Here is a 57,252-nt window from a genome sequence, read left to right as displayed (position 1 = left end):
CCATACCGATGAATGGGCCGCCGCCAGCTCCGGGTCGATCCACGAGGATGCGGCCCATGCCGCCGCCGGGCGCGATGCCGAACGACGCACAACAACAACGCTTGCAACGACTCAGGGCCGCCATTCAAAAGCAGCGCTCCGGGGTAACCCCGAGCACTCAGGGAGAACACTGATCCATGTCACACACGCGCGCGCAGCTTTACCGAACCGGCCTGCAGGTCAGCGCCATCGCGCTGGCCGTCTTCCTGAGCGGATGCTCCAACACCAAGCCGCTGACCAAGCCGGACCTCTCGCTGGAACGCGAGGCCGTGGCCGGTACGGAGAAACCCGCGCCGCAGCCGCAGTCGCTCAATAGCAATCCCAGCACCGGCACCGCGGCACCGCCGGTGGCCAGCATCAGCACCGGCAGCGGCGAGTTCGTGCGGCCCACCGCATTGACCACGCCGCGTCCGGCGGCGGGTGGCAGCGGCGCGGTCACCTTCAACTTCGAGAACCAGCCGGTGCAGGCGGTGGTGAAGGCGATCCTGGGCGACCTGCTGCAGCAGAACTACACCATCGTGCCCGGCGTGCAAGGCAATATTTCCTTCTCCACGTCCGAACCGGTGGACAGCAGCCAGGCCATTCCGATCCTGGAGACGCTGCTGTCCTGGACGCACAACGCACTGATCAAGACCAACGGCCGCTATGTGGTGATGCCGGAGAAGGATGCCGTGCAGGGCAACGTCGCGCCCAGCCTGGGTGCGGTGGCGCCATCGGGTGGTTTGCAGGCGCGGCTGTTCCCGCTGCATTACATCGCCGCCGACCAGATGCAAAAGCTGCTCAAGCCGTTCGCGCGGCCCGATTCGATCCTGCTGGTGGATAACGCGCGCAACGTCATCGTGGTAGCGGGCACGCCGGACGAACTGGCCAACTACGAACGCACCGTGCGCACTTTCGACGTCGATTGGCTGCGCGGCATGTCGGTTGGCGTGTTCAACCTGCAGCACGCCAGCGTCGAAGACCTGATGCCGCAGCTGGATAGCATGTTCGGCCCCAAGGGTGATACACCGCTGGCCGGCCTGCTGCGCTTCATCCCGATCAAGCGCACCAACGCGCTGGTGGTGATCAGCACCCAGCCGAGCTATCTGCGCGAAGTGGGCGACTGGATCACCAAGATCGACTTAGGCGGCGGCAACGATCCGCAGCTGTACGTCTACGACGTGCGCAACATCAGCGCGTCGGATCTCGCGCACTACCTGGCGCAGATCTACGCCGATGGCGGCGCCAACGGCAGCAGCGATCGCGGTGGCAGCGTGGCGCCTGGTGCCGGCGGTGCTACCACGCTGGGCATCGGCAACAACGCGTCGGGCTCGTCCAGCGGCATGGGCAGCACCGCCGGCAGCTTCGGCAGCTCCACCACCGGCGGGCTCAGCAATGGTCTGGGCAGCACCGGCAGCAGCCCGCTCTCAAGCACCGGCAGCAGCAGTGCGTTTGGCAGCAGTTCCACCGGCGGCATCGGCGGCGGCACCGGCGTCAGCGGCGTGGGCTTGAACGGCGGCCTGGCCAACGGCAAAAGCCAGGACCAGGGCTACAGCTCCAAGGACGGCAGCATCCGCATCAGCTCGGTGGATGCCAACAACCAGCTACTGGTGCGCGCGCGCCCCGCGCAATGGAACGAAATCCTCGGCGCAATCAAGCAGCTCGACAAGGCGCCGTTGCAGGTGCAGATCGAGACGCGCGTGTTTGAAGTGGATCTGACCGGTGATCTTGAATACGGCGTGCAGTGGTATTTGCAGGGATTGGCGGGCGGGTCCAATAGCACCAGTAGCAGCGGCACAACTTCGTACACGCCGGGCAATCCCTACTCGCACCGCATGATTGCGCTCGGTGGCGGCAGTAACAGCAACTCTACCAACACGTATAGCGGGCAACCGTTCTTCTATTCGTTCCTGAGTTCAAATGGAAAATTCCAGGTCGCGCTCAACGCACTGGAGAGCAGCGGCAATACCAAGACCCTGTCGGCACCTTCTCTGGTGGTGCTCAATAACCAGGTGGCGCACATCGAGGTGGGCAACCAGATACCGGTCAACCAGACCTATTACACGGGGCTTGGCACCACCTCCACTTCCACCACCGTAGGCCAGGTGGAATACATTCCCACCGGCATCATCCTGGATGTGCAACCGCGCGTGAATCCGGGCGGTCTGGTCTACCTCAATATCGATCAGCAAGTCAGCTCCACCACCGGTAACGCCAACAGCCAGGGCAATTACACGATTCAGCAGCGCCAGATCGCCACGCAGCTGGGTGTGCAGAACGGCCAGACGGTGCTGCTCGGTGGCCTGATTCAGCAGCAGAACTCAGATACAGGTCAGGGCGTTCCGTGGCTCAGCGACATCCCGATCCTTGGCAAGCTGTTCGGCTCTACAGGCAAGCAAAAAAGTCGCACCGAGTTGATCGTGCTGATCACGCCGCGCGTCATCACCGACAGCGACGACGCCAAACAGATCACCGACGATTACCAGAACGGCTTTGAATCACTGGCGCCGCTGCGTGCCAATCTTCCGCCCGCCACCGCGCCAAAGCCAAACCCGGTGACCTATCCGCTCAAGCAGTAACAAGCGCGTTTACATGACGCCGTTTAGCGATTCAACCGACCTGGCTTAGATACTAAATGAACAGGCTCGCCGGGCTACTTTTGGGAGATCAGTAGCCCGGTGCGGTTCCGACCATGGATGGTCGGCATCTGCACCTCCATTTATGATCGTGCGCATGAACGCGCCGATGTTTCCGATCACTTCTTTATTGCCTGAAATCCGCACCTCACTGGCCGCGCAACCGCGCCTGGTGCTGGAAGCGCCGCCCGGTGCAGGCAAGACCACCCAAGTGCCGTTGGCGTTGCTCGGCGCGCCGTGGCTGGAGGGCAGGAAGATCGTGATGCTGGAGCCGCGCCGGATCGCGGCGCGGGCGGCGGCGCAGTTCATGGCGCAGCAGTTGGGCGAGCCGATCGGGCAAACCGTGGGCTACCGCATCCGCTTTGAATCGAAAGTCAGTGCGGCCACGCGCATTGAAGTGGTCACCGAGGGCATTCTCACGCGGCTGATCCAGGACGACCCGGAGCTGTCCGGCATCGGTGCGATCCTGTTCGACGAATTCCACGAACGGCACTTGGCCGGCGATCTGGGGGCTGCACTGGCGCTGGATATCCAGCACACCTTGCGACCGGATCTGCGCATCGTGGTGATGTCGGCCACGCTCGATGGCGAGCGCATCGCGCAATGGCTGGATGCGCCGCGGCTCAGCAGTCCCGGGCGCAGTTTTCCGGTGCGGATCGACTATCCGCCGGCGCGTACGCAGGAAAGTGTGGAACATCACCTGGCGCGCGTGGCGCGTCAGGCGCTGGGCGAAAACGCCGGTGACATCCTGGCGTTTTTGCCCGGGCGCCGGGAGATTGCGCGCGTGCAAGGCATCCTGTCGCAAAGCCTGCCCCAGGATGGTGTCGAGATCGTGGCGTTGCACGGCGAGCTCTCGCTGGCCGAGCAGCAGCTTGCTCTGTCGCCGGGCGAAGAAGGCGTACGGCGCATCGTGCTCGCCACCAATGTCGCCGAATCCAGCGTCACGCTGCCGGGCATTCGCGCGGTGATCGATACGGGTTTGGCGCGCGAGCCGCGCTTTGACCCCAACACCGGATTCACGCGGCTGGAAACGGTGGCGATTTCGCAGGCGTCGGCCGATCAGCGCGCCGGTCGTGCAGGGCGTGTCGCGGAAGGCACCGCGTACCGGCTGTGGGCACAAAGCCGCCGGCTGGATCCGTCGCGCACGGCGGAGATCGCGCAGGCGGAGTTGTCGGGCCTGGCATTGGAACTGGCTGCGTGGGGTAGCGCGCAGCTACCGTGGCTCGATCCCCCGCCTGCAGGCGCGTTGGCGCAGGCGCGCGAACTGCTGACGCGCCTGGGCGCGCTCGATGCGCAGCAGCGTATCGCGCCGCTCGGTCGCCGCATGCTTGAACTGGGTGCCACGCCGCGCCTCGGTGCCGCCGCGTTGCGCGCGCCGGAAACGTTGCTTGCACTGGTGGCGGATCTGTTGGCCTTGATGGAAGCACGCTCGCCGCTGCGCGGCGAACTCGCGCGCAGCGATGATTTCCGCGTGCGCGTGGCGACTCTGCACGCGTGGCGCGATCGCCGCAGTGCCAGCGGGCAGGGTGGCGGCGCGGATGCGGGTGCGCTGGCGGCGATCGAGCAGGCCAGCAAGGGTTGGCGGCGTCGCCTGGAGGTACGCAGCGCGGCGAGCGGCGTGCCGCACAGCCATGCCGTGGGCGATCTGCTGCTGCATGCGTTTCCCGACCGCATCGCACGGCAGGACGATAACAATCCCTTGCGCTATACCTTGTCCAACGGCCGCGGCGCGCGTCTGCACGAGCAGACCGCACTGCTGGGCGAGCCGTGGCTGGTAGTGCTGGATCTGCGTCACGAAGCCCGCGACAGCCTGATCCTTGCCGCCGCACCGCTCGATCCACGCGTGCTGGAAAGCGATTACCCGCAACACTTCCAGCGCGTGCGCCACGTGCGTTGGAACGACGAGCGCGCAGGCGTGGAAGCGTTCGAGGAACGCCGCTTCGCCGCCATCGTGCTGGAACGCCGCAGCGTGCCCGTGCAGGAAGAAGATGCCGTGCCAGCGCTATTGGCGGCGATCCGCGCCCGCGGCCTGGAGGCCCTGCCGTGGACCGAATCGGCGCGGCGCCTGCGCCTGCGCATGCAATCGCTCGGCTCATGGATGCCCGAGCTTGGCCTGCCCGACGTCTCCGATGCGCGCCTGCTTGATACGCTCGAAGATTGGCTGGCGCCATATCTGCAAGGCAAGCGCAAACTCGATGCACTGTCCGCCGACGATCTGTCGCAGGCCCTCGCCACGCAGTTCAACTACGACCAGCGCAAGCAATTGGATGCGCAAGTACCCGACAGCCTGGCCGTGCCCAGCGGACAAGTGCGTAGCCTCCAATACAGCCCCGGCGAGCCGCCCGTGCTGGCCGTGAAGCTGCAGGAACTGTTCGGCCTCGCCGATACGCCGCGTGTGGCGAACGGCAAAGTGCCGGTCACCTTGCATTTGTTGTCGCCGGCGGGAAGGCCGATCCAGGTCACACAGGATCTGAAAGGCTTCTGGGAGCGCACTTATCCCGAAGTCAAAAAGGAATTGAAGGGGCGCTATCCCAAGCATCCGTGGCCGGACGATCCATGGACCGCCACGCCCACCCACCGCGCCAAGCCGCGCGGCACGTGATCGATTCGCCCTGCGACAAAACGTTCACGCCATACCTTCATTGAATCGCATCCTCATGCCGGCATCACCAGGTTTGCGTCAACACGCCGAGCCTGGTGTGCATCTGCATGCGCGATAAACCGCGCGGCGTGTCAGCATCCGTTCATGCTTTTCGAGGCGATGGGCGTGCTCGCGCAAACGAACGTGTGAAAGTTTGGATCGTGGGAATGCGAAGTCATCGTGCAGTCTTGATGACCTCTCGCGCAATGATCACTTGCGCAAACCTTGCAATATCGATGATGCCATCGTTTTCATCGAAGTTTTTTTCGAGCGCCCAATCACACCTGTCGCGTGAACCCGTTCCTCGTCTTCACGCTGCGTAGATAGGGAAGTGCGTGACACATAAGCGTTTCTCGTTGCGATGACAAAAATGACGACACGCACCCCGCGCATTGCTATCGATATCAGCGCGCGCGCATGTTGATGCGTTTAATTTCGTGAAGAAAAAGCGCGCGTTTCAAGCACTTTCCAGGTGATTTGGTTTTGCCCATCCGCTCTTGTTGCGCGCCTTGACGCAGGTTTGTTCGGCAGATACTTTCGATGGCATTCGTCACAGGGAGCATGTGGCGAATGATTCCGCGATGACGTCGCCAGGGTTAGGGGTTAGCACGTCATTGGAGTGTGGCATCGGCACTGTCCGCAGTGGGAGCGCAGGGGGAGCAGCAGCAGCCGGGACTCGGGAGTCGCTTCATCATCTGGTGAAACAAACGGCGTCGCGCGTGTGCGCGACTTAACTGTGATGGGGTACTTGCGACCTCATAGGGGTCGCTTTGTGTCCCAAATTCCTGGGGAGTTTGCAATGCCGAGTAGTCATCTACGTATCAAGACACTGATCGCCGCGCTGGGCATTTCCCTGCTCGGTTCGGTGGGCGCCATGGCGCAGCCGATAGCGAGCAGCGATGCAGTGTCCAGCGCGACCAGCGCCGCGCTGGTCTCCATCCATCCCGCGGTAACCTTGCGCCAAGGCGACCAGGTGGTGGGACCGCTGGCGTTTTCGCAGCCCATGCACGTGGTGCTTACACTGAAGTTGCGCAACGAACAGCAACTGGACAGCTACATCGCCAAGCCTGGCTTCAAGCCGCTGACGAGCGCGCAGTTCAACGCGCAATATGCACCGACCGCCGACCAGGCACAGCAAGTGGCCGCCTATTTGACCAAGGCGGGCTTCACTAACGTGCAGATCGGCGCCAACAACGCCTACGTGCAGGCCGATGGCCACGCCGATACCGCGCAAGCCGCCTTCGGCACCAGCTTCGTGCATGTCAAGACGCACGATGGCCGCGATGCCTATGCCAACAACACCGACGTGAAGATTCCCGCCAATCTGCAGGGTATCGTTCACGCGGTGCTGGGCATGCAGAACGTGCATACCGCGCATGTGTTCGCGCGCTATGCCGATCCGATCATCGCGCACATGAATGCCACCAAGCCGCAGGCGAGCGGTAGCGCCGTGGGCCACAACCCCACCGATTTCCCGGTGATCTATGGCGCGAGCGGCCTGCCGAATGTCACTTCCGTGGCGATCGGCTCGGTATCGGAAGGCTCGATGAAAAACGTGCAAAGCGACGTAAAGTCGTATCTCTCCGCCAACGGTCTGCCCAGCGTCACGCTGACGCTGAAAGGCAACACCTCCGGCTCCGATACCAGCGGCGATGGCGAATGGGATCTCGATAGCCAGGACATCATCGCCTTCACCGGCGTGACGCAGTATTACTTCTACGTCGCCGCGTCGCTGGACGATGCGGATCTGCAGACCGACTACGCGCAGGTCGTGTCCGACAACATCGTCAAGGCGATCGACGTCTCGCTGGGCGAATGCGAAACCGATGCGAACTCCGATGGTTCGGCCGCGTCGAACGACACCACCTTCAAGGAGGCGGTGGCGCAAGGCCAGACCTTCTTCGTCTCGGCCGGCGACTCCGGTGCGGACGAATGCGGCAACGGCGGCGTCACGCCGAGTTGGCCGGCCAGCTCCCAATACGTCACCGCCGTGGGCGGCACGGAGCTGTACACCACGGGTAACACCACATGGTCGAGCGAAACCGTGTGGAACAACCTGAGCGAAAACGAAGGTGCCACCGGCGGCAGCCCGAGCACGTTCGAACCGATTCCGAGCTGGCAGAAGGGCGTCTCGGGCATCACCAACCAGACCTATCGCGGCGTGCCGGATATCGCGTTCAACGCGAGCCCGGACAGCGGCGCGCTGGTAACGGTGGATGGCGAGGCGAACCAGCAGATCGGCGGCACCAGCCTGGCCGCGCCGCTGGCGGTGGGCATGTGGGCGCACGTGCTGCAGGCGAACGGCACCAGCCTGGGCTTTGCCGCGCCTGTGCTGTACAAGGTGGCGCAATCGTCCTCGGCCAATTATTCGGCGGCGTTCCACGACATCACTTCGGGCAACAACTCCGGTGAGACCGCAGCGACCGGTTGGGATTACACCAGCGGTTGGGGCAGCGTGATCGTCAATCAGCTGAGCAGCCTGGCCGGTAGCGGCAGTTCCTCCGGCGGCGATCCGGTGGCCGGCTTCACCGATTCGGTGAGCGGTTTGACGGTGGCCTTTACCAACACCTCCACCGATACGGGCGGCACCATCGATGCCTACTCGTGGAACTTTGGCGACGGCAGCACCGCCACCTCGGCCAGCCCCAGCCACACCTACGCGGCGGCCGGCACCTACACGGTCAGCCTCACGGTGACGGACAACACCGGCGCCACCAGCACCAAGACCGGTTCGGTCACGGTGTCCTCGAGTGCGGGCGGCGCACCGGCGGCAAGCTTCACCGACAGTGCAAGCGGCCTGACGGTGGCCTTTACCAACACTTCCACCGATACCGGCGGCACCATCGACGCGTATGCGTGGAACTTCGGCGACGGCAGCACGTCCACCTCGGCCAGCCCCAGCCATACCTACGCTTCGGCCGGCACCTACACCGTCTCGTTGACGGTGACCGACAACACCGGCGCCACCAGCACCGCCAGCAATGCGGTGACGGTGAGCAGCAGCGGCGGCGGCTCGGGCGTGTTCAGCAACAACACGCCGGTGGTGATCAACGACAATGCCACCATCACCAGCAACATCGCCGTGACGGGCGAGCCGGGCAATGCGCCGTCGAACCTGAAGGTGCATGTCAACATCACGCACAACTGGTCGGGCGATCTGGAGATCGTGCTATACGCACCGAACGGCGACTACGCGGTGCTGCAGCAGCCGAACTACGAAAACAACGGCAACATCAACAAGACCTTCACGGTGAATGCTTCGTCGGTGAAGGGCAACGGTACGTGGAAGCTGAAAGTGATCGACAACGATCCGGAGTACTACGGCGACTACGGCACCTTGAACAGTTGGAGCCTGACGTTCTGAGTGGGTGCGACGCGCAGGGACGCGCGTCTTGCCATGCATGAAAAAGCCCGGCCGCTGGCGGCCGGGCTCGTCGGGTTTTGAGCGATGTACGTTGCTTCACCATTGCGTGCGCTGGGGCAGCAGGCCTTTCAGTTCCGCGTCGGTGAGGTTGCGCCACTGGCCCGGTTTCAAGTGGCCGAGCTTGACGTTGATGATGCGCACGCGGCGCAGCTGCGTCACCCGGTAGCCGAACGCGGCCGCCATCAGGCGGATCTGCCGGTTCAGGCCCTGGGTCAGCACGATGCCGAAGCCGAACTTGGCGATCTTGCGCGTGCGGCAGGGCCTGGTCAGCTGACCGCGGATACGCACGCCGCGCGCCATGCCGGCGAGGAACTCCTCGGTGACGGGCTTGTTGACCGCGACCAGGTATTCTTTCTCGTGGTGGTTCTCCGCGCGCAGGATCTCGTTGACGATGTCGCCGTTGCTGGTCAGCAGGATCAGCCCTTCAGAATCCTTGTCCAACCGCCCGACCGGGAAGATGCGTTCCTGGTGGTCGACGAAATCGATGATGTTGCCTTCCACGCCCTGGTCGGTGGTACAGGTGATGCCCACCGGCTTATACAGCGCGATATAGACCCCGCGTTTGGCGGCAGGCGTGCTGCCGAGCAGGCGCGCACGCACGATTTCGCCATCGACGCGAACCTCGTCGCCGTCCAGCGCCTTGGCGCCCGTGCTTACCACCTCGCCGTTGATGGTCACGCGACCGGCCAGCAGCAGTTCGTCCGCCTCGCGGCGCGAGCACAAGCCCGCTTCGCTGATGTATTTGTTGACGCGCATGGGTCAGCGCCCGACGCCCGGCCCGTGCAGGCTCACGAACGCAGCCCGACACCGCGCTTGAGCAGGCTCAGCGCAATGGCCGACAGCACCACCACAAATCCCAGCATCACCACGAATGCCACGTCCACGCGCACGTCGCTGATGCCCAGCACGCCGAAACGGAATGCGTTGACCATGTACAGGATGGGATTGGCGCGCGAAATGGCCTGCCAGGGCTCGCCCAGCATGGTCACCGAGTAGAACACGCCGCCCAGATAGGTCAGCGGCGTAAGCACGAACGTCGGCACCAGGGCGATATCGTCGAATTTCTTGGCATAGATCGCATTGACGAAGCCGGCCAGCGAAAAGATCGTGGCGCCCAGCAGTACCGAGAGCAGGGTGATCACCGGATGCGCCACCTGCAGCCGGGTGAAGAACAGGGCGATCAGCAGCACCAGGATGCCCACGATCAGTCCGCGCACCACCGCGCCGGTGACGTAGCCAAGCAAAATGACCCAGTTCGGCATCGGCGACACCAGCATTTCCTCCACCGAGCGCTGGAACTTCGCGCCGAAGAAGGAGCTGGAAATGTTGCCGTAGCTGTTGGTGATGATGCTCATCATCACCAGGCCCGGCACGATGTATTGCATATAGCTGAAACCGCCCTGGATGGTGCCGATGCGCCCGCCGATCAGCTTGCCGAACACCACGAAATACAGCGTCATGGTGATTGCCGGCGGGATCAGCGTCTGCGTCCAGATGCGCATGATGCGCACGATCTCGCGTCGCACGACGGTATGCAGGGCGACCAGGTTGCCGGACATATTGCTCACGCCACTTTCTCCTTGCTCGGCTCTTGCCGGCCGTTTTCCACCAGTCGCACGAACAGCTCTTCCAGGCGATTGGTCTTGTTGCGCATCGAGGTTACCGTGATGCCGTGCGTGCCGAACGCATCGAACAGCGCGTTCATGGGCTGGGTGCGCGGCATTTCCGCTTCCAGCGTGTGCTCGTCAACGCGGCGGAAGGTGATGCCGGGCAGGGTCGGTAGCGTCGGCGGCAGGTCGGCGACATCGAACACGAAGGTTTCCACGTCCAGCTTGGACAGAAGGTTCTTCATCGTGGTGTTTTCCACGATGGTGCCGTGATCGATGATCGCGATGTTGCGGCACAGCTGTTCGGCTTCTTCCAGGTAATGCGTGGTAAGGATCACCGTGGTGCCGGCGGCGTTGATGCCGCTGATGAACTGCCACATCGAACGGCGGATCTCGATGTCCACGCCCGCGGTAGGCTCGTCCAGGATGAGCAGGCGCGGCTCGTTCATCATCGCGCGCGCGATCATCAGGCGGCGCTTCATGCCGCCGGAAAGCATGCGCGCCTGGTCCTGCGCCTTGTCCCACAGGCGCAACTCCTTGAGGTACTTCTCGGCGCGCTGGGCGGCGACCTTGCGGGGGATGCCGTAAAAGCCGGCTTCGTTCACGCAGATGTCGAACGGCTTCTCGAACTGGTTGAAGTTAAGCTCCTGCGGGACCAGGCCGATCAGCTTCATCGCTTCGTTGCGCCGCTTGTTGACCGACACGCCGAAGATCCGCGCATCGCCCTCGCTGGAATTGACCAGCGAGGACAGGATGCCGATCAGGGTGGATTTGCCGGCGCCGTTGGGGCCCAGCAGGGCGAAGAAATCGCCCGGCTGCACCGTCAGGCTGACGCCTTTGAGGGCCTGGACGCCGTTGCCATAGGTTTTGCGCAGGTTTTCAACGACTAGCGCGGGAGTAGGGGACATGGGCTGCACCATTTGATCTAGCCCCTTATTATAGCGGGCCTTGCCCCGCCGCCCGGTTCATCCCGGCGCACTCACCGTTTCCCCGGGAATACCCGCATGGCCGAACAGTTCATCCTCCGCCTCGCCGACAGCCGCATGCTGGCGCCCACCGTGCGGCACCTGGTGTTCGAGCGCGTCGACGGCAAGCCGCTGGCCTTCATCCCCGGGCAGTTCCTGCAGATCCACTTCCATTACGACGACGGCACCGCCACCAAGCGCAGCTATTCGGTGGCCAGCGTCGGCGACGGCAGCTCGCCGGTAGGACGTATCGAGATCGCGGTGAGCTACGTGGACGGCGGCGCGGCCACCCGGCTGCTCAGCGGCTTGCAGGTCGGCGATACGATCGACGCCAGCGGCCCGTATGGGCGCTTCTGCCTGCAGGATGCCGACAGCCATCCCCGCTACTTGCTGCTGGCCACCGGTACCGGCGTCACGCCGTATCGCGCGATGCTGCCGCAGCTGGCGAAACTGCTGGCGCAGGGGCAGCGCGAAGTGGTGCTGCTGTACGGCGCGCGCAACGAGACGGAGCTGCTCTACGGCGAGGAATTCGAAGCTTTCGCCCAGGCCCATCCGGGCTTCACCTTCCACGGGTGCCTGAGCCGCCAGCCACGCGCGGTGCCGCGCCCGCACGATCGCCACGGCCACGTGCAAAGCGTGCTGGCGGAGCTGGCGCCGTCGGCCGAGCGCGACATCGCTTATCTGTGCGGCAATCCCAACATGGTCGACGCCGCGTTCAATGCGCTGAAGGAATGTGGCTTGCCGATTCCGCAAATCCGTCGCGAGAAATACATCTCCTCGCGCTGAGCGCGCGCGAAAGTTCTTCATAAACACCAGGGCCTTTTTACACTATTGGCGCAACCCGCAGGGCCGGGTCTGTTTGCCCGCCATCCGGCGTCGTCGCTCGGCCGTGCACGGACGTACACGCCTTCACGCTTCCTTGGCTGGCGAGCAAACAGCGCCCGGCGCGCGCCACGCCAATACTGTAAGCAGGCCCTAAAGCGCGCCGAAATTCTGCCGATAAGAAAAGTGCCGGACATGACGGTCCGGCGCCAGCGTCATGATCATGACGCGTGTCAGCCAAACGCCTACGCTCGCGATGGTTCAACTGCCCTTGAACCTGGCGGAGTGCGGCCGGATGGCGGGATGCGCGCACGACGGACGACCAACGCGCCTTTCAACGGCCTGTGAATGCAGGCAAGCAGCTGTTTCACAAGGACTTCACGCCAGCTACACGAACGCCAGAAAAACCACCGCGCGTAAATCTTCTGACGGCCGATTCACACGAATAGTGTGATGAATTTCTCACTTTGGTAACTGCCTTCGGCAGAGCCTCTTAAGGCTGGCGCGCCGCGGCCGATTGGTGCCTACAGGTCCCCGCGATACGCGTGGGCGCCGGTGGAGGGCAGCATGATGCGTGGGCAGCGTGGGTTAGCTTTGGTGGCTTGTTCGGTTGCGATGATGTTCGCGTCGTCTGTCGCGAGGGCGGGCGGCAACGTCACGACCGAGCACGAGGCCGCGAAAGGTGGAAGCTTTGCAGGTGGAACCATCACGTTCGTCGGCGCGCTGGTCGAGCCGACCTGCAATATCTCGACGGCGCCGGATCTGGTGAGTGCGGTCACTCGCGCCGCCCAGGCGCGGCAGCGGTATCAGCAAAGCTGTTCCGGTTCGAGCGCGACGCCGGACAACGTATCGCGGACCTACAGCGCCAGCGTTGTGCATTTGTCGAGCGCAGAACCTGATCAGGTGCTCAACTACTTCGCCAACTACGTCCGTGCTGCCCAACCCAGCGGTGCCGATCCGGTACTGGTCACCCAGACTTACGAGTGACGCCTGAAAGTTATCGGTCAACGACTCGAATAACTTGAGCTTTTTGTTGCACTGATCGCCGATGACTTCATCCAGCAGGGTGATACCGGCTGCGAACAAGCATCGCAGCGCAAACACTGCGATGCTGCTCCATCGTCCTTATGGGTAGGCGATCACGAACGTTACGCTGGTGCTGACGGTGCCCGCGGTCGTGGCTCCCGTAGCGATGTATTGCGCGTAGTAGTTCAACATCGCAACGCCGCCGCTGACGTTGTATGCCGATGAATTCTGGGCCGTCGCCTGGGCGCCGCTAAGATTGATGGCCGAGAATGGCGTGGCGCTGCCGCCGGTACCGTTCAACAACTGCACCTCGACATTTTGGGCTGTGCCGTTATTGACCAGGTTGCCGGTATTGGCATCGATGTTTGCGCCATAAAAGTAGACCGTTACTGCACTTACCGTCGAGGGACAACCGGAGATGCCGATGTTGAAAGCGGTTCTACCGTTCACTTGACCCGCCGTCGTCATCGATGTGATCGGTACGCCCGGCAAGATCACGGACTGGCTCACATAGCCGGTAGCGATCGTGCAACTGGGGGTTGTCACGGTGATCGCCGGCAGAATGAGGTTGGTATTCAAGCTTATGCTGGTGCCGTAGGTGCCATCCCCGGGGATGTACCACCAGAACGGAATCAAATTGATCGAGGCGATGTTGCCGACGGCGATGGGGCCGGTCTTGATCAGCGTCGCCGTGTAGTTGGCGGTGACCGTGCCGGTACCGCTCGCCACGGATCCAGGCTGATAGCCTGCCGTACTGGTGGGGCCGCAGAGGAGGCACGCGTTGCTTGAGGTGGCGACGGGGCTGCCGTTGACCACCACGGCGAGGCCGGCGACGCCGGTCGCGAAGGTGATGCCTGGGCCGTTCGTATTATTGGTGGGATCCAGGGTGGCCAAATACTGGCCTGCCTGGATGAACGCGCCGGCCGTGCTGGCCGGAATGTTCTGGCAGGTAAACGTAATGGTGGCGTTGCCCGAGGCCAGCGTGGCCCCTACTGCCGCGTTAGTCGGGATACTCACGCTGGAGGGAAAGGTGAGCGTCGCCGAGCCGGAGGACGTGCAGGTGGGGTTGTTTCTTGGAAAGGCCTCGGCGCGTGGCGACCAACTTGTCGACACCGTCGCCAGCAACATGCAGGCGAGGAACGGGATGCACCGTGGAGCAAGCTTGAACAAACGACGCATCATGTACCGTTCCTCGTGACTTGTGCGACCGCGTTGGTACGCGTGCAAGTTGCTTGGATCTCTTGGTAAGCGTTAACCTTCTTGCCCTTGACGCGGGGACCGAGCTTATAGGTGAACGAGCACGATTGTGCCTCACCATTGTCGTCCCAGCGCACGCTCAACTGGCCCGCCTGATTGACGCCGCGCACCAGGATCTGTCCGCCCTGGCCAACCACGCCCAGCGAGGTTCCCTTCTCGTTAAATACTTCCGCGCCGAACGGCAGCGGTTCGCCGTTTTCCATCGTGGCGTGCACGATCAGCGCGCGGCCATTCTCGGTCTTGAACTTCAGTATTACCACCGCGCCCTCGTACGGCGCCACCTGTGCGCTGGTGGCATCCAACTGCACGTCCAGCGGCAAGCCCTTGGGGTCGATCTGCACAGTATTGAGGTTGTACGGGGTGAGGTAAGGCACCACCGCGTAGCCGAAATGGTCGACGCGCGCACCCGGCGCATTCTGCAGTTGCGCACCCGAGGCACCCGGCACATAGACGATGCCGATGGTGTCGCCGGTCGGCTGGCCGAAGGTGACGCCACCCGGATGTGCGACGATCACGCCGGTCGCGCCCACGGACGCCTGCGAGAAGCCGCTGCCATCGCTGTAGCTGGCGTTGAACACGGCGTAGGGACTGCGATACCCCACATTCACGCTGCCCGAATTGCCGCCACCGTCGCTGCTGTGCGTTGCGGTGGCACCATAGTTGAACTGATTGATCGAACCGAGCGTACCGTTCACGATCGCCTGATCCTGCGAGCCGGTGGTCTGGTCATGCGTGAGGTTGAGCATGAAGGTCGGCGCGTGCGGGCTGTCACCCAGCGGCAGGCTGAAGTTGAGGAAGAATTCGTTGTCATAGCGTCCGGTCGGATCGACCGAGCGCGTGGCGGAAATGCCGAAGTTCAGGCGGTGGAAATGATTGTTGTAGCCGACCTGGAACTGCGTGGAGGGATGGTTGCTGTTCCAGTAGTCGCTGGCAGTGAGGTTGGTATAGATCGAGCCACCGTTCTGGCCCAGGCGCTGGCTGAGCGACAGCGTGAAGTTGTTGCGCTGGCGCTCGACGCCGGTGGCCGAAAGAATCGGATTGGTGGTGAACGCGCTGCCGTTGAGCGCAGCCTGCTGGGCTGGCGTGAGCACGCTCACTTCCGGCACGCCATCGATTGTAGGCACCGTCGACGGGGGCACGTAATCGAAAGCGTTGATGCCCTGGCGCACATAGTCGCGAGCCTGCGCGGCCTGGGTGAGGCTGAAGAAGCCGCCGGTGGAGTAGCGATAAGCAGCCACCGAGAGCGTCGTGTTCGTTGACGGGATGATCTTGCTGTAGGTGATGCGCATGCTCTGCCCGGACTGATTGGAGTAGCCGGGGATATGCGTATTGGCCTGGGTCAGGTCCACCGCCAGCGCGCCGAAGCGTGTGTCGATCGCCGTGCCGATCAGCGCAGCCACATAACCCTGCGAACCCACCAGGCCGGCGTAGCCGGTCAGCAGATTGTTGAAGCCATGCTGCACCGTGGCCTGCACCACGTCGGGCTTGTCGGAAATCGTGGCGTCGCGCAGCTGGCCCACCGCGATGTCGAAACGGGTGATGCCTGGACGCAGCAGTTGGGCTACCGAGGCATACGGTACGGAGTAGGTCGTGACGTGGCCGTCGGCTTCGGTCACCGTCACATCCAGGCTGCCGCCGTAGCCGGTGGGATACAGGTCGCTGATCTGGAACGGACCCGGTGCCACGGTAGTCTGGTAGATCTGCACGCCGTTCTGGCGCACGGTGACCCTGGCATTGGTGTTGGCTACGCCACGGATGATCGGCGCGTAACCCTGCAGCGATTGCGGCAGCATGCGATCGTCGGTGCCCAACTGCACGCCGCGGATGCCGTAGCTGTCGAACACCGCGCCATCGGTGTAGCTGTCGCCGATGGTGAGCAGTGCGCGCATCGAGGGTAGGTCGCGCTGGATATAGGTTTCGATGTTCTGCCACTGGCGACGTGCCGGGGTGGAGGGTGTGGCCGACACCCAGTTCACCGTGGCGTCTTCGCGCAGATGCCAGGGCCCGAGGTTGAGGCCGCTGTTGAGGCCCAGGTACGAGGTGGTCTGCGACTGCCCGTCGTTGGTGCTGCGGTAACTGTCGAAGTTGTAGTTCAGGATCGCGGCCGGTACGCCGGCATCCCAGTACTCGGGGCTGACGTAGCCGCGCGGCATCTGGTTCATGTAGGCCTGCGGCACGCTCACATCCAGGCGCAGCTCCGTCATGTCGAACGACATGGTGGCGCCCTGGATTACGTCGTTGATGCTTACGCAGGCCGTGGGGTCTTTCAATTGCGCCAGCGTCGCATCGGACAGCTTGGCCGGATGCAGACCGAGCATGTCGAGCAATTTGTCGTCCACACAGGGAACGGCGCTCTCTTTTACCGACGCCGACGCCAGGCGAATGTTGCCGCGTGCGACCCATCCACCGTTGAGATAGACGTCCGAATTGTAATTGCCGGCAGGGGTGGGGTTGCCGTGTTCGAAGCGCGACAGGTCTGTGGTGTTCTGGCCGGAACCGGACAACAGGTTGCGATCGAAGTCGACCGAGCCGCCGCTGGCGCTGGCGTCAGAGCCGCCGGTTGCGGCGGGGCTGGCCGATGCATCCGCGCCATTGGCGGCGGCCGCGCGCGACACACCAGCCCAGCTCATCAAGGCCGTCGCAATGCCGGCGCACAGCAGTGCGCGCCGGCATGCCACATGCCAGGTTTGGCTGGATTGGCGTGAGGCACGCCCAATGATCATGGCGACACGGTGCCCTTGAGGACGGAGTCGGCGCCGTAGTCGTCGATGCAGTCGTATTTGACCGCGCTACCGGCGGCCGGGGCCTGCTTGAGGTCCTTGATGGCCAGGCGCAAGTTGGAGAGCGGGGCCACCATGCCGGTTTCCGCTTTGTGCGCAACGCCGCCGACGTCCACCGAAATCTGGCCGATGGTGACGTAGTAGGGGGTGGGATTGTGCACCACCAGCGCAACCGTGCCGGCGTCGGCGGACACCTTGAAGCTCAGTTGACTTGGGGCCTTCAGCGGATCGCCCGCCAGGCCGGCGGGACGATAGAAGAGTTTCAGCCGCGAACGGATCGCCAGCTGGATGTAATTCTTGTCCTGGAACTGCGGGCCACTGGGCTTGGGCGGAACTTCCAGCACGTTGAGCCAGAACACCGTCTCGCGGTCGGTCGGCAGCGGCTGTTCGCTATGCGTGAACAGGATGCGCAGGCTCTGGTCGCGGTTGGGCTCCATGCGAAACAGCGGGGGCGTGATCAGGAACGGCGTATTCACTTTGTCCGGCGTGGACTTCGCATCGCCGCTGTCGATCCAGGCCTCCACCAGCGCCGGAGTCGGATTCTGGTTGGTCAGGCGCACCGTCACTTCGCCGTTCTGCGCCGGGAAGATCACTCGCGTACCGCCGATGATGACGTTGGCGTAGGCGCTTGAAACCAGGCAACCAGTGGCCAGCAGCGCCGCGGCCAGGGCGCGGATCGGATTCTTCATGGGGGTCTCGAACCGGTGGGTGGATACGCTGCGGCCGGAACTCCGGCCGCAGCAGCGAGGTGTTGCGTCGATTACTGGTAGTTCAGGGTGTACTGCACGGTGGCAGTCACACCACCGGCCGTCGCCGCACCCGTGGCCACGTAGCCGGCGTAGTAGCTGAAGGTCGGAGTGGTGGCCGACAGCAACTGCGTGCCGGCGTTCTGGGCGCCCGAAGCACCCTGCAGCGTCAGCACGTTGGTCAGGCTGTTGGTGTTGGACAGTGCGACTTCCACGTTGGTGGCCGTGCCGGTGTTGGTCAGGTAGCCGGTGGTGCTGTCGATGCCGGTGCCCGAGAAATACGGGAACACCTTGGTGTAGCCGGTCAGCGAGGTGCAGCCGCTCAGCGTGAGCGTGACCGGCGTCCAGCCAGCCGAGGTGCCGGAGCTGGCCAGCACGCCATTGACCAGCGGGGTGGTCGGCAGCGTGACGGTGGCGGTGGAAGAGCCACCGTTGACCAGCACGGTGCAGGTGGACGCGGTCAGCGAGCCCGAGAAGGTGATGGTGCCCGAGCTGGTGTTGGCAGCCTGGACCTGCGGCACAACCGCGGCAACGCCGACGACAGCCAGCAATGCAGCGGTGAGTAGGGTCTTTTTCATTGCAAATTCCTTAGGTTAGCGTGTGTATTAAGGTTGCAGCGTTCGGTGAAGCGCTTGCGTGGGCCTGGCGTTTTCCCGCCCCTTCACGGGCCGGCCCACGCCTTGCGTGAAAAGGGTTGAGCAACAATCGAGCCAAAGAGTGATCCCCATCACATTCTCCCCGGCACTCGATTAAATCTGAGCACTGGGCTTACATTTTTTTCAGAGAACGTTGACATTCAATCAGAAAACTCCGTGATGTGCGTCACATAATTTCAGGGGTGGGCTGTCAAAAAGTGACGCAGTTGGTCCCCCTGCAACCCCATCAGCGGCCGCTACCGGTTAATTTGTAAAGTACGCTTGACACGGACGGGCATCAGGCCTAGTCTGATGTCAAGCACGCTTTACACGCATCCGGGGAGGGATTCATGCGGCGCTTTTCACAAAAGCAATACGAGTGGCGAGTACTGGCCGCCATGGGGGTCTACTCGGCGTTTCTGCTGTACATCTGGCCGATGGTGCGCAACACCGGCAGCTACCCGCTGAAGGTGTTGCTGGGGGTGGCGCCGGCGTTGCCGGTGATCTATGTGCTGGGCCAGCTGGCGCGGCGCATCCGCGCCAGCGACGAGCTGGAGCAGCGCACGCACCTGATCGCGCTGGGCGTAGCGATGGGTGTGGTGGGGGCGCTCAGCTTGGCCGGCGGGTTTCTCAGCATCTCGGGCGTGGTCAAGCTCGACGGCTCGATCCTGATCTGGGTGTTTCCCGTGATGATGTTCAGCTACGGCGCCACACGCTGGCGGGTGCTGCGCAACTACGGCGGCCCTTCGTGCGACGACGAGCTGAGCATTTGGCCGTGGCTGCGCTTTCTATTGGTCGGTGGCGTGGTGCTGCTGATGGCGGCGCTGCATCCGCAGGGGCTGGAGGGGTACCGCCTCGGTTTCATCTACGGCACCGGCGCAGGCATCTTTCTGGTGGGCTTGGTCGTGGCCTTGCGGCAATGGCTCAAGCGCCGGGCCCGTCACCCGTGAACACGCGCGGCATCGTCCCGGGTATCGATCGACATGAATAACCTCATGCGCGAACTGCGCAGCGAACGCGGCTGGTCGCAGGCCGACCTGGCGCAGCAACTGGATGTTTCGCGACAAACCGTCAATGCCATCGAGACCGGCAAATACGACCCGAGCTTGCCGCTGGCGTTCAAGATCGCACGCCTGTTCGGCATGACGATCGAGATGATTTTCGTACCTGGAGAGGAGTAAGGGCGATATGGCCATGCAAGGAAGAACCGTTTTTCGCATCGTCGTCGCAGTGGCGGTGCTCGGTGTGCTGGCCTACCAGCACTGGCATCACGGCGGGCCGCCGCCGGGCCAGGACGACGCCGGCACGCACATGGCCGCGGCGCCCGCGAACACGCCCGCGCCAGTGCGCAGCTGGCAGCGCGGCTCGCTCACCTTCAAGCCGTGCGAACTGGGCCGCCCGGGCAGCGGCGCTACCGCGCATGCCTGGTGCACGACTTTCCAGGTGCCGGAGAACCGCGACGATCCGCACAGCCGCCGCATCGGCTTGAGGCTGGCCATCGCGCGCAGCGACGCACAGGTGCCGCAGCCGGACATGGCCGTGCTGTTGGCGGGCGGACCGGGCGAAGCGGCCACCGAATCGTGGGTGGTGGAAGCCGGCGCGTTCGCACAAGTGCTCAAGCACCATGACGTCATCCTGCTGGATCAGCGCGGCACCGGCGGTTCCAATCCGCTCAGTTGCGAGCAAGCACAAGAGAAGTCCGACCAAAACACCATGACGCTCGACCTGGACAAGTTGCGCAAGGATGTCGCGGCCTGTCTGGAGGAGGTCGAGCGCAAGGCCGATCCGCGCTACTACACCACCACCATCGCCGCGCAGGATCTGGAAGACGTGCGCAAGGCGCTGGGCTCGCCGCAGCTGGATCTGGTCGGCGTGTCCTACGGCACGCGGATGGCGCAGCAGTATCTGCGGCACTATCCGGACAGCGTGCGCAGCGTGGTGCTCGATTCGGCGGTGCCGAACCAGGTTGTGCTCGGCGAGGATTTCGCCGCCAACCTCGACGATGCCTTGAAGCTGGATTTCGCCGCTTGCGCGGCTGTGGCCCCATGCAAGCAGCGTTTTGGCGATTCGATGCAAACGCTGTATCAGCTGCGCGACGCGCTGCGCGCCAATCCGCACACGGTGAGCTTTCGCGATCCGCAAACCTACGAAACGGTGGTGCGTCCGCTCAGCGAATTCTCGCTGGCGAGCGTGGTGCGCATGTTCGCCTATCAGCCGGAGACGGCGGCGCTGCTGCCGCTGTCGATCAACGAAGCCGCGCATGGCGACGTAGGTCCGCTGCTGGGCCAGGCCAAGCTGCTCAACGGCGACTTGAGCGGCGACATGAACAACGGCATGTCGATGAGCGTGATCTGCAGCGAAGACGCCGACCTGCTGCAGCCGCGGCCGCAGGACGAGCACACCATCCTGGGCAATCATTTGATCGATGCACTCAAGGCGCAATGCGATGTGTGGCCGCACGGCGCGCGCCCGGCCGACTTCCATGCTCCGCTGATCAGCGACAAACCGATCCTGATCCTGTCCGGTCAATTCGATCCGGTGACGCCGCCGCGCTACGGCCAGCAAATCCTGCCGGGGCTCGCCAATGGGCGCCAGCTGATCTTCAAGGGCCAGGGCCACTCGCTGCTTGCGCGCGGCTGCATGCCGCGACTGCTGGGCAAGTTCATCGACCAGCCCGATCCCAAACACCTCGACGCCAGCTGCCTGGACAAGCTCGGCGACACGCCGGCGTTCATCGATTTCAACGGAGCGTTGCCATGATCGAAGTCAAGGATCTCTACAAGCACTTCGGCGATGTGAAAGCCGTGGACGGCGTAAGCTTCGTCGCGCGCGACGGCGAAATCACCGGCCTGCTCGGCCCCAACGGCGCGGGCAAGACCACCACCCTGCGCATGCTCTACACCCTGATGAATCCCGATCGCGGCCAGGTGCTGGTCGATGGCATCGACGCCGCGCGCGACGCGCAGGCCGTGCGCCGCCAACTGGGCGTGCTGCCCGACGCACGCGGTTTGTACAAGCGCCTGAGCGCGCGCGAAAACATCGACTATTTCGCGCGCCTGCAAGGCATGGACGATGCGCTGATCAACACCCGGCGCGAACAGCTGATCAAGGCGCTGGAGATGGAAGACATCGCCGACCGCCGCGCCGAAGGCTTCTCGCAGGGCCAGCGCGTGAAAACCGCGATCGCCCGCGCGCTGGTGCACGATCCGAAGAACGTGATCCTGGATGAGCCGACCAACGGCCTGGACGTAATGGCCACGCGCGGCCTGCGCCAGTTCATGCGCCGCCTGAAGGACGAGGGACGTTGCGTGCTGTTTTCAAGCCACATCATGCAGGAAGTGGCCGCGCTGTGCGATCGCATCATAGTGATTGCGCACGGTCGCGTAGTGGCGGACGAAACACCCGATGCGCTGCGCGCGCAGACAGGCCAGGTGAACCTGGAGGATGCCTTCGTGAAGATCATCGGTAGCGATGAGGGATTGGCCGCATGAATACGATGCTGACGGTGTTTCTCAAGGAAGTGCGCGAAAACCTGCGCGACCGCCGCACGCTCGGCAGCGCCTTGTTGTTCGGTCCGCTGATCGGGCCTTTCATCTTCGCATTGATGATGAACACGGTGATCACGCGCGAGTTGAACAAGGCCGACCAGCCGCTGCGCATTCCGGTGATCGGTGCGCAGTACGCGCCGAATCTGGTCGATGCGCTCAAGCAGGAAGGCCTGGTGCCGTTGCCGGCGGTGGCCAATCCGCAGGCGGTGGTGCGCGACCAGGATGCCGACGTCGTGCTGCGCATCCCAAGCGATTTCGGCAAAGCCTGGCGCAACGGCGAAACCTCGCAGGTGGAGATGATTTACGACTCCTCGCAACGCGAAACCGGCGGCTCCATCGATCGCCTGCGCGGCATGCTCGAAAGCTATGGCCGCCATGAAGGGGCCATGCGCCTGGTGGCGCGCGGCCTGTCGCCGACCATGATGGCGCCGGTGTCGGTGGCCGATCGCGACCAGTCCACGCCGCAGTCGCGCGCGGGGCAGATGTTTTCGATCCTGCCGTATTTCTTTGTGCTGGCGGTGTTCATCGGCGGCATGTACCTGGCCATCGACCTTACCGCCGGCGAGCGCGAACGCCAGTCGCTGGAGCCGCTGTTTGCCAATCCGGTGCCGCGCTGGAAATTCCTGCTCGGCAAGCTGGGGGCGATCTGCGTGTTTTCCCTGGCGAGCCTGCTGATCAGCATCATCGGCTATGGCCTGTGCGGCAAGGCGATCCCCACCGAAAAGCTGGGCATGGCGATGAATCTGGGCCTGCCCTTTGCCATGCAGGTGCTGTTGATCATGCTGCCGCTGGTGATACTGATTGCCGCGCTGCAGACGCTGGTGGCCGCGTTTGCCAAGAGCTATCGCGAGGCGCAGAGCTATCTGTCGATGCTGATGATGGTGCCGGCGATCCCCACCTTCCTGCTCAGCGTGCTGCCGGTGAAGGTGGCGTCGTGGATGTTCATGGTGCCGCTGCTGGGCCAGCAAGTGGGCATCACGCAACTGTTGCGTGGCGAGCCGCTGAGCGCGATGCAGGTGTCGGTGTGCGTGGCGTCGGGCCTGGTCGTGGCCGTGCTGGCGACGGTGGCGACGGCGGCGGTCTATCGTTCGGAGCGCCTGGCGATTTCCGCTTGAATCATGGCGCAGGCTGCACCGCGTTCACCGCGCGTGGTGCAGCCAGTCCGCCACGGCCTGTGGATGTTCCAGATGCAGGTGGTGACCGCCGTCCATGTGCGCGACGCGGATGCGTGCCACCTGGGCGGCGCGCGCCTGCATCAGCGCGTCGGGCAGGTAGGGCGTGGTCGGCCGCGAAAGCAGCAGCGAGGTAGGCGCCTCGATCCCGGCAAGCAGCGCACCAAGCTGGCTTTCGGCCATGCGCATGGCGCTGGGGCGGGTCAGGCGCGAATCGCTGCGCCAGCGCCAGCCGTCTTCCGTCTCCAGCAGTCCGCGCTCGACGATCGGGCGCGCCAGGTCCGCGCGCAATCCGCTGGCCAGGACGCGCGCACTGATCGCCTGCTCGACATCCCGGAACAAGCGCAGCGCTTTGCCGCTGCCCGTGGTGGCGAATGCGTCGCGAAAGCGCTGCAGCGTATGCGCGCCGTCGTCGCCCAGCGGGCCCAGGCCCTCGATAAGGTAGAGATGTTCGATGTAACGGGGCGCCGCCGCCGCGACCAGCGAGGCGATGCCGGCGCCCAGCGAATGGGCGAGCAGGGCGAAGCGTTCGAGCTTGAGCGCGCCGATGGCGGCAAGCACCGCGCCGACGTAATCCAGGTAGTGGTAGCTCGCGCCGGGCGGAAGATGCGCCGAGTGGCCATGGCCGGGCAGTTCCAGCGCGATGACGCGCCAGTGCCGCGCAAGGATCGGTGCGAGATACGCGTAGCTGCCGGCGTTGTCCAGCCAGCCGTGCAAGGCGAGCAGCGGCGGCGCTTGCGTATCGCCCCAGATCAACGCGGTCAGGCATGGAAGGGGGCCAAGTTCGATGCGTTGCTCGACCGGCGTACTCACGCGGACATCCTGTACCTGTTCGTCATGGGTGTTTCGCATCCACGTCCCATTCCGGCCAGCCGCGCGTATGGCGCAGCACCAGCGCGGCCAGGCTGGCGATCTGTTCGGCGCTGTCGTTGAGCGCGGGGATGTAACGCAGTTCGGCGCCGCCGGCGGCCGTGAAAAAGTCGCGGTTCTGCATGGCGATTTCCTCCAGCGTTTCCAGGCAGTCGACCGCGAAGCCAGGGCAGGCGACATCCAGCCGCCGCACGCCTTCGGCGGCCAGCTGTTTCACCGTCATGTCCGTATACGGCTGCAGCCACAGCTCGCGGCCCACGCGCGACTGAAAGCTCACCAGAAGCTGCGCCGCATCCAGCCCCAGCCGCGCGCGCAGCCCTTGCGCCGTCGCCTGGCACTGGCGGAAATACGGATCGCCGGCGTCCACGTAGCGTTGCGGAATGCCGTGGAAGGACAGCAGCAGTTTGTCGCCGCGCCCGTGTTGAGCCCACCAGCGCTCGATCGACAAGGCCAAGGCTTCGATATGGCCGTCATCGTCGTGATAGTCGTTGACGATGCGCAGCTCCGGCGGCCAGCGCATCTGCTTGAGCGTATCGGCCAATGCATCGATGACCGAGCCGGTGGACGTGGCCGAATATTGCGGATACAGCGGCAGTACCAGTAGGCGGCGCACGCCCTCGCGCTGCAGCTGTTCGATCTGTTCGCGCACCGATGGCCTGCCGTAGCGCATCGCCAGCGCGACGCGGATCGGCCCTGGCGCCACGATGGCAAGCTTGCGCTGCAGGCCGTCGGCGAGTTGCTCGGAGCCGACCCGCAAGGGCGAGCCTTGCGGTGTCCAGATGCGTGCATAGGCGTGCGCCGAACGCGCCGGCCGCAGGCGCAGGATCACCCCGTGCAGGATCAGCCACCATAGCCAGCGTGGATACTCGATCACGCGCGGGTCGCCCAGAAATTCAGATAGATACGGCCGCAATGCGCGCGCCGTGGGTGCTTCCGGTGTGCCAAGGTTCACGAGCAATACGCCAGCCTGTGCGGGCTGGTCGTGCGATTGGCCGGTATAGTGGCTGCGTGGCATCGTGGCGGAGGTGGCAGGTTAGCTGGCAGAGTCTGCCACAAGCGCTCCGCACCGCGCGGCAACCGGCCGCGCCGGCCGCGATCGAAACCCTTCCATCATCGGAGCTGCCCCATGTTCAAAGCCTCGCTGCGTCGCATTTCGTTCCTGGCCCTGGCGCTGCTGCTGCCCGCCGCCGCCGTGCACGCCGACGACGACACCCCGCTGCAGCGCGCGCAGAACGCCGTGCGCGTGCTCAATGAAATCGAACAGGCGCCGGACAAATCCATCCCCAGCGATCTGCTTAAGGACGCCAAGGCGATCGCGGTGATTCCGGACGTGCTGAAGGTGGGCTTCGTGTTCGGCGGCCGTCGCGGCGAGGGCCTCATTGCGGTGAAGAACCGCGACGGCACCTGGTCCAATCCCAGCTTCATTTCCTTCGGCGGCGGCAGCGTGGGCTTCCAGATCGGCGTGTCCAAGACCGACGTGATCCTGGTGTTCCGCACCCAGCGCGGCGTGGATGACATCGTCAACGGCAAATTCACCGTCGGCGCGGACGCCTCGGCGGCGGCCGGCCCGGTGGGCCGCACGGCGGCCGCGGCCACCGACCAGCAGCTGAAGGCCGAGATCTATTCCTACTCGCGCGCACGCGGCCTGTTCGCCGGCGTGGCGCTGGATGGCTCGGTGCTGAAGATCGATTATGACGCCAATGCTGCCGTTTACGGACAGGGCATCACCCCGCGGCGCATTTTCGAAGGCGGCGTAAATAACGTTCCGGCGGCGGTCGTACAGTTCCGGGACGCCCTGGAGGAGTACACTGCCCGCTGATACGGAACGCCGGAGCTGCCCCCGCAGCTCCCACACGGCGCGGATTCCGCAACGAGGTACTCATGGGTTTGGACAGCATTTGGCATTGGGCGATCCTGCTCGTCATCATTCTGCTGGTATTTGGCACGGGCAAGCTGACCCGGGTCGGTTCGGACCTGGGTAACGCCGTGCGCGGCTTCAAGAAAGCCATGCACGGCGACGAGGACGAAGAAAAGCGCAAGGCGCAGGACCAGCTGCGTGCCGACCCGGTGCAGGGCGGCGAGACGCAGGCCAATCAGGGCCAGCGCGATAATCGGCGCGATTCCAGCGAATCGAAGTAACTTAAGGAACAGCCACCGTGATCGAGATCAGCCTCGGCAAGCTGGTGTTGCTGGCGCTGGTCGCCTTGATCGTGCTCGGACCGGAAAAACTTCCCCATGCGGCGCGCACCGCCGGTGCCCTGGTGCGCCGCCTGCGCTCGGGCTGGGACAGCGTGCGCGCGGAAGTGGAGCGCGAGCTGGAAATCGAAGAACTCAAGCGTACCGCGCGCGAGGCGGCCGCGCGCGCCGAAGCGGCGCAGGCGGAGGTAAACCACGTCATGCGCAGCACGCGCGAGCAGGTGGCCACTACCGCCACCGAAGTGCGCGAGGATCTGGCGCAGGTACACAAAGACATCGCCGAAGGCGACGCCGCGTCGAAGGAATCCACGCATGGCAACGTCTGAGCCCGAAGTGGATCTGCAGCAAGGCCTGTTCTCGCATCTGCTGGAACTGCGCTCGCGCCTGATCAAGGCGATCCTGGCCCTGGTGGTGGTGCTGGCGGCGCTGGTGCCGTTCGCCAACCGCCTGTACACGTGGCTGGCCGCGCCACTGGTGTCGCGCCTGCCGCAGGGCGCGCACCTGATCGCCACCGAAGTGGCCAGCCCGTTCATCACGCCGTTGAAACTGGCCTTCTATACGGCCTTGTTCATCAGCATGCCGGTGATCCTGTACCAGCTGTGGGCCTTCGTGAGCCCGGGCCTGTACAAGCATGAAAAACGCCTGGCGCGGCCGTTGTTGATCGCGGCGCTGATCCTGTTCTACATCGGCTGCGCGTTCGCCTATTTCCTGGTGTTGCCGGCGGCGTTCCGCTTCCTTACCGCGGTGACGCCGCAGGGGGTGGAGATGATGACCGACATCACCCACTACCTGGATTTCGTGATGCTGATGTTCTTCGCCTTCGGCCTGTGCTTCGAAGTGCCGGTAGCGGTGGTGATCCTGGCCGCGGTCGGCATCGTCGATCTGGACAAGCTGCGCAAGGGGCGCCGCTACGCCATGGTCGGCGCGTTTGCGATTGCCGCGGTGGTGACGCCGCCGGATATCACCTCGATGATCATGCTGGCCATTCCGATGTGCCTGCTTTACGAACTTGGCGTGCTCGCCGTGCGCTGGCTGCTGAAGCCCGCGCCTGTCGAAGCCGCATCCTGATCCATGCATCCCTCCAAGACTTCCCGCCTGCCCGAGCCAGCCGCGGACGAGCTGGCCCACTCCGAACGCTTGTTGCAGCATTTGCGCGAACAGATCGCCGCGCGCGGTCCGATGCCGTTTTCGCAGTATATGGAGCGCTGCCTGTACGCGCCGGGGCTGGGCTACTACAGCGCCGGCACGACCAAGTTCGGCGTCGCGGGCGATTTCGTCACCGCACCTGAGCTGGGCGATCTATTCGCCGGTTGCGTGGTGCGCGCAGTGCAGCCGGTGCTGGCCATGTTGGGCGAACAGGCCGATTTCCTGGAGCTGGGCGGTGGCAGCGGTGCGTTTGCCCAAGCGGCCATGCGGGCTTTTGCGCGACAGGGCGCGCTGCCGCGCCGCTACCTGATCCTGGAGCCCAGCGCCGATCTGCGCGAGCGCCAGCGCGAACGCCTTGTTCGCACCTTGCCGGCCGAGGCCTTTGCACGCGTGGCCTGGATCGACCGTCCGCCGGAAGACGCCTGGCAAGGCGTGCTGTTCGCCAACGAGGTGATCGACGCACTGCCCACCACGCGCTTTCTGGTTGGCCGCGGCGAGATTTACGAAGAACACATCGCACTGGATGGCGAAGGACGCCTGATGCGCGTGGATCGCCCCGCCGACATGCTGGTCGCGGGCGCCGTGCGGCACGTGGAGCGCGACCTGGGCCGTGCTTTCGACGACGGCTATCGCTCGGAAATCCTGCCGCAGCTGCCGTACTGGATCCAGGCGATTGCCGGCTCGCTTGAAGCGGGCGTGATGCTGTTCGTCGACTATGGCTACGTGCGCCGCGAGTACTACCTGCCCGAGCGCCAGGACGGCACGCTGATGGCGCACTACCGCCATCGCGCGCACAGCGATCCGCTGTATCTGCCCGGCCTCAACGATCTCACCGCATCGGTCGATTTCACCGCACTGGCCGAAGCGGGCAACAGCGCCGGATTCGCCGTCGCCGCGTACTTGCCGCAAGCGCAGTTCCTGATCGCCGCGGGCCTGCAGGATGTGTTCGAGCAAGCCTATGCGGACGCGGCCGATGAGGCGACGCGTTACGGACTGGCGCAACAGGTGAAGAAACTCACCCTGCCCGACCAGATGGGCGAGCGTTTCCAGGCCATGCTGCTCGCGCGCGGGCTGCCGGTATTGCCGGTGCCGGAGGAGTTGCTGGCGTCGGATCAGGGCGATCGCCTGTAATCGCCTTATCCCTCTCGGCCGCATGCTTCATCGCCGTATCCGTCGATGAAGCGATCCGCGCGCATCAGTGCGGCGAGTTGCTGCTTGCCGAAGCGGGTGCGGGTGCCGACGCGGCGGGCGCCGGCAACGGCGTTACCGCATTCGCATCCGACGGCTGGCGCGCCAGGAGGCCATGCTTGAACAGATAACTGGTCACCTGGTAATCGGCGGTGGCGTCGTCCAGGTCGTTCTGGTCGAGGTCGGTCACCGGCTTGGCATCGCCAGTCTCGAAATCCGGCGTGACTTGTTCGAACTTGCGTTGCGGCTCGAGAATCGACAGGCGATTGCCGTGCAGATAGCCGAGCTTTTCGTAGGTAGCGGGAAAGGCGCGCGCCTGGTCCGGCGCGATCTGGAACACGTCGCGCCCGAAGAAGCGGCTGCGGTAGCTGAAATCGAGCAGGCCGAGCAGGGTGGTGGGAATGTCGAGCTGGCCCATCGGTTGTTCGATGCGCTGCGGCGCGAAGTACTTGGGCGCGTAGATCCACAACGGAATGTGATAGCGATTGATCGGCACGCTGCTGCGTCCCGCGCTCGATGCGCAATGGTCGGCGGTGATCACGAATACCGTGTCGTCGAAATACGGCTTGGCTCGCGCACGCTTGATGAAATCGGCGATCGACCAGTCGGTATACGCCACCGCGCCTTCGCGCGTACCGTTCTTTTCCTTCACGCGGCCGTCGGGAAAGGTGAAAGGACGGTGGTTGGAGGTGGTCATGATGTGCAGGAAGAACGGCTTGCCCTGCGCGTGGATCGCATCCATCTGGGCCAGCGCCAGCGTGTAGAGGTCTTCGTCCGCCACGCCCCATACGTTCTGCCCGTGGATCGGCATGTCCTTGGGAATGGAGCTGCGGTCGACGATCTGGTAGCCGTTGTGGCTGAAGAAATAGTTCATGTTGTCGAAGTAGCCATAGCCACCGTAGACGAACTGCGATACGTAGCCGTGCTGGTCGAAGATCCGGCCCAGCGACAGCATGTCTTCGTTGTGTTCCTGCTTGAGGATGGAATCGCCCGGCGTGGGCGGTATCGACATCGATAGCGCTTCCAATCCGCGCACCGTGCGCGTGCCGTTGGCGTACAGATGATCGAAGAACAGGCTCTGGCCGACCAGGGCATCGAGGTTGGGCGTGATGTCGCCATGGCTGGCGCCGAAGGTCTTCAAGAATTCGCCCGAGAGGCTTTCCACGCTGATCAGCACCACGTTCAGATGTTTTTCCGGCGCGGCGTGGCGAATCTCGCGGGTAATGTCGTGCGGGTCGTTGCTGACGAAGGTCGCATCGGGCGTCTTCAGCTGCGCGCGTACGCGCGCGAAGGCGTCATCGATCGGCAGCGTGCGATAGAAGCGGTCGTAGTCCAGATGGCTGCTGCGGAACGCGGCGAAGAACTGGTAGATGCCGTTGCCGGCCAGCTCGTTTACATAGTTGTTGTTGGTGTGATCTTTCATGGTGCTGTCAAAAGCAAACAGCGACGCCACCGTCAACACGAACCATACGGCCACCACCTTGGTGCGCTGGCCAAAGCGCGTGTGGTTGTCGCGCGTGCGCAGGGCGCCGCGCGAGAGCAGCACAATAGCGATGGCGGCGGCCGCCAGCATGCTGATCCAGCGCGCAAGCGGATACGATTCGCGGATGTTGTCCAGCACTTCAGTGGTGTAGACCAGGTAATCCACCGCGATGAAGTTGAAGCGCACGCCGAATTCATCCCAGAACACCAGCTCCGACGCCGCCACGAACAGCAGCCCGAACAGCATCAGCAGGCACAGGGTGTAGAGCCCGCGCTGTCCGCCGCGCGATGCGTAGCTGAGCGCCGGCATGGGCAGAAAGAACAGGAACAGCCCGATCACCGGCCACACGTCGTGGACCGCGGCATGGATCGTCGCGTGCAAGGCATACAGCGTGAGCACGTACAGTGCGGCCAGCAGCGCGACATACACCAGCCATTGCCTCGCCGTGGCGACCAGCGGGCGGCGCGAGGGCACGATCCACAGGAACAGCAGCAGCGGCCACGCCACGCACAACAGGGTGATCAGGTCCGAGCACAGGCCCACGCCGAACGCATACAGCCAATAACGCGGCTCATGCGGCACGCCCTTGCCCGTCATCACCAGCAGCGCCACGCGGGTGATGGCACCCAGCGCCAGGTAAACGATGGCCAGCCACCACAGCGGCCGGAAGCGTTCGCGCAGGGATGGGCGTTTGGAAAAACTCAGCGACACGGCGTGCTCCGGACGGGGCGGCAAGGCGAGCCGGTCTTTATACGCTCATCTTGTTAGGGATGCTCTGATCCATGCTTCGCTAGGTGTCACCCGCTCTGTCTGTTCGCAGGCCACAGGGCCATCGGCGCCGGCAGACGGGCCGTCTGTCAACACGATGGGCCGAAGGCATGCGGCCAGACAGAACGGGCTGCGCATCCTGAATTGACATCATGCCACCTGCGAAGCATGGATCAGAGCATCCCTAAATGTTACATAGTTTCATTTCGGCGATGGCCCGGATGCGGGCCTTCTCCATCGCCGCGCCCACCGCCGGGCCCTGCAGGCCTGCGGCCACGAACGGGGCGGAGGTGACCGCCGCCGCCGCGTCCCGGGCGCAGCGCAGCCAGGCGGCCTGGGGGTAGTCGTCGTGCTCGTGCCCCAGCCGGCCACGCTTGTCGGCCAGGCAGGCGGCCAGGAAGGTATCCAGGCGCTCGGGCCGGCGCAGCGCGTCCAGCGATGTCAGCAGCCTGAACACGGTGGCGGGTTTGAGTTCCAGCGCGCGGTGCGCGTTGAGATGTTCGCGGCAGACCAGCTCGGCCAGCGCCGCGTATTCGGCCGGCACGCGCAGGCGTGCGGCCAACGCCCGCAGCGGTTCCACGCCGCGCTGTTCGTGGCCGACGTGGCGCGGCAGCTCCGCGGCTGGCGTCAGCGCCTTGCCCAGGTCGTGGGTCAGTGCGCAGAAGCCGACCAAGTCGTCGCCCGGCGCCCATTGCGCGGCGGCATCGAGCACCATTTCCAGGTGCACACCGGTGTCGACTTCCGGATGGAACTCGGCGCGTTGCGGTACGCCGTACAAGGCATCGATTTCCGGAAACAGCACCGCCAGTGCGCCCGATTCACGCAGTACCTTGAGAAATACCGAAGGCCGCGCTTCGCCCAGCGCCTTGCGTGTTTCCGCCCACACGCGTTCGGGCACCAGGTGATCGATTTCGCCATCGCGCACCATCTGCCGGAGCAGCGTCATGGTTTCGTCGGCGACGGTAAAGCCGAGCGGCGCCAAGCGCGCGGCGAAGCGGGCCACGCGCAGCAGCCGAACCGGGTCTTCGACAAAGGCGGGCGAGACATGGCGCAGCAGGCGCCGTTGGATGTCCTGCGCGCCGCCGTAAGGATCCACCAGCGCGCCGTGCTCGTCCTGCGCGATGGCGTTGATGGTGAGATCGCGCCGCGCCAGGTCTTGTTCCAGTGTTACGTCCGGGTCGGCGTGGAAGGCGAAGCCGTGATAGCCGCGGCCGGTCTTGCGCTCGGTGCGCGCCAGCGCGTATTCCTCGCCGGAATGCGGATGCAGGAACACCGGGAAATCCTTGCCGACCGGCTTGTAGCCCTGCGCCAGGAGGTCATCCGGCCGCGCGCCGACCACCACGTGGTCGCGATCGACCACGGGACGTCCCAGCAAGCTGTCGCGGACGGCGCCGCCAACCAGATAAGTGCGCATGCGGGCATTTTGCCATGCCGGGCGCGGCGGTCTTCACCGCCTCGCGCTCAGCGACGGCGGAATGCCCGCCGCGCGGCGTCCAGCCGCTGCTGGCGCGGCGATCCCTGCAGCAGGCGCGGCAGCCAGGGCGTGAACGGTTGGGGCACGATGCCCAGCGCCGCGTAACCATCCACGTCGCCGACCGAATCGGTCTGCAGCGAAAGAAAGTTGTCCACGGTGAACGGCTTGCCCGGCAGCCGTCCGGCCACTTCCGCCTGCAGGCGGCCGAGCGCATCGTTCAGCGCGACGACGCGCGTGCGCAGGCCCGCCGCATCGCCGATGGCGCGCACGATCTCGCCCAGGGTCAGCACCTGCGGGCCGTACAGCTGGAAACGGCGCTGCCGCGACAACTTCTCGTCGGCCACGCAGCGGGCGATGGCTTCGGCCACGTCGCCGGCATACGTGGGCGCCATTTTCGATGTGGCACGCGCCAGCGGCAGCGCCGGCAGCTGGCGCAGCAAGGCGGCGAAGCGCGTGACCAGGCCATCGCCCTCGCCGAAGATCACGCTGGGCTGGTAGATCGTCCAGGCGAGCGGCGCTATCTCGACCAGCTTTTCCGCCGCGCCGCGCGTCTTGAGGTATTGCGAGAGCCCCTGGCCGGCCTTGAGCGAACTCATCTGGTGCAGGCGCGCGACGCCGGTGGCGCGGCAGGCGTCGATCAGCCGCTGCGTCAGCTCCACATACACGCGCTGGAAGCTGTAGCGGCCGTGCGGATTGAGGATACCGATCAGGTTGATGACGGCGTCGGCGCCTTCCAGTTGCTGGCGCAGAACGGCATCGTCGTAGACGTCCGCGCTGCGGATGACGACGTTGGGCAACACCGTCATCGCGCGGTGCGACGGGCCATGGCGCGAAAGCACGGTGATGCGATGACCGTCGGCGGCGAGCCGGGGTATGAGATAACTGCCGACAAAGCCGGTTCCGCCCAGTAGCACGAGACGCTGGATTGTCATTGACAGAGTCTTTGTATCAGTGCGCCGAGTCCTTGGCCGCTGCGCTGTGTATCGATGAAGCCGCCGGTGCCGGGCTTGCCGCTGCCACGGACTGCGGCGCCGGGCAGGTCATGTCCTTGCGCGGATCGTCCGCGTTCGGACGGCTATACGGCTGCCCGATCGGCACCATGCGGCTGGAGATCGGGGCGGCCGTGCCGTGCTGGCGCCAATCGTAGATTACGCTGTAGTACATCACGCGCGCCACATATTCGCGCGTTTCCTTGAACGGCATGGTAGCCACGAACAGGTCGGGCGGCAGGTTGTTGCGCGCATCCAGCCACTGGTTCACGCGGGCGGCGCCGGCGTTGTAGGCGGCGCTGGCCAGCCACGGTGAATCGTCGAAGCGGGCCGCCATCTGGGCCAGATAGCGCGTGCCGAGGACGATGTTCACCACCGGATCGAAGAGACTTTCGCCGCCGTCCCAGGCAAGCCCGTTCTTGCGCGCCACCTCGGCGCCGGTGGCCGGCACCAGTTGCATCAGCCCGCGTGCGTCGGCGCCCGATTGCGCGTCGCTGACCCAGGCGCTTTCCTGGCGCAGGATGCCGTACGCCCAGGACGGGTCGATGCCTGCCGCCTGCGCCTGCTGGACCAGGCCGTACTGGCTGGCGAGCGGGAAGCGCAGGGTGTAATAACCCAGCGCGGCGCCTTTGTTGAAGGTGAAGATGGCGCGGTCGTACCAGCCGCGCTGCTCGGCGAGGTTGACCGCCTGGCGCAGCGTGTCCGCATCGGCATCGGCCAGCGCCTGGTTCCATTCGCGCCGTGCGGCCCTGGTCAGGCCGACCGCGAACAGTTCGAACGCGCGCTGCATGCCGGGAATGGCCAGCACGGCCTGTTCTCCCTCCGCGCTGACCACGGGCTGGAGCACGCACAGCGCATAGGCGCTGTGCTGGTGGTCGGCGGCGAGGTAGCCGAAGTAGCTCGACTGCGCGGCGGCGATGGCATAGGCGCGTTGTGCTTCTTCGTGGCGGCCCAGTGCGTCGAGCGCGCGGGCGCGGAAGTACAGCCATTCGTCATTCTGCTGCTGGGCAGGCGTGAGCGCGTCGATCGCCGCCAGCACGGCATTCCAGTCTTGCATCGCCAGTGCCGCGCGCACGCGCCATTCGCGGCTGGTGTCGGTTTGCGCGGCGGCCGGCAGGTTCACCAGGCGCGCCAGCGCATCCGGGTCGTAATCGGTGGCGTGAAACAGGGCCAGCGCGTTGAGCACGCTGTCGCGTTGGCTGGGTGTCAGCTGGAAGCGGGTTTGCAGATCCTTCCAGGCGTCGTCGGCGGCGGTCGATTGCCGCCGCGCCAGGCGCACCAGCGCAAGCGTCACGGCTTGCCGCGCATGGGCGGTGTCCGGCCACTGCATGGCGCTTTGCGCGGCCGAGGCCGGGTCGGTCAGTGCCAGCACGATCCGCTGCGCGGCCGTGGCATCGTCATCGGGCAGCCACTGGCTCATGTCCGAAATACTGTCGCTCTTGCCGGCATCGGCAGCCGCGTCGATGCGCGTCCATAGCCGTTGCCTGGTCAGCAGCCCCTGGTCGTAGGCGGCTTGCAGCACGGGTTCGCAGGCGGCCGGCAGCGACGGTTCGGCCCACAGCGTGGCCAGGTCCTTGTCGAAATCGAGCCTGGCGCCGCCTTCCAGCCGCGCCCGCAGTTCGTCGCAAGTCAATGCGTCGCCGAGGCCGGGCTGGTACATCAGCTGGAACGTATCCCAATCCTGGCGGCGCGTCAGTTCCAGCAGAAAATTGCGGCGCAGGTCGTTGGCTGGGATCAGATCCGGATATTGCTTGAGGTACGCTTCGACGGCGGGGCGGTCGATGAGCTGGATGTCATGCTCCAGCGATGCCGCCTGCAGGTAGGGGTAGAGCGGGTAGTTCTGCAGGTTTGCCGACAGCGCGCGCCAACCGTCGCCGCCCTCGGCCGCGGCGGCGTAGGCCTGCTTGAAGCTGGCACGCTGCGCCTCAAGCGTGGCGGTGTCGGTCTGGGCAAGGCTCGCGCCGGCCAGCATCCAGCCGGCGACAACGAGCCATAGACGGCCAAGGCGCGGCGACGTGGCTTGCGGGGCCATGGGAACTCCTGCGAACAATCGGGGCAAAGTGTAATGGATGCGTTCGGTGCGCCCTGAACGAAACCGTAAGCGTCCCGGCGGCGATGTGCAGGCGCCGTGAGCATTCATGCGGTCTGATTTGCATGCGGGCTGCTAAGCTTGCGCGCTTGAGCGTGCTGCACCGACAGGGTCCTAATGCCGTCACCTTCCAATAGCTCAGTTTCCTACGCCGTGGCCTGGCTGTTGCTGGTGCTGACGGCGCTGACCGGCGGCTTCTGGTGGTGGAACGTGGGACGGCCGGTGCAACTGCCCGATGCGCCGTCGGCGCGCATCTCCTGCGTGTCGTATGCGCCGTTCCGCAAGCCGGGCGAATCGCCGCTCAATCCCCAGTTCGTGATCACGCCCGAGCGCATCGACGAAGACCTGCGCGCGCTGTCGCAGCGCATCAACTGCGTGCGTACGTATTCGCAAAGCAACGGCCTTGACGTTGTGCCGGCGATCGCGGCGCGCTATCACATGCAGGTATTGATGGGCATCTGGATCAGCAGTGTGTCCAAATACAACGACATCGAGATCGCGCGTGGCATCAAGACCGCCAATGCGTATCCGGGCACGATCCGCGGCATCGTGGTGGGCAACGAGGTGCTGTTGCGCGGCGAGGTATCGCCCAAGCGCCTGGCGCAATACATCCAGACCGTGCGTGCGGGCGTGCCCAAGAGCATCCCGATCACTTACGCCGATGTGTGGCAGCGCTGGCTGAGCTATCCGCAGATGGCAAGCTCGGTGGATTTCATCACCATCCACATTTTGCCCTACTGGGAAGACAATCCCGTGGCCGCCTCCAAGGCCATCAAGCATGTGGAAGAGGTCTACGCGCGGCTGCAGCGCGCGTTTCCCGGCAAGCAGTTGATGATCGGCGAAACCGGCTGGCCCAGCGCCGGCCGCCTGCGCCGCAGCGCCGAGCCCAGCCTGGTGAACGAGGCGCTCTATCTGCGCCAATTCGTTACTTACGCTGCAAAAGTGCACATGCCCTACAACGTGATCGAGACCTTCGATCAACCGTGGAAGCGCGCGCTGGAAGGTACCGTGGGCGGTTATTGGGGCATTTTCGATTCCAATGCGCGGCCTAAATTCTCGATGCTGGGCCCGGTCGTCGAAGATCCCTACTGGTGGTGGGGCTGGGTGGCCGGTGCGATCGGCGTGGCACTGTTTGTCGTGGTCGGCTGCTGGCCGCATCGCTGGCATGGGCCGCGTGGCTGGCTGGCACTGGTACTTTCCGGCTTCGCCGCCGGCACGGCCGTGGCCTGGCAGGTGCGCAAGATGACCTACGCCTGCGGGCCGTGGTGGGAATGGGCGATATCCTCGGCATCGCTGGTGCTGGCGCTCATGGTGGGCGCGGCGTTGGCGCGGCGCATCGCCGCGCACGTCGCCGACCGCTTCGACGACACCGAGCCTGCATCGTGGTGGCGCTTCGGTTCGTTGTTCGCGCTGGTGCTTTACGACATCCTGATGGCGTTCGACGGACGCTACCTGGATTTTCCGCTGGGTGTGTTCGCCCTGCCGTGCATCGGCTACGGCGTATTTGGCTTGCTCACGCGCGAGCACGTCATGCCTTCGGCCGAGCAACGCTTTCTCGCCTGCGTCGGTCCCGTGCTTGCGCTGGTGCCGGTGGTGCAGGAAGTGGGCATGAACAAGGTGGCCTGGCTATGGTTTGGCCTGAACCTGGCGATCGCGTGGCCCCTCTACATCAACTGGCATCGCCATGCTATTGGCCTGAAGGCGCACCAGGCGTAGGCAACCGACCAGCAGCGCGACGGCGCCGGCGTAGTAGCAATACAAGGTCAGCGCGAACATACCCAGTGCCGCCGCCAGCCACGCCATGGCGCGCTGCCTTGAGAACAGCGCAACCAGCATCGCGATCAGCGCGGCCACGCCGAAGCCGTAGGTGTTGAAGCCGACCACGATCGCCGCGCGCAGTCCGCAGGACGCCGGGATGTGCGCGTTGCCTTTGTCGCACTGGTGCGCAAGGTCGGCCGGTTCGATGAAGTCGTAGCGCAGCCAGGCGCTGGCCAGGGCGACTGCCACCAGCAGCAGCCACGGCAGGAGGATACGGATCAAGCGTCGGGTCGTCATCGGGATAATTTAACCGATGACGAGGGCAGCTGGATTTCCGCGGCCAGCGCCAGGTGATCGGAAAAGGCTTGCGGCAAGGTCCACACCTTGTCGATCTTGATCTGCGGCGAGACCAGGATGTGATCGAGCGCCCGGCTTGGCTTCCAGCTGGGAAAGGTCGGCACTGCCTGCGTCGGCGGTTGCAGGTTGCAGCGTGCGAACAGGTGTCGCATCTCGTTGCTGTGCGCGTCGGTGTTGAGGTCGCCCATCAGCACCGCGTGTGGATGATCCTGCAGCACTTCGGCGATGAAGCCCAGTTGCCTGGCGCGTGCCTGCGCGCTCAGGGACAGGTGGGCGATCATCACGGCCAGCCCGTCGGTGTCGTCGCCGAAACGTGCCAGCAGTGCGCCGCGGCCGGGAATGCGGCTGGGCAGCGGGTAGTCGATCACCACTTGTGGTTCGAGCCGGCAAATCAGGCCGTTGGCGGTATGCGATATCTGCGCCACCGGGCGGTTGGGCTGATGGCTCCAGAACGGCATGCCTGAGGTTTCGGCAAGGTAGCGCGTTTGATTGAGAAAGCCCGAGCGCAAGCTGCCTGCATCAGCTTCCTGCAGGCCGATCACGTCGAACTGCGGCAATAGTGCGGCCAGTTGATCGAGGTTATCCAGCTTGCTGCGCCCGGGCAGCATCGCGTTGATGCTGCGCGTTACGTATTGCCTGTAGCGCTGCACGCTGGCGCCGGCCAGGATGTTGCAGCTCAAAAGGCGCAGCCGTTGCTTGGGGTGGGATCCGGCGCGGGTCATTGACGCTAAATTACATGCTTGCGGCGCGGCTGGTGTGAAAAAGCCGCGCTGCGGTAAAGCCTCAGTGGTCTTTGGCGTTCAGCTCCCGCTGCACCAGCCACTTGGTAAGCGCCACCAGCTGCGGGAAGTCCTTGATGTTGGCGCTGCGGTATTTGCCGTCGACAACGATGGTCGGCGTGCCATCCACGCCCCAGGTCTGCAGCAGTTGCATATCCTTCTTGAGCTGCGCATCCACTTCGGGCGAATTGGCCAGGGTCAGGAACTGGCCCCTGTTCGCGCCGTGGCTGGCATAGAAATCGGCGATCTCGCCCATCGAGTTGATGGGGTACTGGTCCCTGAACTTGGCCACGAACAGCGCATCGTGCGTCTGTTCGACGATGCCCAGCTTCTTGGCCGCGTAGTAGGCGCGCGCGAACGGCACCCAGGTATCGTTGAACGGCGCCGGCAGAAGCTTGAATTCCACGCCCTTGGGCAGCGACTTGCGCAGCTGGTCGGCATAGGGCGAGAACTCGGCGCAATGGATGCAGGCGTAGGAGAACACTTCCACCACTTCGACCTTGCCGCTGTCGCTAAGGCGCGTGTGGGGTGTCGGCAGCGTGACGTATTCGACGCCATCGGTGAAGGGCGCGGCGGTGGCGGCGTCGGAGGGGGCCGCGGTACAGGCGCTGGTCACGACGAGGCCGCAGAGCAGGCCGAGCAAACGGAAACGGACGGTGTTGAACATGATCTTTCCTGCACGATGGCGGCACCTTGGCCGCCGTCCATGAGTCGAATGAAAAGCGCCCGGCGAATCGGGCGCTTGGGATCAAAAGGAACTACTCGCCGGCGGCTTCCTTGGCGACCAGCCACTTGGTCAGCTCGATCGACTGCGCATAGCCGCCGGCGTCCCCAGGGGTGAAGCGATACTTGCCGTTGACGATGATGGTCGGCGTGGCATCCACGCCGTAGGCCTTTACCATGTCGTCGGCGCGTTTCATCTGCGTATTGACGCTGAAGGAATTGGCCACCGCCACGAACTGCTTCGGATCGACGCCGTACTTGGCATAGAACTTCGCCACGTCTTCGATCGTGGGCCATGCCGACTGCGGCTTCGGCCGGCCGGTGGCAAGGTCGTCGGAAGCCAGCTCGCCGCTCTTCCAGATCGCGTCGAACATCGCGTCATAGGTCTTGTCGGCCACGCCCATCGCCTTGGCGGCGAAGTAGGCGCGCTGGAACAGCGGGAAGTTTTCATCGGGGCGGAAGGACACCGGCAGATAGTTCATCACCACGCCCGACGGCAGGCTTTGGGCCAGCTGGTCGGCGGTGGTGTGGAACTGGTAGCAGGCCGGGCAGGCGTAGGAGAACGCCTCGGTCACCACGATCTTGTCCGGAATGCCGGTGGGCTGCGCCGGTTCGATGGTGAAGTAGTTCTTGCCCTCGACCCACTTACCGGTGTCCACGAAGGGTTCGGCGGGCGTCGGCGTGGCTTTCTGGGCCGCCGTGGCGGTCGCTGCCGGGGCCGCCGCGCTGCTGGCGGTTGCGGCGGCGGTCGAGGCGGCGGCGGGCGTGGTGGCCGCCGGCGCGGGCTTGGCGGCCGAGGCCGGTGCGGCCGGTGCGGTGGACTGGGCAGGGGCCGGCTGCGGCGAAGTGTTGTTGTCGGAACCGTTGTGACTGCAGGCGGCGAGCGCGATCAGCGCGACGCCAAGGAAAGACAAACGCTTCAGCATGGTCAGCCTCGATGGGGAATACGGAACGACTATGGACAACGCCGGTGGCCGGAAGTTACGGCGAAGCCGCCGTGGAGACCGCGGCGTCGGTCACATGCAGGCCTTCGATGTAGCTGGAGACCGCGACGATCTCCTGCGGATCGAGCTTCTTGGCGATGGCCGGCATGATCTGCGCATGGGGCTCCTTGCCCCAGCTGACGCCGTCGTGGAAATCCTTCAGTTTGGCCTCGATGTACTGCGCGTGCTGGCTGGTCAGCTGCGGATACATCGCGCCCGGGTTGCCGCGCCCGTCGATGCCGTGGCAGGCCATGCAGGCGGGAACGCCGCGCTCGGTGTCGCCCTCGCGGTAGAGCTTCTCGCCCTGCGCGACCAGCGCCTGGTCGGCCACGCCCGGCAGCGACTGTTTGCTGGCGAAATACGCGCCGATGTCGCGCATGTCCTGGTCCGACAGCGGCGTGGCCATGCCCAGCATGATGGCGTTCTGGCGTTCGCCGGATTTGAAATTGTGCAGCTGGTGCACGATGTACATCTCGTGCTGGCCGGCGAGCTTGGGATATTGCGGATCGCTGGAGTTGCCGTCCACGCCGTGGCAGGCGCCGCATGCGGCGGCCTTGCCCTGGCCGGCGGTGGCATCGCCCGGCTTGGTGGTGCTCATCCAGTCGCCCGAAGCGGCGCTCGCCGAAGCGGTCGCGCTGCTGGCGGCGGGCTTGGCGGCGGAGGCGGCGCTGGCCGGGGCCGGCGTGGCGGGCTTGGCTTGGGTAGGGGAGTTCTGCGCCAAAGCGGCGCCGGCAGAGAGAGCGAGGACCAGGGCTACTGCATTGACGACAGCGGGCCGACAACCGGCGAGCCGAAAACTCATACACTTGCCTCCAGGAAATACTGCTATGGACGTACGGGGCGAACCCTCGGCGTACCGCGACTGGCAGAAGCCCGAAATTATCCCCACGCCATCTTAGCCGGTCAAACTACCGATATGTCTGCCAATCCGCTGCAGGGCGCGCAGTTCGTGCTCGCTGCTCATCGCATTAATCAACTGCCCGCCGACGCCGGTGCGGAGATAGCCTTCGCCGGGCGTTCCAACGCCGGAAAGTCCAGTGCATTGAATGCATTGACGGGACAGAAAGGGCTCGCGCGCACGTCCAAGACACCGGGCCGCACCCAGCAGATGGTGGCCTTCTCGCTGCCGGCGGTCGCGTATGACGAAATGTCGCAGGCGCAGCCTTTGCGCCTGATCGACTTGCCCGGCTATGGCTACGCCAAGGTGCCCGATGCCTTGCGCGAACACTGGCGGCAAGAGATCGACGCCTACCTGCATCAGCGCCGCAGCCTGCGCGGCGTGGTGCTGATCGTGGATATCCGCCATCCGCTGAAAGAGTTCGACCGCACCATGCTGGAGTTCTGCTTCGGCACCCTGCTGCCCTGTCATGTGCTGCTGACCAAGGCGGACAAGCTTTCGCGCAACCAGGCCCAGCAGGCGCTGGCCGCGCTGCGCAAGTTGCTGGACGCGAGCACGCCGGTGACGGCGCAGATTTTTTCGTCGTCCGAAGGAACCGGCGTGGAAGAGGCGCGCGCCGCGGTGATGAACATGCTGCTGGGCGAGGGCCGCGGCGACGCGTAGCCGCCGCGTCGCGGTGGTTTCAGCCAAACCGTGCGTCAGCGCGACGCGGCCACCGCTTCCATGAAGACCTTGCACAGCGCTTCCATGCCGGCGCGGTCGTCCTCGTCGAAGCGGGCAATCGAGGGGCTGTCCACATCCCATACGCCAAGCAGGCTGCCGTCGGCATTAACCAGCGGCACCACGATTTCCGATTGCGAGGCGGCATCGCAGGCAATGTGGCCCTCGAAGCTGTTCACGTCGCGCACCACTTGCGTCTGGCGCGTTTGCGCCGCGGTGCCGCACACGCCCCGGCCCAGCGCGATGCGGATGCACGCCGGCTTGCCCTGGAACGGGCCGACCACCAGCTCGGTGCCATCATAAAGATAGAACCCGGCCCAGTTGAGATCGGGCAGGCTGTTGAACAATAGCGCCGAGAAGTTGGCCGCGTTGGCCACCAGGCTCGGTTCCCCGGCCAGCATGCCGCGGGCTTGCTCGGCCAGGTCGGCGTAGTGCTCGGGTTTGCTTGCCGCGGGACCGTTGTTGATCTCGAACATGACCGGATGGCTCGATTGTTTCAGGCTGATGCGACAAGATGGGACGTCCGGTGCCCAGGCACAAGGGGAGTGCACATAAAATGACCGATCTGCAGCACGATACCGGGCACGCCGGCCGGGTGGAGGCGCACCGTCTGGACGGCTTCATCGACGCCGCCTTCGCTTTCGCCGTGAGCGTGCTGGCCATCGCCGGCGCCGAGACGCCGCACAGCCTGCACGATCTGCTGCTGGACCTGGACCGGATTCCCGGTTTCGCCTGCAGCTTCTATACCTTGATGATTTTCTGGCATCGGCATGTGCTCTGGCGCGACCGTTTCCGCCTGCATGACGGCATCAGCATCGCCTTGAGCCTGGCGCTGGTGTTCTTCGCGTTGATCTTCGTGTATCCGTTGAACATGCTGTTCCAGGCCTTGTTCAGTTCGATCTACGATTCGTTCGCGCACACCAGCCTGCCGAACGAGCCGATGATCGGCAGCATGCGCGAATTACGCGCGCTGTATATCTGCTACGGCCTTGCCTATGCGTGCATGGCCGGCTGTCTTGCCATGCTTTATCGCCACACGTTGCGCCGGGCCAGCATGGCCCATGTCGACCGCATCAAGGCGCGCGAGACGCTGTACGTGCAGCTGAGTTCGATCATGGTGGCGATCGCCTCGCTGGTGTCGGCATTGCTTATTCCCGACAGCGGCGCGTGGAGCTGGTTGCCCGGTTGCCTGTATGCGCTTTTGGGTTTGACGTACTGGATGGCCGGCCACTGGTCCAGAAAGGCATTGGCGCAGGCGGCATGACGCACGCGGTTTTCATCGCCGGCACCGATACCGGCATCGGCAAGACCCATGCGGCATGTACCCTCATCCACGCATGGCGAGCGGCGGGGCGCAGCGTTTGCGGCATGAAACCGGTGGCCAGCGGCTGCGCGGAAACGCCGCGCGGCTTGCGCAACGACGATGCGCTGGCATTGCTGGCGGCGAGCAGCGCGCCTTCGCCCGCTTACGATGAAGTCAATCCGGTGGCCTTGCGCGAACCGTTGTCGCCCCATCTGGCCGCACGGCACGAAGGCGTAACGATCGCGCTGCCATCTTTGCGCCAGGCGTTCGACACATTGGCCGGTCGCTACGATACGGTCGTCGTCGAAGGTGTCGGCGGGTGGCGCGTACCGTTGTCGATGGATCTGTTTGCATCGGACATCGCCAAGGCATGGTCGTTGCCGGTGGTGCTGGTGGTGGGACTGCGGCTTGGCTGCCTGAGCCACGCGCTGCTTACCGCCGAGGCCATCGTGGCCGATGGTTGCCGCCTGGCTGGCTGGATCGGCAACCGGATCGACCCGCACATGGATGCGGCGGAGGAAAATATCGACACCTTGCGCGCGCTGTTGCCGGCGCCGTGCCTGGGCATCCTTGCGCATGGACCGACACCCGAACAGGCTTGCGATATGTTGCAATTGAACGCAATGGGCATCTGAAAGGATGATGCGCCCAGGCATCGCACCACGGTCATGACACCAAGGAGGACATATGACCAGCCGCAGTCACTATTACCTGCGTATTGCCGATCTTGCGCACGCGCGCGGCGCGCAATCGGAACTGAGCTATGACGGCGCCGGGCCGAATGATCTGGCGGCGGCCTTGCGCGAAGCCCTGGTCAGCCCGTTGCTGTTTCAGCGCTGGCGCGCGCTGCAGCCGGATCCGGACGAAGTGGATGAGCGCCTGGGCGTCACCGATCAACTGGCCAAGGTCAACGCCAAGGCGGTGGACCTGCATACCGAAGTGGACGTGATCACCGATCTGCCGATGAGCATCCTGCGCCAGCGCCTCAACTGGCTGATCGGCGCGAACTGGCAATTGCACGACGTGCGCACGGCCTGAGCGCGCGCCCGGGCCGCGCGACGCCTCAGTGGTTGCGTTGCTGGATGAAATCGGCGAGCCACAGCAGCGGCTGGGCATTGCTGGAAATGCTGCGCGCGGCATCGCGTGCTTCATCGAACAGCGCATGCGCGCGCTGCTGCGCCTGCTCCAGGCCGAGCAGCGACGGGAAGGTGGATTTGTGCTGCGCCAGATCCTTGCCCGCGGTCTTGCCCAGCGTGGCGGTGTCGGCGATCTGGTCCAGCACGTCGTCCTGGATCTGGAAGGCCAGCCCGATGCACTTGCCGTAGCGGTCCAGCGTGTGGGCAACCGCGTGGTTCGCGAGTGCCGCGATGCCGGCAAGCCGGCAGGTGACCAGAATCAGCGCACCGGTCTTGCGCGCATGCAGCGATTCCAGTTGCGGCAACGTGAGGGTGAGGTTTTCCGAGGCCATGTCCACGGCCTGGCCACCGACCATGCCCAGCGAACCGGACGCGTGCGCCAGCGCCGCGATCATCTGCACCTTCTGCGTGGCGTCGAGCGTGCCGGTGTTGGCCAGCGCATCGAAGGCGAGCGTCTGCAGGGCGTCGCCGACCAGGATCGCGGTGGCGACGTCGTACGCTTTGTGCACGGTGGGGCGGCCGCGGCGCAGGTCGTCGTTGTCCATGCCGGGCATGTCGTCGTGCACCAGCGAATAGGCGTGGATGAATTCCACCGCGCAGGCGGCCGCATCGAGCTTTTCGGCAGCCACCCCCAAGGTTTCGCCGCAGGCATACACCATCAGCGCGCGCAGATGCTTGCCGCCTTCGCAGGCGTAGCGCATGGCTTCGTGCAACCGCGCCGGATCGGTGCCGGCGGCCGGCAATAACGCATCCATCGCACGCTGCAGCCGTTCAAGATAGGCGGGCACGCGGGTGTCGAAAGAGGAAATCGTGGGGGAAATCAGGCTCATGCGGAGTCCGGGCAGGGAACGTGGCTATGACGAAAAAAGCTCGCCTGCGACCTAGGAACGCTCGCGGCGCAATCTGCCAATTTTAACATTGCGTCCGCGCTTTGGCCGAGCGATCGGCCGCAAAACCAGCAATGGCCGCGAAATCCTCCCCCGGCGGGCGGGGGAGCCAACCGCTTTCAGGCCTCGCGGTACCAAAGCAGGATCACGCCTACCAGCATGAAGCAGATCGGCCAAACCCAGCCGGCGATCCGCCCGCCGCGTCCAGGCAGGCGCAGCTCCAGCCAGCGCGCCCAGCCCGCCGCCACGCCCGCCAGCGCAAGCGGCGTGTGCGTCAGTTCGATCAGCAGCTGATCTTTCACGTTGGAAATCTGGTGGTTGTGCGTGAGCAGCATCGCACCGCCCACCGACACCAGCAGCGGAAACACCAGCGCCGCCTTGGGGTTGCGCAGGCGCCCGGTGCGCACGGCCCATTCGAATACGCCGAACAGGATGATCAGCAGCACGAAGAATCGATGCTGCGCCACTTCCACATCGCGCCACGCAACCCAGAACCCTTCGTTGCCCATCGGCCACACTTCGGGGTCCGAACGCACCAGCAAGAAGCCCGCCATCAGCAGGAACAGCAGCGGCCAGTGCTTGAGCCATCCGATGCCCGCGCGATTGAGCAGGGCCAGCAGGCCGATCAGCAGTACGAAGATGCCGGCCCAGTGATGGTTGTATTCGGACCATGCAATGTCGTCGGCGTTGCGCGGCGGCAGCACGCCGGAACCGGGCACGTTGGCCTGCGCGGCAACCTGGCCGCGCTGCGCCGCTTCCTTGTCCAGTTGCGCCTGCATCTGCGAGATCGCCAGCTGATCGTGATCGGGCGAGGTCAGGCGCGGCCATGCCGGCGCATTGCGCACGGCGATTTCGTGCAGCGTGACGCGATCGGCGGTGAGATCGACCGCCGGCGGCACCGAGGTCAGCGACGCGGCGGCGAAGAAGATGGTGAAGCCGATGCCGATCTCCACTTCGGCGAAGCGGCGCAGGCGGATCACCGAGGTTTCCTCGCCTCGCCGCAGCCGCTCGGTCACCAGCAGGTTGCCCAGGCCAAACAGCAACAGCGCCAGGAACATGGCGATCTTGGCGCCTACCATCACGCCGTAGGCCGTGCCGTAGAAACCTTGCACGCTGCCGATGTAGAACACCGACATGATGGCGCCGGAAATCACGATGCTGGCCACGCCGATCATCGACATGCGCGAAAAGCCAGGGCCGATCAGGCGCCAGCTTTGCACGTCGTGCAGCCGGCTCAGCGCAAGCACGAAGCACGGAATGGCACCGATCCAGATCGCCGCGCCGAACTGATGCAGGCCTTCCACGAACAGCAGCAAGACGTTGTTGTCCAGCCGCGCGTACGCATGCGTGGTGAACGTGGCGGCGGTCAGCTCGATCGCGCCGATCAGCAGCGGCAGCGCAGCGGCGAGCGGGCCGTCGGCGATGCGCCTGCCCAGGCACGGGATCAGCGCCAGCGCGCAGAGCACCTTGATCGTGCCGCACAGCGCGAACGGCGCCTGCATCACGTCCAGGAACGACAGGCCGACGGTGGACATCAGCACCGCCACCTGCAGCCCGGTGCCGAGGATTTCCGCGATGCCAAGGCCGATCGCGCTATAGAGGGTGAGGCGCGCGATGCGCCGTTCCAGCTCGGCGCCCTGCGGCAGTGCCTTCATCAGCGGGCGCAGCAGAAACACCAGGAACAGCACGCCACCGAGCGTCATCGACTGCGCGACGATCACCAGGCCGTGCAGGATGATGCTGAGATAGCCGAAGATGTCGACGAGTAGTTCCACGAGGAATCGCTCAGGTGATGGCGGGTGTCAGGCCGTCGTTCCAGCGCAGGCCAGAATCGGGCTTCAACGTACCGTGCGAAGCGCACGACATGGGTTTTGTACCGCGGGCTCGTAGGGCGCCGGATGGCCGCCGGTGCCGCATGACGGTGGGGCAGGATGCGATGCTTCAACATGCCTGCCCCGCAGGTATCCTTACGGTTTGGCCGTCACGGTGAACGGCAGGTCGCCGCGCGTGAGATGGCCGTCCAGCGCCAGCGCCTGCCAGCGCAGCGTGTACGCACCCGGCGCAAGATCGGCACTGGTATCGAGTTCGTTGCTGTTGCCGTGGGTGTCGATGCTCAGCACGGCCTGGCTCTGGTCCGGCTTGACCAGCGTGAGCAGCGAGCGGTGCTGGTCGACCTTGCTGTTGTACTTGAGCACGAAATGCACGTGGCCGGCCGGCACGTTGCCATTCGCCTTGGGCGTGCTGTCGATCAGGATGGCGTGCGCGCAGGCGCCCATGCTGACCAGGGCGCAGGTTGCGGCGACCAGGAAGGTTCCAATACGACGACGCAGGGACATCGGCAGATTCTCCAGTGAGGTATCGCCGCGAAAGTGGCGATGGGAAAAGCGGTTCACGGCGACCATCCCAGCGTAGGCCCCGTCGCCTCGGCGACGGCGCGCAGCGCAAGCGTGGCGCGTTGCATGCGTGAGTATAGTCGGGGCAGCTCAGCCAGCAGCCCCGGATGGCGGCACAGCGCGGCGAGCAAGCCCCAGGCGCGTGGCCGGCCCCAGGCATCGACGCTGTTATTGAGCGCGGCGGGAATGCTGTCGCCCGCTTCGTCGATGATGGCGCGCAGCGTGAGGAAGGGCAGGCCGCGCTCCTGGGCGACGGCGGCGACGGCGGCGCTTTCCATGTCCACCGCCAGCGCCCGGTGACGGCCCCGTGCGGCGGCCTTGGCGGCCGTCGTCAGCAGCGGTTCGCGGACGCTGAGCAGCGCGCCGTTGGTGCAAAGGGGGCAAGCTGTGGCCGCCAGCCGTTGCTGCAGGCGGGCTCGCCATGGCGCGTGGACGGGGTAGTTGCGCCCATGCTCGTCCAGTACGCGTTCGGGACAGAACAGGCTGCCGTTGCGCAGGTCCGCATCCAGCGCGCCGGCCACGCCGAACACCGCCAGCGCCCCGGCGCCCGCGTCGGCCAGGCCGTGCGCGGCGCGATGCGCGGCATCGGGTCCCATGCCGCTAAGCCACACTGCGGCGCCTTCGGCAAGCGAAACGAGGCGTTCGGGGTGGATGCGGGCGGAGGTAAGCGCCCTGGCTTCCGCTGCCAGCGCCACGACGATGCCGGTGGCGGCCGGTGCCATCGGATCGCTCAAGCGAAAGCCGATTGCGACAGCTGCCGGTAGCGGGCCAATGCCCACAGCGGAAAATACGCGGTGTAGCCGTGGTATTTGAGGTAATACACGCGCGGGAAGCCCGGTGCGTTGTGCGAGGGGTGATACCACAGGCCGCCCGCTTGCTGGTTGGCCATCAGGTAGTCGATGCCGCGGCGTACCGATTCCGATTGCGCATCGCCCATCGCCAGCTGCGCCAGCACCGCCCAGGCTGTGGTCTGCGGCGTGCTGATGCCGTGGTTGGTGCCGCGCAGGGCCGGGTCGATGTAGCTGTCATTGGTTTCGCCCCAGCCGCCGTCGGCGTGCTGGCGTGCGCGCAGCCACTCGATCGACTTGCGAATGTACGGTTGGCGCGAATCCTCGCCGGCCAGGGCCAGGCCCGCCAGCACGCTCCAGGTACCGTACACGTAGTTGCTGCCCCAGCGGCCCCACCAGCTGCCGTCGTCGAGCTGTGTCTGGCGCAGGTAATCGATGCAGCGGCGCAGGCTTTCGGCATCCTGCGGACGCGCCAGCACGCCCAGACACGCGGCCACGCGGCCGGAAACGTCTTCGGTCGGCGGATCGAGCAGCGCGCCATGGTCGGCGAACGGAATGGCGTTGAGGTAGTAGTGGGTATTGTCCGCGTCGAATGCGGCGAAGCCGCCGTTTTTCGATTGCAGCCCGATCATCCAGTCGGCCGCGCGATCGGTGTTGAAGCGGTGGCGCCCCGACTGGCCGCGGCGGCGATCCTGGATATGCAGCAGCGCGGCGGCAACGGCGGTATCGTCGATGTCCGGGTAATACGCGTTGTTGTACTGGAACGCCCAGCCGCCGGGCACGGCATGGGGCTTGGTGGCGGCCCAGTCGCCTTTCAATTCCAGCTCCTGCTTGGAGCGCAGCCAATCGACGGATTTGGCGATGGCCGACTGCGTGGCCTCGTCGTCGCTGGTGTTCATCAGCGTGAGCGCGCTCCACACGGTGTCCCAGATCGGCGATACGCAGGGCTGGCAGTACGCCGAGCCGTCCTCGCGATGCACGACCAGCTTCTGGATCGAACGCAGGCAGGTCTGGCGGACCGGATCGTCTTTCGCGTAGCCGAGCAGTGCCATCGCCTCGTAGCTGTTGACCATCGGCGGAAAGATCGCGCCGATGCCGTCCTCGCCGTTCATGCGCGCCAGGAACCACGCTTGGGCCTTGCGCACCGCGCGGGCGCGCACGGCCTTGGGAATGAAGCGGTCGGCGATGCGGCCGAGCTTGTCCAGGGCCAGGAAAGTGCGGTTCAACAAACCGCCGCGAATGAAGTAGTGGCGCTCTTCCTCCGGCGGCGTGACGAACAGTTCGCGGATGCCGATCTTGCGCGGGTTCTTCGCTTTGGCCTTGAGCGAGCACAGGATCGTCAACGGCACCAGCGTGGTACGCGCCCAGTAGGAAATCTTGTCGATGTGGAACGGAAACCAGCGCGGCAGCAGCATGATTTCCACCGGCACATAGGGCGTGGCGCGCCACGGCACCTGTTCGAACAGCGCCAGCAGGATACGCGTGAACACGTTGGCCTTGGCGGCGCCGCCCAGTGCCAGGATCGCCTCGCGCGCGATGCGCATATGCTCGGCGGCCGGGTCGTCGCCGGCGGCCTTGAGTGCGTAATACGCCTTGATCGTACAAGAGATGTCGATGGCGCCGCCGTGGTACTGCGACCAGCCGCCGTGCCCGTCCTTCACCTGCGTGGCGCGCAGGTAGCGTGCCATTTTCTCCTGCAGCACGTCGTCGATCTCATCCATGTAGTGCATCATCAGGATGTATTCGGCGGTGATGGTGCAGTCGGACTCAAGCTCGAAGCACCAGTGGCCGTCCTGGTGCTGAAGCGCCAGCAACGCTGCGCGGCCGCGCTCGATGGCTTCGTCCAGGCTCGTCGCGACGCGGGGCGAATGGCGTTCTTCCGCAACGGCGGACTGGGCAATCGGCGTAAAGGAATTCATTGCGGATGAACTTCGTGGGCGTCGACCGGCTCGCGCCAGTTGACGTCGGCGATGTGCGGAATGGAGCGCTTGGGCCAGGTGCGCCCGGGCATCGAAGGTTCGCTCCACTCGGCGGTCAGCGCGGTCAGCGGCAGCCCGCGCGCGGTGCTGGCGAACAGCCAGCGCAGCGCGGCATTGGATCTGCCGAACAGGCGCGTGAACAGGATCGTGCGTGCGACGGCCTTGCGCGAGATCTTGATCTGCGTGCCGGCCGAGAAATCGAGATTGCTCTGCAGATTGCGCAACGTCAGCACGGCCATGCCGATCGCCCACAGGCAGAAGCGGCGCACGCCGGCATGCCTGGTGGGAAACATCAGCGTGTAATCGAGCGCATTGCGCAGATGCGCATGCGCGATGCCCACCAGCTCGGACATGGTGTCGGCGTATTGGGCGTTCTGCTTGCCGGGCGCGAGGTCGGCAAGCTTCACGCCGCGCCGCGCGAAAAGATCCTGCGGCAGCCAGCAGGCGCCGCGCGCGCGATCTTCCCACTGGTCCTTGAGGATGTTGGTCATCTGCAGGCCCTGTCCGAACGAGACGGCCAGGCGCAGCATGGTGTTGCGATGAGGTGCCAGCGCCGGCTCGAAGTCGACGAACATTTCCGTCAGCATCTCGCCCACGACACCGGCGACGCAGTAGCAATAGCGATCGAGGTCGTGCAGGGTCTTCAAGCCCTGCACGCCGGCACCGCGCTGGAATTCGTGCATGCCGTGCGACATGATCTTCAGGCATTTCACGATCGAAGCCCGCTGCGTGCGCGACAGGCCGCGCGTCACTTCCAGCACGGTGGGAAGGCGGCGCATCAGGTCGCGTTCGGCGTCCAGCGTGGCATCGGACAGCAGCGGGGCGACTTCGTCGGCCACATCCTGCGGATCGGCCTCGCCGGTGACGGCGGCGACGAACGCGTTCTCGAACCGGCGTTTCTGCTCGGCCGACAGCGCGGGCTCGTCCTCGATGGTGTCCGCAGCGCGGCAAAGCAGGTAAGCGTTGGCCACGGCGCCACGCAGCTCCGGCGGGAGCTGGGGGATGGTCAGCGCAAAGGTCCTGGACACCTTGGGCAGGATCGCGTCCTGATAGGTGATGGCCTCGTCGCTCACGCAAGGGACGGTGGCATTGTTTATTGGGTTCATGGGCATGCCTCGGCCGCTCTTATTATGCCACACCGCCTAGGGATGCTCTGATTAATGCTCGGCAGGTGTCACCAGCGCTTTGAATTTTACCTGATGGGGTGTCATGCCACCTGCGAAGCATTAATCAGAGCATCCCTATTGCAGAAATTTGGAATGTCGGCGCCGGGCGAAGTTCCCGCGCCACAAAGGCGGCCACTTTGAGGGCAAACGCAGGCCGCAGAGTGACTGGACGCAGAACAGGGGGAGTGGGGCAGGTCTGTCCATTATGCTGAAGCAGCGGACGATTTTCGTCCATAATCTGGTGATGACAGTCCCAACTTTCTTGACCGGGCGGCCTATCGCTGCATGCGTGCCGCCGGTTTGCGCCTGGGCGGTTTCGCCGTGAGGGCGCTGGTTACCGGAGCCACCGGCTTTGTCGGCTCGGCGGTGGCGCGCCGCCTGCTGCGCGACGGGCACCAGGTTCGCGTGCTGGCGCGCGCGGGGTCCGACCGGCGCAATCTGCAGGGGTTGAAGGTGCAGGTGGCCGAAGGCGACCTCACCCAGCCCGCTTCCTTGCTGCCGGCTTGCGAAGGTTGCGATGCGCTGTTCCACGTCGCGGCCGACTATCGCCTGTGGGCGCCCGATCCAAGCGACCTGTACCGCGCCAACGTCGAGGGCACGCGGGCCATCTTGCAGGCTGCCAAGGCGGCCGGCGTCCCGCGCATCGTATACACCAGCAGCGTGGCCGTACTGGGCATTCCCAAGGATGGCTCGCCAGGCAGCGAGACCACGCCGGTGACGGTGGACGACATGATCGGGCACTACAAGCGCTCGAAATTCCTGGCCGAGGAGGTAGCGCGCCAGTTCGCCGCCGATGGTCTGCCGGTGGTGATCGTCAACCCGTCCACGCCGATCGGCGCGCACGACATCAAGCCCACGCCCACCGGCCGCGTGGTGCGCGATGCGATGCTGGGCAAGCTGCCCGCCTACGTCGATACGGGCCTGAACATCGTGCACGTGGAGGATGTCGCCGAAGGCCACTGGCTGGCCTTCGAGCGCGGCGTGGTGGGCGAGCGCTACGTGCTGGGCGGCTACAACCTGAGCCTGCGCGAAGTGCTGACCGAGATTGCCGATATCGCCGGCCGTTCGCCGCCGAAGGTGCGTCTGCCGCATGCGGTGGTGATGCCGATTGCGTACGCCTCCGAAGCGTGGGCGCGCCTGACCGGCATGAATCCGATTGCCACCGTCGAGGAAGTGCGCATGTCCAAGAAGCGCATGTTCTTCAGCAGCGCAAAGGCCGAGCGCGAACTCGGTTACACCGCACGCCCCGCGCGCATGGCGCTGGAAGATGCCGTGCGCTGGTTCCAATCGATGCAGCAGGCCCGGTAGCGCGGCGATCTCGCTCCTTCCCCCGCAAGCAGGGGAGAGGGCGGACATGCAGCACGCTTACTTACGTTTGCGCCGCTCAAAGAACCGCAATACCGGCAACGCGCACTTCACCATGAACGGCATGGTGGTCGGGCGCAGCAAACGCGGGTCATAGCCGGCGAAGCGGCGGTCGTTTTCACTGAGGCAGGTTGCCATCAGCGTCGCCACGCTAAGCTCTTGCTGCGTGACCGACTGCGCGCCGGTGACGGTAAAGTTGTTGTCCTGCGCCTGTTCGTTGCCATCGGCATCCAGGCTCTTGGCCAGATCCATGCGCTCCAGGCCGAGGAAGCACCACACGCGGAACACCTTCCACTCGAACGCGATGCGCTTGAACGGATTGAGGTTGGCGCGATGCCAGGCCACCCAGTTGGCAAACAGCAGGATGTGGCGGCACTCCTCTTGCATCACCGGCTCGAACGTGTCGATCAATTCGGGCGGGAACAGGCCCGAGTCGTGTGCCACTTTGAACAGGCCGAAAGCGAAGAAGCTGTCGATGCATTCGCTGTAGCCGGTGACCAGGTACGCCCATTCCGGATCCTGCGGATACTCGTAAGGCGGCTCTGGCACCAATGCAATGCCGTAGTGCTGGACCATCTTGGACAGCACCTCCTTGTGGCGGTTTTCCTCCCACGCATTCTGCGCGAGCGCGTTGCGCATTTGCGCATCGGCCACCGTGCGCGCGTAGGCCGCCATGCGCAGGCGCGCCTTGCCTTCGGTCTGCACCGCGATGTCCCAGATCGGCAGCGAAGTGATGCGATGCAGGGCCGCGTCGTCCAGCGCGGGCCACTTGAGCACCGAGGGCCGATACGGATTGAAGGTGTCGGCGAACATCTGGCACATCATCTGCTTGTGCAGGTCCGAGCCGTACTTGATGCGCTGCGTTCCGGCACCCGACCATTGCCGCGTGCGTGCCTCGCACGCGGCGATGGTGGCCGCATCCGGTTCGTCGGTGGGCAGCACCGGATCCTGGAAGCCGGGCACCAGGGTTTGCGTATCGAAGGCCTCGTGTTGCAACGTCATGACTCGGATTCTCTGGAAACAGACGATTGAGCGGTGCGTGTGGAAGCGGCCGCATACAGCCGGCGTGTTTCGGCCCACTGCCAGGAAAGCAGTGCGGGTACGCCGAAGCCGACTTCGCGCATGCGCTTGATCACGGAAAGCGCCACGCTCGCTTCGGGCGGAAGTCCGACCATGTTGCCGAACAGCACCAGGCCGCCTTCCTGCACACCCAGGCCGGCCGGCACCACGAAGATGATGTGCCGCAGCGCCTGCGTGACCGCTTCGATGGCGATGGCGTCGCCCACGCCGATGGGGTAGCCCAGCAGGTGCAGGGCGAACCACGTCTCGAAACTGCCTACCACGAAGCCCAGGAGCTGCCAGCCGCAAGAAACGACCAGGCGCAATGGGCGCGAATACTGCGAGCGGATTTCAAGATCCAGGCGCGAGCCGTCGATCAGCTCGGTCAGCTTCGAGCGGCCGCCGAGCAATTTTTCCGCGAACGATTCCAACCGCGAAAATACCTTGCCGTGCCGCAATATGATGATCAGGAAGATCGGTAGCGGCAGGCTTGCGATCAGGGCGCCGATCACCGAATTGAACGTGCCTACGCTTTGCGTCAATTCGATCAGCAGCAGGATGCCCAGCGCGGTGAACAGGTACTGGTTCACCAGCGTCAGCAGCACTTCCATGATCACGCTGGCCGCCGCGGCCGCACCATCGATGCCGCGCCATTTCACCAGGCGAATGCCGATGATTTCGCCGCCGATGTTTGCCACCGGCAACAGGCGGTTGCTGCCCTCGCGCACGGCGGCGACCCAGAACAGGAAGGGCAGGTTGGCTTTGCCGTGCGGATCGCGCGGGGCCAGCAGTGCACGCCAGCCCAGTACGTCGAACAACAGCGGCAACGCATGGAACGGCAGCAGCCATAGCAGGCCCCATCCGGCGTGATCGATGGCCTTGGCAATTTCGCCCCAGCCTTGATGCGCGATCAATGCGATGGCGGCGGCCAGTCCGAGCAAGCCGGCGATGTAGCTCAGGCGCTTCATGCTGATACCGCCGTCGCCGCCGGATCGGAAAAGCCATTGCACAGCAGGTAGCGTGCGGCGATCGTGTCGCGCACGCGCGGCGACAGCAGCCCGGCCAGTTCATCGGCGTGGCGGTACTGGTCCATGCTGGCGGTGATGTGGCCGTGGGTGGCGGGGTGCAGATAGATCTCCGACAGACCCTGCGGCAGTGCCTGCAGGATGTCCAGCATCACCGCTTCGTCCATCGCGCCGCTATGGCGCAGGCCGAATACGTGATCGTTGTATGCAATGCCTGCCTTCTGCATGCGCCGGCGCATCAGCGCCAGCCACGGCCGCAGCCAGGGGCCCATGCCCGGTTCGCGGGGCAGGCGGATCGCCCGCAGCCCGTGCTCGCGTCCGATCGACAGCATCAGCGAGAAGATGGTGGGGTGCAGATGGAAATGCTTGTGCGCGTTGACGTGATCGAGCGGCAGGCCAGTCGCCGCGAAGGCTTCGAACTGCGCGCGGATTTCGTCCGCCAGCTGGCGGCGCACGTGCGGCAGGAAGAAAAAGCGAAAACCGTTGCGCACCATGTCCGAATTGAACATGCCCTGCGCATCGACCAGATCGGGAATGCGCGAGGGCGGCAGCATCGCGCGGCCATCGGCCAGCACCAGATGCAAACCCACCGCCAGGCCTGGGGTACGCCTGGCGCGCGTCACCGCATCGGCAACGGCGGGCGCGGCGACCATCAGGCTGGCCGCGCGCAGCACGCCTTCGCGAACGCCCCGCTCGACGGCTTCGTTGACGGCCTCGTGCAGGCCGAAATCGTCGGCGGTGACGATCAGGCGTGGACGCGTGGGTGGCGTGGCGGAAGTAGGCACGGTTTTGAAAGTATCCTGCTCAAAACATCAATCCGGCGCAGGCCGGAGTCCAGTGTCCAGAAGCCGCAAACGTCGCGTTCCGTGACTGGACTCCGGCCTGCGCCGGATTGACGGGTGGATCAGGCTTCGTGCGCGCGCAGGAAGCGGAAGAATTCCACGCCTTCGCGCAGACGGCGCTTCATCATGTCCCAGCTGGTCAGCATTTCCTTGACGATTTCCCAGATCTTCGACGGGCGGAAGTAGAAGGCCCGGTAGAACTTTTCCACGCCATGGAAGATGTCCTGCTTGGACAGGTGCGGATATTCGATCAGCGCCAGCTGCACGCCCTTGTCGTTGACCAGGTTGACCGCTTCGTTTTCCTTCAGCCAGCCGCTGTCGACCGCCTGCTTGTACAACGCGGTGCCCGGATAGGGCGCGGCCAGCGACACCTGGATGGTGTGCGGATTGATTTCCTTGGCGAACTGGATCGTCTTCTCGATCGTTTCCTTCGTCTCGCCGGGCAGGCCGAGAATGAAGGTGCCGTGGATGGTGATGCCCAGCTTGCGGCAGTCTTCGGTGAAGCGGCGCGCGATGTCGGTGCGCAGGCCTTTCTTGATGTTGTGCAGGATCTGGTCGTCGCCGGACTCGTAACCCACCAGCAGCAGGCGCAGACCGTTTTCCTTCATGATCTTCAGCGACTCGTAGGGCACGTTCGCCTTGGCGTTGCACGACCACGTCCAGCCCATTGCGCCGAGGCCGCGCGCGATGTCATGCACGCGCTCCATGTTGGAGCTGTCGGTGAAGGTGTCGTCGTCGAACATCAGCTCGCGCACTTCGGGCATGTTCTCCTTGATCCACTTCGCTTCGGCCAGCACGTTGGCGGCCGAACGCGTGCGGTAGCGATGGCCGCCAACCGTCTGCGGCCACAGGCAGAACGTGCACTTGGAGCGGCAACCGCGACCGGTGTAGATGGATACGTACGGGTGCTTCAAGTAACCGATGAAGTAGTTGTTGATCGTCAGGTCGCGCTTGTAGATCGGCGCGACGAACGGCAGGTCGTCCATGTTTTCGATCATCGCGCGCGGCGGATTGTGCTGCACGCTGCCATCGGCCAGCTTGTAGCTGATGCCGGTGATGCTTTCGAACGGACGGCCTTCGGCCACTTCCTTACAGGTGTAGTCGAATTCTTCGCGCGCCACGAAATCGATTGCCGCCGATGCGGTGAGCGAGCCGGTCGGATCGACCGCCACTTTCGCGCCCACCAGGCCGACCATCACGCCGGGCTTGCGCTGCTTGAGCAGCTCCGCGAACTTGGCATCGGTCGGGAATGACGGCGTGCTGGTGTGGATGATCACCAGGTCGTATTCGGCGGCGATCTTCAAGCTGTCTTCGACCGAGATCTCGTCGGCCGGTGCGTCGAGCACGCGCGAGTCGGGCACCATCGCGGCCGGCTGTGCGAGCCAGGTCGGATACCAGAAGCTCTTGATTTCGCGTTTGGCCTGATAGCGCGAACCCGCGCCGCCATCAAAGCCATCGAAGGAAGGAGCTTGCAGAAAAAGCGTTTTCATTACGAATGACTCCTGCGGGGCGTTCAATGTGCCCGGGGTAGCAGATCGTTCCAACAGAACGAGCCGCCAAGTTAGGTCTACGGCGCTGAACCGTCGCCTCGTGCGTGCAGTACCTGTCCGC

Annotated in this window: 50 protein-coding genes and 1 pseudogene (1 of these 51 only partly in view); 22 read left to right on the top strand and 29 right to left on the bottom strand. The window is 64.8% G+C overall.

Annotated features, from left to right (window positions below; genetic code table 11):
* The 4 genes from VME63_RS06025 to VME63_RS06010 form a co-directional block, all read left to right on the top strand.
* Positions 1-173, top strand: partial view of a hypothetical protein gene (locus tag VME63_RS06025; RefSeq protein WP_325431278.1) — the 3' end only. It extends 532 nt beyond the left edge of the window; 173 of the gene's 705 nt are visible here — the last part of the coding sequence; the start codon falls outside the window, past its left edge; the stop codon is at positions 171-173.
* A gap of 3 nt (positions 174-176) precedes the next feature.
* Complete coding sequence (gspD, locus tag VME63_RS06020) at positions 177-2,597, top strand: type II secretion system secretin GspD (RefSeq protein WP_325431275.1); 2,421 nt, start codon at positions 177-179, stop codon at positions 2,595-2,597.
* Between the two features lie 154 nt (positions 2,598-2,751).
* Positions 2,752-5,256 carry an ATP-dependent helicase HrpB gene (hrpB, locus tag VME63_RS06015; RefSeq protein ID WP_325431273.1) on the top strand — a complete coding sequence of 835 codons (2,505 nt, stop codon included), beginning with the start codon at positions 2,752-2,754 and terminating at the stop codon, positions 5,254-5,256.
* A gap of 838 nt (positions 5,257-6,094) precedes the next feature.
* Positions 6,095-8,659 (top strand): PKD domain-containing protein, encoded by a 2,565-nt coding sequence (locus tag VME63_RS06010; RefSeq protein WP_325431271.1) that lies wholly within the window; start codon positions 6,095-6,097, stop codon positions 8,657-8,659.
* Positions 8,660-8,755: 96 nt separating this feature from the next.
* On the opposite strand, the gene VME63_RS06005 is transcribed toward VME63_RS06010, so the two are convergent.
* The 3 genes from VME63_RS06005 to VME63_RS05995 are packed head-to-tail and all read right to left on the bottom strand — an operon-like array spanning position 8,756 to position 11,234.
* A complete protein-coding gene (locus VME63_RS06005; RefSeq protein WP_325431269.1) occupies positions 8,756-9,475 on the bottom strand; it encodes a pseudouridine synthase in 720 nt (239 codons plus the stop codon).
* Positions 9,476-9,507: 32 nt separating this feature from the next.
* Positions 9,508-10,278 carry an ABC transporter permease gene (locus VME63_RS06000; protein WP_325431297.1) on the bottom strand — a complete coding sequence of 257 codons (771 nt, stop codon included), beginning with the start codon at positions 10,276-10,278 and terminating at the stop codon, positions 9,508-9,510.
* Between the two features lie 5 nt (positions 10,279-10,283).
* Positions 10,284-11,234 carry an ABC transporter ATP-binding protein gene (locus VME63_RS05995; RefSeq protein WP_325431267.1) on the bottom strand — a complete coding sequence of 317 codons (951 nt, stop codon included), beginning with the start codon at positions 11,232-11,234 and terminating at the stop codon, positions 10,284-10,286.
* A 96-nt stretch (positions 11,235-11,330) separates the two neighbouring features.
* Here VME63_RS05995 and VME63_RS05990 point away from each other — a divergent pair, with 96 nt between their 5' ends.
* Complete coding sequence (locus VME63_RS05990) at positions 11,331-12,077, top strand: ferredoxin--NADP reductase (protein ID WP_325431265.1); 747 nt, start codon at positions 11,331-11,333, stop codon at positions 12,075-12,077.
* A gap of 603 nt (positions 12,078-12,680) precedes the next feature.
* Entirely contained in the window at positions 12,681-13,100 is a 420-nt protein-coding gene (locus VME63_RS05985; protein WP_325431263.1) for a hypothetical protein, read from the top strand.
* A gap of 138 nt (positions 13,101-13,238) precedes the next feature.
* On the opposite strand, the gene VME63_RS05980 is transcribed toward VME63_RS05985, so the two are convergent.
* The 4 genes from VME63_RS05980 to VME63_RS05965 form a co-directional block, all read right to left on the bottom strand.
* Positions 13,239-14,267, bottom strand: a complete 1,029-nt coding sequence (locus VME63_RS05980; protein WP_325431261.1) for a fimbrial protein — start codon at positions 14,265-14,267, stop codon at positions 13,239-13,241.
* 50 nt (positions 14,268-14,317) lie between these two features.
* Positions 14,318-17,119, bottom strand: a complete 2,802-nt coding sequence (locus VME63_RS05975; RefSeq protein WP_325431259.1) for a fimbria/pilus outer membrane usher protein — start codon at positions 17,117-17,119, stop codon at positions 14,318-14,320.
* Positions 17,116-17,865 carry a fimbrial biogenesis chaperone gene (locus VME63_RS05970; protein WP_325431257.1) on the bottom strand — a complete coding sequence of 250 codons (750 nt, stop codon included), beginning with the start codon at positions 17,863-17,865 and terminating at the stop codon, positions 17,116-17,118. Before VME63_RS05970 ends, VME63_RS05975 begins: the two co-directional genes overlap by 4 nt.
* 71 nt (positions 17,866-17,936) lie before the next feature.
* Complete coding sequence (locus tag VME63_RS05965; protein ID WP_325431255.1) at positions 17,937-18,500, bottom strand: fimbrial protein; 564 nt, start codon at positions 18,498-18,500, stop codon at positions 17,937-17,939.
* 407 nt (positions 18,501-18,907) lie between these two features.
* Between VME63_RS05965 and VME63_RS05960 the strand changes: the two genes are divergently transcribed.
* From VME63_RS05960 to VME63_RS05940, 5 genes are read left to right on the top strand one after another with little or no spacing between them, the layout of a single operon-like run.
* The gene (locus VME63_RS05960) at positions 18,908-19,507 is read left to right on the top strand and encodes a hypothetical protein (protein WP_325431253.1); all 600 of its coding nucleotides are present in this window, start codon (positions 18,908-18,910) and stop codon (positions 19,505-19,507) included.
* A 33-nt stretch (positions 19,508-19,540) separates the two neighbouring features.
* Entirely contained in the window at positions 19,541-19,738 is a 198-nt protein-coding gene (locus VME63_RS05955) for a helix-turn-helix transcriptional regulator (protein WP_325431251.1), read from the top strand.
* 7 nt (positions 19,739-19,745) lie between these two features.
* Positions 19,746-21,317, top strand: a complete 1,572-nt coding sequence (locus tag VME63_RS05950) for an alpha/beta fold hydrolase (RefSeq protein WP_325431250.1) — start codon at positions 19,746-19,748, stop codon at positions 21,315-21,317.
* On the top strand, positions 21,314-22,048 hold the full coding sequence (locus VME63_RS05945) for an ATP-binding cassette domain-containing protein (RefSeq protein WP_325431248.1): 735 nt from the start codon (positions 21,314-21,316) through the stop codon (positions 22,046-22,048). The genes VME63_RS05950 and VME63_RS05945 overlap by 4 nt, the downstream gene beginning before the upstream one ends.
* Positions 22,045-23,220, top strand: coding sequence for an ABC transporter permease (locus VME63_RS05940; RefSeq protein WP_325431246.1), 1,176 nt, complete (start codon positions 22,045-22,047; stop codon positions 23,218-23,220). Before VME63_RS05945 ends, VME63_RS05940 begins: the two co-directional genes overlap by 4 nt.
* Positions 23,221-23,244: 24 nt before the next feature.
* On the opposite strand, the gene VME63_RS05935 is transcribed toward VME63_RS05940, so the two are convergent.
* The gene (locus VME63_RS05935) at positions 23,245-24,090 is read right to left on the bottom strand and encodes an alpha/beta fold hydrolase (protein ID WP_325431244.1); all 846 of its coding nucleotides are present in this window, start codon (positions 24,088-24,090) and stop codon (positions 23,245-23,247) included.
* A gap of 22 nt (positions 24,091-24,112) precedes the next feature.
* Entirely contained in the window at positions 24,113-25,162 is a 1,050-nt protein-coding gene (gene hemH / locus VME63_RS05930; RefSeq protein ID WP_325431242.1) for a ferrochelatase, read from the bottom strand.
* A gap of 126 nt (positions 25,163-25,288) precedes the next feature.
* On the opposite strand from hemH, the pseudogene VME63_RS05925 reads away from it, so the two are divergent.
* The 5 genes and pseudogenes from VME63_RS05925 to VME63_RS05905 all read left to right on the top strand — a co-directional run.
* Positions 25,289-25,963 (top strand): annotated as a pseudogene (locus tag VME63_RS05925) (lipid-binding SYLF domain-containing protein); the annotation flags it as partial.
* A 65-nt stretch (positions 25,964-26,028) separates the two neighbouring features.
* The gene (gene tatA, locus VME63_RS05920) at positions 26,029-26,286 is read left to right on the top strand and encodes a Sec-independent protein translocase subunit TatA (RefSeq protein WP_325431238.1); all 258 of its coding nucleotides are present in this window, start codon (positions 26,029-26,031) and stop codon (positions 26,284-26,286) included.
* Between the two features lie 17 nt (positions 26,287-26,303).
* Positions 26,304-26,669, top strand: a complete 366-nt coding sequence (gene tatB / locus VME63_RS05915) for a Sec-independent protein translocase protein TatB (protein ID WP_325431236.1) — start codon at positions 26,304-26,306, stop codon at positions 26,667-26,669.
* The gene (gene tatC, locus VME63_RS05910; protein WP_325431234.1) at positions 26,656-27,411 is read left to right on the top strand and encodes a twin-arginine translocase subunit TatC; all 756 of its coding nucleotides are present in this window, start codon (positions 26,656-26,658) and stop codon (positions 27,409-27,411) included. Before tatB ends, tatC begins: the two co-directional genes overlap by 14 nt.
* Before the next feature lie 3 nt (positions 27,412-27,414).
* On the top strand, positions 27,415-28,620 hold the full coding sequence (locus VME63_RS05905; protein WP_325431232.1) for a class I SAM-dependent methyltransferase: 1,206 nt from the start codon (positions 27,415-27,417) through the stop codon (positions 28,618-28,620).
* A 64-nt stretch (positions 28,621-28,684) separates the two neighbouring features.
* Here the strand turns inward: VME63_RS05905 and VME63_RS05900 are convergent, their stop codons facing one another.
* The 4 genes from VME63_RS05900 to VME63_RS05885 form a co-directional block, all read right to left on the bottom strand.
* Positions 28,685-30,871 carry an LTA synthase family protein gene (locus VME63_RS05900; RefSeq protein ID WP_325431230.1) on the bottom strand — a complete coding sequence of 729 codons (2,187 nt, stop codon included), beginning with the start codon at positions 30,869-30,871 and terminating at the stop codon, positions 28,685-28,687.
* A gap of 241 nt (positions 30,872-31,112) precedes the next feature.
* On the bottom strand, positions 31,113-32,342 hold the full coding sequence (locus tag VME63_RS05895) for a multifunctional CCA addition/repair protein (RefSeq protein ID WP_325431228.1): 1,230 nt from the start codon (positions 32,340-32,342) through the stop codon (positions 31,113-31,115).
* 47 nt (positions 32,343-32,389) lie between these two features.
* Positions 32,390-33,334, bottom strand: coding sequence for a complex I NDUFA9 subunit family protein (locus VME63_RS05890; protein ID WP_325431227.1), 945 nt, complete (start codon positions 33,332-33,334; stop codon positions 32,390-32,392).
* 16 nt (positions 33,335-33,350) lie between these two features.
* Entirely contained in the window at positions 33,351-35,423 is a 2,073-nt protein-coding gene (locus VME63_RS05885; protein WP_325431224.1) for a transglycosylase SLT domain-containing protein, read from the bottom strand.
* 174 nt (positions 35,424-35,597) lie between these two features.
* On the opposite strand from VME63_RS05885, the gene VME63_RS05880 reads away from it, so the two are divergent.
* Positions 35,598-37,196 (top strand): glycoside hydrolase family 17, encoded by a 1,599-nt coding sequence (locus VME63_RS05880; RefSeq protein ID WP_325431222.1) that lies wholly within the window; start codon positions 35,598-35,600, stop codon positions 37,194-37,196.
* On the opposite strand, the gene VME63_RS05875 is transcribed toward VME63_RS05880, so the two are convergent.
* The 5 genes from VME63_RS05875 to VME63_RS05855 all read right to left on the bottom strand — a co-directional run bounded on the left by VME63_RS05875 (position 37,107) and on the right by VME63_RS05855 (position 40,882).
* The gene (locus VME63_RS05875; protein ID WP_325431220.1) at positions 37,107-37,520 is read right to left on the bottom strand and encodes a hypothetical protein; all 414 of its coding nucleotides are present in this window, start codon (positions 37,518-37,520) and stop codon (positions 37,107-37,109) included. The two genes, VME63_RS05880 and VME63_RS05875, sit on opposite strands and share 90 nt — an antisense overlap.
* A gap of 11 nt (positions 37,521-37,531) precedes the next feature.
* Complete coding sequence (locus VME63_RS05870; RefSeq protein WP_325431218.1) at positions 37,532-38,317, bottom strand: endonuclease/exonuclease/phosphatase family protein; 786 nt, start codon at positions 38,315-38,317, stop codon at positions 37,532-37,534.
* A 61-nt stretch (positions 38,318-38,378) separates the two neighbouring features.
* Positions 38,379-39,041 (bottom strand): thiol:disulfide interchange protein DsbA/DsbL, encoded by a 663-nt coding sequence (locus tag VME63_RS05865; protein WP_325431216.1) that lies wholly within the window; start codon positions 39,039-39,041, stop codon positions 38,379-38,381.
* A gap of 91 nt (positions 39,042-39,132) precedes the next feature.
* A complete protein-coding gene (locus VME63_RS05860) occupies positions 39,133-40,023 on the bottom strand; it encodes a thiol:disulfide interchange protein DsbA/DsbL (protein ID WP_325431214.1) in 891 nt (296 codons plus the stop codon).
* A 55-nt stretch (positions 40,024-40,078) separates the two neighbouring features.
* A complete protein-coding gene (locus tag VME63_RS05855) occupies positions 40,079-40,882 on the bottom strand; it encodes a c-type cytochrome (RefSeq protein ID WP_325431212.1) in 804 nt (267 codons plus the stop codon).
* Positions 40,883-40,996: 114 nt separating this feature from the next.
* On the opposite strand from VME63_RS05855, the gene yihA reads away from it, so the two are divergent.
* Complete coding sequence (gene yihA, locus VME63_RS05850) at positions 40,997-41,641, top strand: ribosome biogenesis GTP-binding protein YihA/YsxC (protein WP_325431210.1); 645 nt, start codon at positions 40,997-40,999, stop codon at positions 41,639-41,641.
* Between the two features lie 35 nt (positions 41,642-41,676).
* Here the strand turns inward: yihA and VME63_RS05845 are convergent, their stop codons facing one another.
* Positions 41,677-42,174 carry a GAF domain-containing protein gene (locus VME63_RS05845; protein ID WP_325431208.1) on the bottom strand — a complete coding sequence of 166 codons (498 nt, stop codon included), beginning with the start codon at positions 42,172-42,174 and terminating at the stop codon, positions 41,677-41,679.
* An 80-nt stretch (positions 42,175-42,254) separates the two neighbouring features.
* Here VME63_RS05845 and VME63_RS05840 point away from each other — a divergent pair, with 80 nt between their 5' ends.
* Genes VME63_RS05840 through VME63_RS05830 form a run of 3 tightly spaced genes read left to right on the top strand, consistent with a single transcriptional unit; the run spans position 42,255 to position 44,039 of the window.
* On the top strand, positions 42,255-42,962 hold the full coding sequence (locus VME63_RS05840) for a TMEM175 family protein (protein WP_325431206.1): 708 nt from the start codon (positions 42,255-42,257) through the stop codon (positions 42,960-42,962).
* A complete protein-coding gene (gene bioD / locus VME63_RS05835) occupies positions 42,959-43,636 on the top strand; it encodes a dethiobiotin synthase (RefSeq protein WP_325431204.1) in 678 nt (225 codons plus the stop codon). Before VME63_RS05840 ends, bioD begins: the two co-directional genes overlap by 4 nt.
* Before the next feature lie 52 nt (positions 43,637-43,688).
* Entirely contained in the window at positions 43,689-44,039 is a 351-nt protein-coding gene (locus VME63_RS05830; protein WP_325431202.1) for a hypothetical protein, read from the top strand.
* A 25-nt stretch (positions 44,040-44,064) separates the two neighbouring features.
* On the opposite strand, the gene VME63_RS05825 is transcribed toward VME63_RS05830, so the two are convergent.
* From VME63_RS05825 to VME63_RS05800, 6 genes are all read right to left on the bottom strand, one after another.
* The gene (locus VME63_RS05825) at positions 44,065-44,967 is read right to left on the bottom strand and encodes a farnesyl diphosphate synthase (RefSeq protein WP_325431200.1); all 903 of its coding nucleotides are present in this window, start codon (positions 44,965-44,967) and stop codon (positions 44,065-44,067) included.
* A 176-nt stretch (positions 44,968-45,143) separates the two neighbouring features.
* Complete coding sequence (locus VME63_RS05820) at positions 45,144-46,799, bottom strand: copper resistance D family protein (RefSeq protein WP_325431198.1); 1,656 nt, start codon at positions 46,797-46,799, stop codon at positions 45,144-45,146.
* 192 nt (positions 46,800-46,991) lie between these two features.
* Entirely contained in the window at positions 46,992-47,417 is a 426-nt protein-coding gene (locus VME63_RS05815) for a copper resistance CopC family protein (RefSeq protein ID WP_325431196.1), read from the bottom strand.
* Entirely contained in the window at positions 47,414-48,151 is a 738-nt protein-coding gene (locus VME63_RS05810; protein ID WP_325431195.1) for a purine and other phosphorylase-like protein, family 1, read from the bottom strand. Before VME63_RS05810 ends, VME63_RS05815 begins: the two co-directional genes overlap by 4 nt.
* A complete protein-coding gene (gene shc / locus VME63_RS05805) occupies positions 48,148-50,124 on the bottom strand; it encodes a squalene--hopene cyclase (protein ID WP_325431193.1) in 1,977 nt (658 codons plus the stop codon). The genes VME63_RS05810 and shc overlap by 4 nt, the downstream gene beginning before the upstream one ends.
* Positions 50,121-51,290 (bottom strand): phytoene/squalene synthase family protein, encoded by a 1,170-nt coding sequence (locus VME63_RS05800; RefSeq protein WP_325431191.1) that lies wholly within the window; start codon positions 51,288-51,290, stop codon positions 50,121-50,123. The genes shc and VME63_RS05800 overlap by 4 nt, the downstream gene beginning before the upstream one ends.
* A 345-nt stretch (positions 51,291-51,635) precedes the next feature.
* Between VME63_RS05800 and hpnA the strand changes: the two genes are divergently transcribed.
* The gene (gene hpnA, locus VME63_RS05795; protein ID WP_325431189.1) at positions 51,636-52,658 is read left to right on the top strand and encodes a hopanoid-associated sugar epimerase; all 1,023 of its coding nucleotides are present in this window, start codon (positions 51,636-51,638) and stop codon (positions 52,656-52,658) included.
* Positions 52,659-52,715: 57 nt separating this feature from the next.
* On the opposite strand, the gene VME63_RS05790 is transcribed toward hpnA, so the two are convergent.
* The 4 genes from VME63_RS05790 to hpnJ all read right to left on the bottom strand — a co-directional run bounded on the left by VME63_RS05790 (position 52,716) and on the right by hpnJ (position 57,131).
* Positions 52,716-53,717 (bottom strand): ferritin-like domain-containing protein, encoded by a 1,002-nt coding sequence (locus VME63_RS05790; RefSeq protein ID WP_325431187.1) that lies wholly within the window; start codon positions 53,715-53,717, stop codon positions 52,716-52,718.
* Positions 53,714-54,742 (bottom strand): flippase-like domain-containing protein, encoded by a 1,029-nt coding sequence (locus tag VME63_RS05785; protein ID WP_325431186.1) that lies wholly within the window; start codon positions 54,740-54,742, stop codon positions 53,714-53,716. The genes VME63_RS05790 and VME63_RS05785 overlap by 4 nt, the downstream gene beginning before the upstream one ends.
* On the bottom strand, positions 54,739-55,584 hold the full coding sequence (gene hpnK / locus VME63_RS05780; RefSeq protein ID WP_325431185.1) for a hopanoid biosynthesis-associated protein HpnK: 846 nt from the start codon (positions 55,582-55,584) through the stop codon (positions 54,739-54,741). Before hpnK ends, VME63_RS05785 begins: the two co-directional genes overlap by 4 nt.
* Positions 55,585-55,703: 119 nt before the next feature.
* Positions 55,704-57,131 carry a hopanoid biosynthesis associated radical SAM protein HpnJ gene (hpnJ, locus tag VME63_RS05775; protein WP_325431184.1) on the bottom strand — a complete coding sequence of 476 codons (1,428 nt, stop codon included), beginning with the start codon at positions 57,129-57,131 and terminating at the stop codon, positions 55,704-55,706.
* Positions 57,132-57,252: the final 121 nt, after the last annotated feature.

Origin of the sequence: Dyella sp., assembly GCF_035503745.1 — a bacterium.
GTDB lineage: Bacteria > Pseudomonadota > Gammaproteobacteria > Xanthomonadales > Rhodanobacteraceae > Dyella_B.
Note: the sequence above shows the minus strand (reverse complement) of the source record. Positions and strands in the feature narration are given on the sequence as shown.

Excerpts from the sequence above, each read along its gene's own strand:
- gspD (WP_325431275.1), top strand. The coding sequence starts at position 177 with ATGTCACACACGCGCGCGCAGCTTTACCGAACCGGCCTGCAGGTCAGC.
- hrpB (WP_325431273.1), top strand. The coding sequence starts at position 2,752 with ATGAACGCGCCGATGTTTCCGATCACTTCTTTATTGCCTGAAATCCGC.
- VME63_RS06010 (WP_325431271.1), top strand. The coding sequence starts at position 6,095 with ATGCCGAGTAGTCATCTACGTATCAAGACACTGATCGCCGCGCTGGGC.
- VME63_RS06005 (WP_325431269.1), bottom strand. The coding sequence starts at position 9,475 with ATGCGCGTCAACAAATACATCAGCGAAGCGGGCTTGTGCTCGCGCCGC.
- VME63_RS06000 (WP_325431297.1), bottom strand. The coding sequence starts at position 10,278 with ATGTCCGGCAACCTGGTCGCCCTGCATACCGTCGTGCGACGCGAGATC.
- VME63_RS05995 (WP_325431267.1), bottom strand. The coding sequence starts at position 11,234 with ATGTCCCCTACTCCCGCGCTAGTCGTTGAAAACCTGCGCAAAACCTAT.
- VME63_RS05990 (WP_325431265.1), top strand. The coding sequence starts at position 11,331 with ATGGCCGAACAGTTCATCCTCCGCCTCGCCGACAGCCGCATGCTGGCG.
- VME63_RS05985 (WP_325431263.1), top strand. The coding sequence starts at position 12,681 with ATGATGCGTGGGCAGCGTGGGTTAGCTTTGGTGGCTTGTTCGGTTGCG.
- VME63_RS05980 (WP_325431261.1), bottom strand. The coding sequence starts at position 14,267 with ATGTTGCTGGCGACGGTGTCGACAAGTTGGTCGCCACGCGCCGAGGCC.
- VME63_RS05975 (WP_325431259.1), bottom strand. The coding sequence starts at position 17,119 with ATGATCATTGGGCGTGCCTCACGCCAATCCAGCCAAACCTGGCATGTG.
- VME63_RS05970 (WP_325431257.1), bottom strand. The coding sequence starts at position 17,865 with ATGAAGAATCCGATCCGCGCCCTGGCCGCGGCGCTGCTGGCCACTGGT.
- VME63_RS05965 (WP_325431255.1), bottom strand. The coding sequence starts at position 18,500 with ATGAAAAAGACCCTACTCACCGCTGCATTGCTGGCTGTCGTCGGCGTT.
- VME63_RS05960 (WP_325431253.1), top strand. The coding sequence starts at position 18,908 with ATGCGGCGCTTTTCACAAAAGCAATACGAGTGGCGAGTACTGGCCGCC.
- VME63_RS05955 (WP_325431251.1), top strand. The coding sequence starts at position 19,541 with ATGAATAACCTCATGCGCGAACTGCGCAGCGAACGCGGCTGGTCGCAG.
- VME63_RS05950 (WP_325431250.1), top strand. The coding sequence starts at position 19,746 with ATGGCCATGCAAGGAAGAACCGTTTTTCGCATCGTCGTCGCAGTGGCG.
- VME63_RS05945 (WP_325431248.1), top strand. The coding sequence starts at position 21,314 with ATGATCGAAGTCAAGGATCTCTACAAGCACTTCGGCGATGTGAAAGCC.
- VME63_RS05940 (WP_325431246.1), top strand. The coding sequence starts at position 22,045 with ATGAATACGATGCTGACGGTGTTTCTCAAGGAAGTGCGCGAAAACCTG.
- hemH (WP_325431242.1), bottom strand. The coding sequence starts at position 25,162 with ATGCCACGCAGCCACTATACCGGCCAATCGCACGACCAGCCCGCACAG.
- tatA (WP_325431238.1), top strand. The coding sequence starts at position 26,029 with ATGGGTTTGGACAGCATTTGGCATTGGGCGATCCTGCTCGTCATCATT.
- tatC (WP_325431234.1), top strand. The coding sequence starts at position 26,656 with ATGGCAACGTCTGAGCCCGAAGTGGATCTGCAGCAAGGCCTGTTCTCG.
- VME63_RS05905 (WP_325431232.1), top strand. The coding sequence starts at position 27,415 with ATGCATCCCTCCAAGACTTCCCGCCTGCCCGAGCCAGCCGCGGACGAG.
- VME63_RS05895 (WP_325431228.1), bottom strand. The coding sequence starts at position 32,342 with ATGCGCACTTATCTGGTTGGCGGCGCCGTCCGCGACAGCTTGCTGGGA.
- VME63_RS05890 (WP_325431227.1), bottom strand. The coding sequence starts at position 33,334 with ATGACAATCCAGCGTCTCGTGCTACTGGGCGGAACCGGCTTTGTCGGC.
- VME63_RS05885 (WP_325431224.1), bottom strand. The coding sequence starts at position 35,423 with ATGGCCCCGCAAGCCACGTCGCCGCGCCTTGGCCGTCTATGGCTCGTT.
- VME63_RS05880 (WP_325431222.1), top strand. The coding sequence starts at position 35,598 with ATGCCGTCACCTTCCAATAGCTCAGTTTCCTACGCCGTGGCCTGGCTG.
- VME63_RS05870 (WP_325431218.1), bottom strand. The coding sequence starts at position 38,317 with ATGACCCGCGCCGGATCCCACCCCAAGCAACGGCTGCGCCTTTTGAGC.
- VME63_RS05865 (WP_325431216.1), bottom strand. The coding sequence starts at position 39,041 with ATGTTCAACACCGTCCGTTTCCGTTTGCTCGGCCTGCTCTGCGGCCTC.
- VME63_RS05860 (WP_325431214.1), bottom strand. The coding sequence starts at position 40,023 with ATGCTGAAGCGTTTGTCTTTCCTTGGCGTCGCGCTGATCGCGCTCGCC.
- VME63_RS05855 (WP_325431212.1), bottom strand. The coding sequence starts at position 40,882 with ATGAGTTTTCGGCTCGCCGGTTGTCGGCCCGCTGTCGTCAATGCAGTA.
- yihA (WP_325431210.1), top strand. The coding sequence starts at position 40,997 with ATGTCTGCCAATCCGCTGCAGGGCGCGCAGTTCGTGCTCGCTGCTCAT.
- VME63_RS05845 (WP_325431208.1), bottom strand. The coding sequence starts at position 42,174 with ATGTTCGAGATCAACAACGGTCCCGCGGCAAGCAAACCCGAGCACTAC.
- VME63_RS05840 (WP_325431206.1), top strand. The coding sequence starts at position 42,255 with ATGACCGATCTGCAGCACGATACCGGGCACGCCGGCCGGGTGGAGGCG.
- bioD (WP_325431204.1), top strand. The coding sequence starts at position 42,959 with ATGACGCACGCGGTTTTCATCGCCGGCACCGATACCGGCATCGGCAAG.
- VME63_RS05830 (WP_325431202.1), top strand. The coding sequence starts at position 43,689 with ATGACCAGCCGCAGTCACTATTACCTGCGTATTGCCGATCTTGCGCAC.
- VME63_RS05825 (WP_325431200.1), bottom strand. The coding sequence starts at position 44,967 with ATGAGCCTGATTTCCCCCACGATTTCCTCTTTCGACACCCGCGTGCCC.
- shc (WP_325431193.1), bottom strand. The coding sequence starts at position 50,124 with ATGAATTCCTTTACGCCGATTGCCCAGTCCGCCGTTGCGGAAGAACGC.
- VME63_RS05800 (WP_325431191.1), bottom strand. The coding sequence starts at position 51,290 with ATGAACCCAATAAACAATGCCACCGTCCCTTGCGTGAGCGACGAGGCC.
- hpnA (WP_325431189.1), top strand. The coding sequence starts at position 51,636 with ATGCGTGCCGCCGGTTTGCGCCTGGGCGGTTTCGCCGTGAGGGCGCTG.
- VME63_RS05790 (WP_325431187.1), bottom strand. The coding sequence starts at position 53,717 with ATGACGTTGCAACACGAGGCCTTCGATACGCAAACCCTGGTGCCCGGC.
- VME63_RS05785 (WP_325431186.1), bottom strand. The coding sequence starts at position 54,742 with ATGAAGCGCCTGAGCTACATCGCCGGCTTGCTCGGACTGGCCGCCGCC.
- hpnJ (WP_325431184.1), bottom strand. The coding sequence starts at position 57,131 with ATGAAAACGCTTTTTCTGCAAGCTCCTTCCTTCGATGGCTTTGATGGC.